Here is a 41,176-nt window from a genome sequence, read left to right on the forward strand (position 1 = left end):
TTTTCTTGCAACACCTTATTTTTTAAAGGGATTACAATATCACCTCCCTCTTTTAAACCACCTTCAAGAGTATCTACAAACACTTCAGATTTCTGTATTGCCTCATCATCTGCTTCGCGCATATCTGTGCGGTAGGCTCCTACAAGATCTAAATGTTGCCCAGGTTTTAGGAATTTACCCAATACCAAAGGTGTGCTCGACAAGGTAGCTGTTGAAATTATATCCACCTGACCAATTTTATCTTCAATATTCCTCACTGGAGTTATGGTAAGGTTTTCATCTTTCAGAATATGGCGAATATGTTCTGCCTTCTTAAAGTTCCTACCCCAAACATAGACTTCTTCTATGGGTCGAATACTGGCATGAGCCCTAATCAAATTGGGAGATAGGGCACCTGTTCCAATCATGAGCATTGATTTGGAATCGGGTCTACTTAAAAATTTAGAGGCAAGTGCGGAAGCGGCTGCGGTACGTTTCACCGTTAAACTTTTAGCTTCCAAAAGTGCTCTAACACTTCCTTTCAATGCGTCCAAATAAATGTAGATTCCTTGTATTGCGGGTAAATCAAACTTTCCATTAGCCGGACTTACGGTTGCCATCTTAACACCAGCTTCCTTGCCAGGATTCCAAGCCGGCATTAATAATAAAGTGGACTCTTTTCCAACGGACGGGTTGGGAAAGTCGTGATGATGTCGCATAGGTACCAAGGCCGCTTTTTCTGAGAAAGCAATTTCCAAAGCATTGATCAGGTCGGGAAAATGAGTGTTTTTCTCAATAAAAGTGGCATCTATTTGAAGAATATTTTCCATAGGTCTTAAATATACCTATTATGGACTGCACTATTAAATCAGAAATGCGTGTATGGGAATATCCTATCAAGATTGGTTGATTCCGTATAATTGTTACAGATAGGTTTGCCCTCACCATATCTTATGAACTACGGAGTGAAAGTTTAGTCAAATATAGCTAATTGTTTTCCGATTGATTTAGGTATTGCTCCCTCCAAGTTTTGAAATCACCATAATCTGTATGCTCAATGATTTTACCTTCTTTGGTTTTAAGAACGCTCACTTCGCGAATGGAAAAATCGAATTGTTTTCCATTTGGGTCGGTCCATGAATAGTTCAAAGTTCCTTCAAAAACATACATATTCCCAGATTGAAACTGATAATCTATCTTGTAATGCATATTGCTGAGGCCCGCGGTAGCCACTTTTAAATGCTCGAGCATGTTTTGTTTGCCCTCTACGGGTTTATTGCCGGGGGCTACCTCTGACCAAGTTGGATCACTCCAAACAACTTTATCATCCAAGAAGCTTGAAAACCCTTCCTGATCTAATGAAAAATAGGCCTTGATATACGCATGGGCATCAAATGTGTTTTGCGCTAAAGAGGTGTTCATTCCAACCAAAAGGAATACAATTAGCAATCCCCAACTTTTTCGATACTTCATTTTATCCATTTTCAATTTCATTATTGGGCACTTTGAATTTTTCCAAAAAAGCCGTTTAAAATTTCAGTGTCCAAAGCAGATAGATTCGCTTTCGGCTGTATTAAAAGAGACCCATCCTTAATTTCGGCGTTAAATGGCCCCATCGATAAATACGTATCAATAGGTATCACTTCCGCACCTTCAACATACTTTTTAAAAAAGTCTGATTGGTCCGCCCTGTTTAATTGTGATAGTCTATTTTTCAACTCATCCAAAGTGTAGGTATCCGAAGTCCCGGAATAGGTCTGGTATAGGTCCTTCATTACATCATCAAGGCTGTGTTTGTTTTCTGAAGTTTTACGTATCATGATGTCTTGTGCCATTGCCGTGAAGAGTCCCCCGGCATAAATAAGTCCCCAATGCGCATGTTTTTCCTCTCCTTGAACCATGGCAATCTTTCCAAGGCCATCATCGGTTCTATATCGCTGATAAAACAAAGAATTTAAGACATTCAAGAAACCTGCATCGTCCAAAAAATTGGTCTGTCGTAATGATTTTAAGGTGTAATAATTAGAAAAACCTTCCTTGAACCACTCGGTGCGATCATCCGCAGGAACGATGGACTTACCATTCCATAAATGGAAGAATTCATGCGCAAAAATGAATTTCCCCAACATTTTGTCCATTGGACCGCCTTCACTTTTGATCATGATACTGATGTTATTTCCCAAAACCTCCCCATCAGTAGTAGCAGCCTCATTTATGATCACTACACTTCTGATTACTTTGTCTTTGAATTGGGTTTTAGGGAGTCCACCCATCAGCTGGGTATAGTAATCCATTACGCCGCGTGCCATATCCTTATAGATTTTGGTTTCCGAAACCACACTGCTCCCGCCTAGGGCAAAAATCAACTCAAACCCCTCTTCCTGCACCCTAAATTCTTCATGTTTTCCTATAAAGAACATGGATTGTGTTAGCTCTGTTTGATTTTGGGCTATACTGCTGTTTTGGACTTTTGTATTGGTTTCCCATGGATGGGTAACCTTCCAGCTTGTCGGGATATCGAAAACAACCTCAATATCCTTTTGCTCTTCTCCATTGAGAACAAAAACAGTCCTACCGGCATAAAAATTTCCCCAATTAGTGGTATACGCCACCCCATCCAATCCGCCACTCCATTCGTAGTCTTCATGGTCCAAATGGTATTCATAAGCTACTTGTATCTGCTGACCTATATCTGCCTTAACACTCCAATTGGCACCATCGTCCTGCTCTATCGGAACGGTTTCGCCATCAAGCGTTGTCACTCTTAAATTATGGATAAAGTTTGCCCAGCCATTGGGCAAATGCCCAGCTCCATGAGCCATAAATAATTTTTGATCCGTAAGTGTGGTGGTCAACTGGACCTTGAGCAGTTTGGGATGGGTTTCATCCCAATGAATTGTATAAACCGTCGCTTTGGAATTGTTCAAAGTGGGGTGAGCCAATTTATTAGTGTCGATTTTTGTCGAAGAAGAAAAACCAAGAAATTGAAATAGTAGTAGTGCGACTACTTGAAGTCTATAAAAAATAAGCATAATAAAGATGTTTTTGATTGATGTGATGAAGTCGAAATTTTGTTTTTGACTTGGCACAAGATTAGCAAATACCCTTGTCTTTTGCTATTTCAACATGTTTGGATTTGTAAATCCAAACAACTTTTATGTGTTGCGGAGTTGATGGATATACGCGGTTGGAGTGGTTCCGGTGACTTTTCTAAATGCCGCATAAAAACTGGAAGCTGAACGAAATCCGACCTGCTGTGCCAACCCCAAAATGGTATAATCCTTATGGGCATCACTTTTTAAAAAGGAAACCACCTCATCAATGCGTAGTCCATTGATAAAATCATTAAAATTGGCGCCCGTTTCCTCATTTATCATTTGGCTAAGGTTTGTATATGAAATGCCTAAATGAACCGACAGACTCCGCACGCTCAAATCGGAATCGCGATATAATTTTTGACCCACTATCTTGTTTAGGATGGTTTCAAAATCTTCTTCTTGTGCTGTTTTACTTGTGCCCTCTACAATGACTTTTCTGGATTTTTTTCTCTTCGATCCAGGGTAAAAAAGCTGGCCGTAAAAAATATAGAGCGTCAAACCAAAAAATAGAACTGTAACATTTAATCTTAGAAAAACGGTTTTGGGAAAAAGTATTTCCCCTAAAATGTAACTTAAAAGGTTGAGAAACCAAATCAAAGACACTCCCCAAAATAAGGTTCTTACCAGCTTCTCGTTCATTTTTGAGGCCGTTTTTGGCATCACCCGGAACGCAAAAATCAGATACGTCGCAAAATAGATGTTCCATACAATTTTAAAGAAGGAATCTTGGGTGAATAGGGATAAATATTCCTTAACTAAAAAATCGGTCGGGATAAATAGATTACCTAATGTGACCCCTAAAATGAAAAGGGGAAACCATAAATGTCGCCAGTCAGACTTCCGATTGGAATTAAATCTTAATGATTTTACCACCAAGTATAGTAATGGAGCTATGGCATACCCAAATGCATTGCTTAACGGTTCATACTTTGGGAATAGCGCAGCATATCCTGTTTCATTAATGATGGTATTCAGGGTAACAAAGCCCAGAACGAAAAGCAAGATTGAAATCCAAATTTCGTGAGTTTTACCGCCATTTAGATAATGTCTTGCAAAAACAATGGAAAGCACAAAACAGTTTCCAACGCCAAAAGCGTTTAATAAAATAATCAGGTCATTTAAAAAGTGAGAGTCCACCTGTATGGTTTACTTTCAAAAATAGATGAATAAATTTTGATACTGAATCGTCAAAAACACATTACTTGCCTCTTGTTTGCAAAGCAAAATACATCCGCTGCACAACTACTAACATACCGTTTCAAGGGTTTTCGCCTGTGGGACTCCAAAGAACACCATCTTTAAAAACCATTTTTGTTGACAACAGATATAAAGGGTTTTCCAATGGGTTTTTCTCGAACAAAATCATATCTGCTTTTTTGCCAACTTCCAACGACCCGTACCATTCATCCATATTCATTGACTCAGCACTATTTAGCGTAGCAATCTTTAAAACCTCCATCATGGGAATTCCCGCTCTGTTCAACAATACCATTTCACTAAGAATGGTTTTTCCAGGCTCGTAGGTGTCTGAACCAGTATTCAGCCTCACTCCATTTTTGTAAAGTTTGTAGGTTAACGCTTCTAAAACAGAATACCCCTTTCTCGCCCTTTCCAATTTTTCGGGCAACCAATCAAACCTATCTTCCTTATGAAGTTCTAAATTGAGACTACTCTCGGTCAATCCCAATGGATGCGCATAAAGGGTCAATGTAGGTGTAACTGAAGCTCGGTTTTCTTTTAATCTTTCGACCAAGGAATTTAATTTTGGGTCATTATCTCCTAAATAGTTGAATACCTCATATTCCCTGAAGCGCCAATTGTCATTGTCATCCGGAGGTAAATTCGTGATAATTCCATTTGTGGATTCATAATACCGAATAACATCGAGGAATAGAGTCTTCACATGTTCAAAATTGTGCAGTCCTGCTGTTATTGCTGTATCAATTGATATCATGGCATTCTCAATATGGCCAACAACACCCATGTTGAGTTCATTGGCCGTTTCAATGGCTGTTTTCAACTGCTCTTTACCGATTAGACTGTACACCTTTATGTGTTTGAATCCATTCGCGCTGTAGGCTCTCACGGCAGAATCGACCTGAGCTACATTCGGTACAAAAGTGTGGTTATAAAATTGGGTGTTCAAGGAGACCAATGCCCCGCCAGTTGGGTAATAGTCCACATATTGGGAACTTGGGGCCATCCATGATTTCATCATAGGAATGTGTTCCTTCCTTCCCCCTGCAGAGCGGACGACAGTGACTCCATAGGGTAAATATTGCTCCGTCATCTTTCTACGTGCAGCTTCATATTTGCTGGAATCTGTAATGACCGTTGTATCCCCAAAAATAAAGTTCAAGTGATTGTGTACATCGACAAAGGACGGGGTTAAGAGTTTGTGTTGGGCATCCAATACATTTTTAAATCTATTGTGGGCATTCTCGGTTTTGAGTATTTTTTGAATAATACCGTCTTTAATAAAAACACTTTGACCCTCTTCAATTTGAAGGGTTTTAGGATTAAATACAGAGGCATTGGTAATGATCAATTGGTAATCTAAATTGTCTTTCGTTCCACATGACAAAAGGGTCAGGAGCAAGACAATCAATACAACACGTAACATATAGCGTAGTTTTTAAAACAATTGTGATAAGGACAATGTGCAAATCCAAATGTTACAGTTGAAGAACTCCTTTGAGAATAATCCATATCAAAAAAGCAAGCTTGTTTTGCTTGCTTTTATTTATTTGTGACCGGGGAAGGATAAGGTCTGCTTGCTCAACTAAGCTTTTCCTTGAAGAATTCAATGGTTCGTTTCCAGGCAAGTTCAGCCGTCTCCTTATCATACCTTGGCGTAGTTGTGTTATGAAACCCATGATTTACATCTGGGTACACAAAGGCCGAGTACTCCTTGCCATTTTCTTTTAAGGCCTTTTCATATTCTGGCCAACCGGCATTGACCCGCTCATCCAAGCCAGCGTATTGGAGCATCAATGGGGCATTGATTTTGTCAATATCCTCAGTGGGCTGCCCTCCATAAAAGGGAACCGCTGCAGCCAGTTCAGGAACTTTTACGGCCATCATATTGGAAATCCATCCTCCGAAACAAAAACCGACCACCCCAATTTTCCCACTACAGTCGTCATGAGCATTAAGATATTCAAACGCTGCTATAAAATCTTCCAGCATTTCATTACGGTCCCGTTGCCGTTGTAACGTTCTACCTTCATCATCATTACCGGGATAACCACCCAGCGGGGTAAGCGCATCTGGGGCTATGGTAATGAACCCTGCAAGGGCCGCTCTTCTAGCCGTATCTTCAATATAAGGATTTAGTCCCCTATTCTCATGTACCACAACAATACCTCCCAATTTTCCTTTGGCATCCTTAGGTTTTGACAATAAAGCTTTGATTTCCCCTCCCCCTTTTGGGGAGTTATAGGTGATAAACTTGGATTCTAAATTAGGGTCATTTTTGTCCACCAACATGGTGTCAACATAATTGGGCATCAAAAAGCTCATCAGTGAAGCCACAGTGATTCCCCCTACCGCATACAAGCCCAGCTTTTCAATAAATTCCCGTCGTTGTATTTTGTTATGGGCGTAGTCGTCATACAGGTCGAAAACTTCTTGTTTGATGTCTTCTTTTTTTAATTTTTCCATGATCGTGTTGTTTGTATTAGTTAATTCGGGGAAATTCTAGTAACAGCATTTTAAAATACTCATTTTTAATTAATTACTAAAACATAGAATAACCTGGAATGTCACCTTAAGATAAACCAAAATCAATCAAACACTATTGGTTTTCTGTGAACAACTGACTTATTGTCCTGAACAACTTGTTCCAAGTATCACTCGCCATAATCTGTTAGCCTTTACTACAAAGAACCTAGACATTGGTTGAAACAATGAATTTTGGCATACATAGGACATACTTATCGAGAATTGGATGAATATGTAATTTACCCATTGATGGTTTTGGCGACTAAAAAGAAACTCGTACCTGGTTTATTTTGCTCCTAACTATAAACTGACCTTTTCTAAAGAATATCATTCGTTCCATAAATCTGGAATGAGGCCATAGCCACATGGATTCAACGGTAATTGATCATAGGCCTTTAATTCTTGGGAATGCACTCCGTATAATCTTTTGGCCGTTTCTTTTATGGCACTTACCATGTGTTTATATGGGCGGTCGGTCACATCGACCAAGCCACAATTGTAGTTCTCGCCGTCGTAACCCCGACCTGTAACATCTTGATCGGACCATTGAAAGTAACCAACCCCAATTAATCCTGGATGTTTAAAGGCTTGCTCCGTGTAAAGTCTATAGGCAACACCACGCTCTTCTTGGTTTTCAACTTGAACAAGTGCCTGGGCCATTCCTCTATCTACCGTTCCGGCGTGGTATTCTCCAATTACCATGGGTAAGTCTGCAATTTCCAGTATTCTATTCATATCCTCTTCCGGAGGTACAAGTTCGTAGCAGTTAAAACTGAAAACATCGAATATGTCCTTACAAATTTCCAAAATTCCATCTTCAGGAATTTTTCCAAATCGGATACCCAAAGTAATGTGATTGGGGTCATTTTGTTTTACAGCAGCTTCCACGGTTTGGAGAAATGTTTCAAAGGTTTCGTATATAAAAGCCTTTCTTATTTCTGGGGTGTCGCCATTGACCAAGTACTGTTGAAGCGCTTTTTTCATCGGTTTATCATCCTGCTCGGCTAATATTAGGTCACAAAGTCTCGATTCTTGACCTAACCAGGATGGTTCGTTGCCCGTAAAATATCCTATAAGCCAAGGGTTCTCCCGATAGGGTGTAACGGTCTCCTTGACCACATTTCCAATTTTGTCCTTGAAGTCATCGGCGTATACATCTGCAAGTCCCATTACCCCCTCACCTATGCCAAGCCCATAAAGTTGGAGCATGAAGGGTTTTTTGTTCATATTGATAATATCCCTACTGGACCAGTTTGCAATGGTATTTATGCCCCAATTGGACATTCTGTCAATAATCATCTCATTTGATTTGGAGACGTAATCTTCCCCAAATCGGCGATATAGATTCCAAGTGCCGAAAGAGACCGAATTTGGGTTATCAGGATTTAATCCCATTCCTTCTGGCGGGGCTTCTTTCATAAAATTTGAACGTTGATCCAATCGATTCACATCTCCACCATTTCCGGGAGAAATACAATCTACACCCAAGGATAGGAATTGATGGCCGTCAGGATCCACAAACCACCACTTACCATCAACTTTTTGGGTTCTGAAATAGCCCGTGGCTTCCAATTGGGTATTTAGATATCCCCCATATTTGGAGTAATTGAAGTTTTCTGGCTTTTTCAGCATTTCCTCTTCTGACTCCCAATCGGACTTGAGTTGGTCCAAAGACTTAATCTTATCCTCAAAATCCACGAGGTTGGATTGCCCAAACTCATCCACCACAGGGGTTTCGCCCAAATATTCATCCCCTGGGTCATCTACATGTAAACTGATTGAACGCAACTCAATGCTCGGATTGTCAATGGGAACATGCATTCGAAAACCTATGGAATCAACACCTTTGAGTGGTCCTCGTTCTCCACCAAGATTAAACCATCCCGAATAACGGGGTTGGTTCATGGTGCCTGCAATATCAGTGGCGGCATTGGGTAAATCGGTATAAAACCGTAAAGGCACAGCCAATTTGATCCATCCCTTTGGGACGTAGCTCATTACCCGTATTTCATTATAACCTTCTTCTGTAGTAAAGCCTACCTGAAAACGTTGTGAGGTGGTAGACATCATTTCAAGAAGAACGAAATTGTATTCGCTCCAATCTGTGGGTAATCCCGGACTAACGTCTTTGATTGCAAATTTCCGTCCAGCAACTTTTTTGGTACTATCGAATTCAACGGTAAACGTCTTTTCGGCCGATGAGGTACAAGCCAGACCCAATAGACAAAGCACAATAACAACTCCTGAAAGGAGAGGGTTTTTGACAGTTTGATGCATGGTTTTGATTTTAATTGTTCAGTTCTTGTAATTCAGTGCTCGCCCATAAATTGCTTACCGAAAGCGCTATGGCCTTCTGCAGGTTTTCTTTGGCCTTTGATGATTGGCCCAAGCCCTTATAACCTAATCCCTTTAAGGTATATGCCCTGGATTCTCTAACGGTTGCACTTTCCCTTCCTCCGAAAATCGCAAAGAAATTACCCGTTGTTCTATCGTTGGTCAATAGTTTATCACCTTCCTCGATCAATTCTTCAAAAACCTTGTTAGCTTGGGTTTTTTCATTTTGTTTTAGATGAGCCAACCCTTTATAATAGTTCATGACCCCTACTCTACGGCTTGTTTCGGCATTGGTGGCTTGTTTATAAAATTCTTTAGCTTTTTTCGACTTGTTTAATGCATCATAAGCCTTGCCGATAAAATAGTTTACTTGAATATTTCTATTTCCAAACCGTGCGCTGCCCGCTTCTTCATCAGGCACTTGTGCCAACAAGAAATGTTCAAGTGCTTTTTGCGGGTTATTTTCCGTCATGTATTTTAATCCCAAGGATAGTTGTGCATCAATAATCACCTCACGGACTCTTGAATTTCCCTCACGATAACTAAATACCTTGTTCTTTAGAAGATCTACAGCCTTATCTGATTTTCCAGCTAAGGTTAACACGGTAATTTGTCGAACGAAAGCATCGTCACGATTACTGACCACATCTGCATTTCCATCAAATATTTTTAGTCTTGTCTCAATAGGACTATTGTTCAATTCATAAAGATTGTCCAATTCCGCATAAAGGATGGCATCATCCTTATTGAGCGATAGCGCTTTTTCATAATAAGGGATAGCTTTTTGAGGGTCGTTGTAATGCCTATAGTAGCCCCACCCCAAGTTTCGTTGTGCCATGGCCAGACCTGGTTCATTGCTTATTGCCTTTCCCCAATATTCAATGGCCTTTTCAGGTTGCTTGTCATATAGAATATTACCGAGGTAATAATTAGCTTTCCCATCTTTGTTGTTATAGGACAAAGCGGTATGAAGTACCTCGATGGTTTCTAGACGGTAGGGAAAACAGTAGTCGGTGGGGAGATTCTGGGCTTTTTGGAACTGTTGTTTGGCTTCATCTTTATTTCCGCGCACACTTTGAATATATCCAAGGTAATATTCAATGATGGGATCCATACCTTGGTAACGAGTCAATACATTTTCAGCCTCGGTCAGCATACCTTCATTGAGATAGCCAACGGCCAATTCTAGATAGTTTTGATTGAACCCCCTCATTTTTTCAGTGACTGAAGCCAATGCTTTTTTCGCTTCCGCTTCATGTCCTGAGTCTTTTCCAATCAGGTAAAACTCGTTGGCAACCCTAAAATTGAGAGGATCTTGGTCCGCCACGGCCAAGAGTGTGGCCCGAGCGCCATCAAAGTCGCCCAATCTTCTTTGAATACTTGCCTTTAGCCCAATGCCTCGCGTATTTTTTGTGTTTGAGGATAGCGATTCATTAATTTGTTGAAGTGCCTTTTCAAAATCACCTTTGATGCAAGAAATCTGAGCCAATTCAAAATAGGCTGCAGAATAATAGGCATTATCCCATGTTGCACGGTACAGTGTATCTATGGCCTCGTCATACAATTTCAAGGCCTTAAGTGTTATTCCTTGAAGATATAGTGCCTCACCGTTTTTAGGCCTAGTGTAATCCGTGGTTATTTTTTTGATTGCAGTGGAAAAATACTTTCGCGCCGCTTTAAAATCCCCATTTTTTAGGTTTTGATTACCCAACGCTATGTTGGTGCGACTATTTGTAGGGTCGCGCCTGAGAACCTCTTGGTAATAATCATTAGGGTTTTTATAAAACTGCTCCAATCTACTACCTGTAATGTATAGTTCTTCCACCGTCTCCATCTCTTCGGGAAGCGGAGGCCTTTTGACTTCTTCGGGCAAATCTTCAGATTTTTTACGCTCCAAGGGTTTGTAGGATATGATGGTTTCCCCAGTCTCCACATTGATCATTTCGGTATATAAGTCGGTAACATCAAAATTGCCTTTTACATTGATCAATTGTGTAAAGGCGTTTTTGGGAGAAATCTGCATGTCTTTCTGAAAAACAATGTTCTCCCCATTTTTGAGAATGATTCGCGCATTGTCCAATTTCTGTGTAACATGATATCCTAGAAAAACACGGTTTCCGTCACGCTTTTCAAGGTTGACGGCAGTGTTTAGGTTGGCGTTTTTAAAACCTCCAATGTCCTTTACGGGATACCAGTACTGTTTCCATCTTTTTACTTCATAAGGTTTGATCCAGGTATAGTCCGGCTGGTTATCGGAATAAGCCCCGACCATAATTTCCACATAAGGCCCGCTCGTATCGGTCAGTCGCGCCTCAGTGGCTTGACCTACCGGTCCTGAACCCCATTCCCAGACTTTGGCGCCTTTAACAATGTTGTGATCCCCGATATGTACCGTACCGCTATTTGAACCGTGATCGTAACCTCCCATAAAATCCTCCTTCAAATCCCATGCGAAAAAGGAAGCAGACCCCCTAACATTTTTCCAATAACTGATATCTACCCCTTCGGAAAAGTCCTGTCCCACATAATTTTCCGTTGAAAAAGGCCATTGTGTAAAATCATTTTTTGAATGAAAGGTTGCAAATTCCACACTGGGTGGAAAAATGGTCTGGAAATTCTCATTCGTATGTGCAGCGACATTGGCCCAGTATAAAAATGTATTGGTATATGGGGTGGGGTTGTAGATGGATACCTCTGCCTCAAAATATGATCTGTCCGGTTTTACGGTAACACCTATGGTCCATCGCATTCGATGACGTGGTTCTGTTTCCCCAATAAATATGGTCTTACTACCATCCTCATTTTCCGCAATACTGTAATCCATGGGCAACATGGTCGATGGTCGATGGTGATGGAATACGCACCATTCTATTCCGCCGGATACCCAGGCACCCGTCATACCAATGTTTGAGGGCTTGACCTCATTATTTTTATAGATAAAATTGTAACCGTTCGATTTATCGGTTGCATAGTATAGTTTTCCACCAATCTCTGGCGTAATGCCCAATTTAATATAATCGTTTTCCAAGGTCAACATTTTCCATTCATGGGTTTCCATGGTGTTGGAGATAACATCATTCAATGCATAGGGATAAATGACCTTTCTGGCTCCCTGATAGTTCTCTCCACCGTAGAAAATAGGGGCCTTTTCAGCGGGAAGGACCTTATAGGTGGGGAGAGCCAACATCTCTTCTGTCACTTTGACCTTATCTTGGGCGAGTGACGAAAACGTCACTCCAAAAACGGTTCCTACTATTGCTAAGATTTTAAATGTTTGCACTTGTTTTGGTTTTAAATGATTTTGACCTACTACTTATAATGGTGTATAGAAATGGGGCCGTCATTGATGGCTACAATTAAACAGTGTTGTCCTCCAATATTGATTTTTCCCACTTTTTTGGCATCACCTCTGATAAAAAGACCACTGGTTGATGGTTTTATGGCGGTCATGTTTTCCAGACCTCCATCAAAGGTTATAAAGCATCCATAACTGGCATCGTTTCGTGTTGTTTCTATTTCTGAGGTATATAGATTGCCGGCCAGCACAAGATCTTGGGAGCCATTTCCATCGAAATCATCAATAAGAATATCGTTGATCGAGGATATTTGGGCATAGCTCGGGAGTTTTATTTTACTGAAGTGACCATTGTCGTTTCGTAGAACCATCGAAGAAAAAGTAGATGCCTTCATCTCCAACGCATCGGAAAGTCCCATGTCTGAATATATGGTATTGATATCGGCCTGCGCAAAACTGTTATAGTCCTTGAATTTCTTTTTTAATTCCGGAATTTGTTCGGAGGAACATTGTTTTCCGCGAACCGGATAGTAATTTCCGTCCTGGGGATAGCTCAATACGATATCGGTACTTCCAGACGCATTGAAATCTTTTGCAAAAATTTTAAATGGATTTTCCTCGGTTGCCTGGTACTTGTAATTTTCTCCCAAGTTTCCTAAAACAAAATCAGTATCCCCGTCTCCATCCAAATCGGCCTGTTCTATTGAAAACCACCATCCGGTCATTTCGCTTAGGCCCAAATCTTGGTTGTCCGCTCTTTCAAAGGTTCCATTATCGCCTTGCAGTAGCACCCAGGGTTCCATCCATTCGCCAACAAGCATAAGGTCAGCTCTACCATCTGAATTTATATCGGCCCAAGCAGCATCAGTAACCATTGCAGCGTTCATCAATTCTGGAGCAATGTCTTGGGTTACATCTTCAAAACGTCCATTTCTGTTTTCATAGATAAAACTGCCTTCTGAAAAAGGGTAATTATGTGGAAGCATTCGGGTGCCTACGAATAGATCTAGGTCTCCATCACCATCGTAATCGAAAGATGTAACAACACTGCCACTTCGGGGACTTTTCGGAAGTTTATCCGATCCATCGGAAAATCCACCTTCCCCATTATTAATGTACAATCTGTCATTGTAGTTGGAATGGCCAGGCTCAAATTCATTGCCTCCAGAAACTATGTAGAGGTCTAAATCACCGTCCCTGTCAAAATCAATGGAAAGCGCATCGATATCTTCTGACATTTTATAGGTTTCGAAGAGTTCGCTTTCCTGTTTTTCAAAGCTCCCTTGCCCATTTTGAAGAAATAGCGCGGCAAGTTCTCCTGAACTCCCCCCCAAAAAAACATCGTCTTGGCCATCCCCATTAAAATCGGCAATGGTCATGGCCGGGCCAAACTGCGACATTTTGTGGGGCAGGAGCACTTGAACTGAAAAATCATCGAAATCATTTTCCTTGTGGGAGAAGTCCAACACTTGCAGTGGTTCTTCAACTTGTTGGAAAAGCTTTGGTACGCTGTTGGCAAGGGCGGCATTGGGTTTGGTAGTGGCACTTTCCTTGTTCAGTATCAACGTTTGGTTGGCCTGCACATTGGTTTGGTTCGTAATTTCACCATCGGGCCAAACTATTTGTAGGGAATCAATGGTTTTGTCTTTTCCCAATCCAAAGTGTAAAATATTTGAAACTGTTGACTGAAATCCCCTTACAGGCATTTGGTCTACAGTTTGCATACCGTTTTTGGTGAAAATTTTTATTCTGCTGCCAATGGCACTTGGGTTTGTTGGACCTCCTTGAAGTTTGATCTTTACATAATTGTTGTTTTCGTTGTCAGAAGCGGTATTCTCATAAATAAAAGCCGTTTGGTCGATGTTGTTTATCACCACATCAAGATCACCATCATTGTCCAGGTCCCCGTATGACATGCCATTGGAAAAGCTGGGTTGCCCTATTCCGGAAGAACTGGATATGTCTTCAAAGCTTAGATCCCCCTTGTTTTTATAGAGATAATTGGGAATGGCTTGTGAGGGTATTTTTTGGGATTCTTCCAAAACCCTTTTTGGAGTGGTAAAAGCCAATCCTCTATTTAGGTTGTTAAAAAAGTCACGATTATTGATGTCCCGGCGGGTACCGTTGGTGACAAAAATGTCTTTTTTGGCATCATTGTCCACATCAAGGGCAAGAATGGACCAACTCCAATCCGTTGATGAAATACCGGTCATTTGCGAAATGTCGCTAAAGCGTGGGATACCATCCACTATACCTGAATTCAATTGCATGACATTGTGCATGTATTGATAGTGCAGGCCATTGTCCACTTGTGCCCAAAAAAGAGGTATGTTCATGCTGGCCATATTGGCTTTGGACCTATAATTGTCTTGGGGATTCATGTCCAATTGCAAAAAGTCCATTAAACCATCCCCATCCAAATCAACAATATCTGAACCCATACTGTACATAGCGGTATGGTTGGTTGCTTGGGCAGAAACTTCCCTGAACGTTTTATCCCCATTGTTCAAGTACAAATAATCAGGGGATCCAAAATCATTGCATAGATAGATATCCTGAAAACCATCATTGTTAAAATCGGTTATGCTGGAACTAATGGTTAGCCCAAAGTTTGAGAGTCCGGATTCTTTGGTTTTGTCAATGAATTTGCCATCAATGTTTTCATAAAAATGATCGGAATCAAAATCATTGATGTTATCCATTTTATGTCTGTAATATTCTGGGGGTGACTTAAATTGTGTTGGAGAATAATTGATGACCAAAAGATCTAGGTCACCATCAATATCATAATCAAAAAAAGTGCCTTGGTAACTATAACTACCATCTGCAATACCATAGTCTTCCGCAGCTTCTGTAAAGGTTAGATCACCATTGTTGATGTACAACTCGTTTTCACGGGGCCCATCAAGACCTGCAACGGAAAGGTAGATGTCCAACCAGCCATCCGAATTGATATCGACCAAGGAAACACCGGTATACCACCTATTATCTCCTGCAACACCAGCTTTTTTGGAGACATCCTCAAAATGAAGCCCTCCTTTATTTAAATAAAGTTTATTGGATACTTGGTTTCCGGTGAAAAAAATATCTTCAAGCCCATCATTGTTGAAGTCACCGATGGCAGTTCCACCGCCCATATATAAATAGGGATAAGTGAAATAATTTAACTCTTCGGTCTCTATTATCTTGTTTTCAAATGCAATTCCGGTGATTTCGGTCGGTTTAAGCCTAAACAACTGGTTATCCTTTTCGGGAGAATGGCAAGCGACGAATAGAATTGATAAAAGAATGAAAACAATGTGTTTCATCTAGGGACCTCGTTTAAATTGTTAAAAAAACCTTCAAGTTATTTTAACAATAACTCGAAGGTTTAAAACTAACTCAACTCAATTATTTAATGAGATTGGGATTTGCCGCAACATCGTTTGATGGAATGGGGCACCATGGAAATGCCTCGGTTATGGCAGGATTGGAGCTGAGGGGAGTCAAATCATTGTCATAGGGATCCCTCATTGCATTGACTTCATCCAATGTCTCTGTTCTAACAATGTCGTACCATCTAGTCCATTCACCTGCTAGCTCCCAAGCTTTTTCCCATACAATGTCCTCCCAAGTGGCGGAGGCAACGGAAGCCAGTCCGGCTCTATTCCTTACCGCGTTTAGGGCATTCAGTGCATTTGGATCGCTGTTGTTACCGGTGGCCCTTATCTGGGCTTCTGCATAGATCAACAATAATTCGGAATAGCGTAGATAATTGATGTCCTTGTTCACATTTCCGAAATCTTGTTCTCCGAACTTTTCTATTGAATAAAGAATTTGTCCCGTATCACTAATATCAAAGGTGAAATCTTTTCTATAGCCATCAGGAAAATTATTGTAGAACGCAATTTCCACCCACTTATCGCCAAATAAAATAGATTCAGCCTGGAAGTTTCCAGCATTCCAACCATCCAATCCAATGTTCGCAGGGAAGGCGATAATGGCTTCCGTATTTCCATTATCACTTAAACTGGTTGCCTGTGTACCCATGATACCACTCAGTTCTTCCTCCAACTCAAATGGACCATTGTCTATCACATTTTTAGCCTCAGCTGCCGCAAGGGCATAGTTTTCCGTTTTTTTCAATGGAAATCCGGCAGTGGTCAAATATACATTGGCCAATAGGGATTGAGCCATCCAACGGGTAGCTCTATAAATGCCATTTACCGGGGCAGGCCCCAAATGGCTCTTGGCAAATTCCAAATCCTCGATTATCAATGCATATATTTCCTCAAAGGTCGCCAAAGGTTCTTGGCCTGTCACATCTCTTTGAGATGTAATAAGTGGCACGGTTCCCCAAGTTCTAACCAATTCAAAATATATTAACCCTCTTAGATAATGCACTTCTCCAAGTGATCTTTCCAATAATTCCACATCGGCACCTTGCACAAAACTGCGCATTTGTTCTTCATTGTCCAGAAAGGTGTTGGCAGCACCTATTATTTCCCATAATTGATTCCAACCGTTGGTTTGCCATGGGTTTGTGGCCAAGGGTTGCATTTGGTCATATTCAAGATAAAATGTTTTATTGGAGCCTGTGGCCGCAGTTCTGTCATCGGCTGCCCAAAAGTGACAATAGTTTTCACTGTTGGCAAACAGCCTATCGGCCATTACGGAATATACACCAAGGGTTCCTGATTCAATATCGGCAACGCTGCTATAGAATTGCTCTGCTGCTAATTCACCTCTCGTATCCACGGGAAGATCACCACTACATGAAATGAAGCCTACCACAAGAAAACACAGTAATAGCGTCTTTTCCACAGAATTAGTTATTTGTCTAGTATTATTCATTTTCTTAAAATTTTAAATTTAAACCTGTCGTAAATGTCATTGAAGTGGGCAAAGCCCCAATATCAACTCCTGATAGTCTATCATTTTCGCCTCCGTTGTTCACCTCAGGATCTAAACCAGAGTAGTCGGTAATGGTAAATACGTTTTGAGCACTTACATATAATCTCAAAGACTCTGCGCCGATGGCTTGCATGGCAGGCCCATCAAGGGTGTAGCCCAATGAAACATTCTTTAGCCTAATAAACGAACCATCTTCCACAAACTCAGAAGATAGACTTTGCGTATTGGTAGCGTTTAATGATGGTAGTGGTGCCGATGTGTTGCTTGGAGTCCAAGTATTTCTTAATTCAGCAGAAGTACCGAATGGAATTCTTCCGTCTCGTCCTATGATAAGTGCCCGTGCACGATTAAATACATCATTGCCGGAAACACCTTGAATAAAGAAATTCAAATCAAAACCTCCAAAAGATAGGTTGTTGTTTATCCCATAGGTGAAATCCGGATTTGGGTCACCAATAATGGCTCTCTCTTCTGCATAAACTGCATTACCATCCGCTGAGTTTACGCCTTCATAAACGTAGCCATAGAAGGATCCAATTGGCTCTCCAACACGAACAATGGCAGGTGCTGGAATGGAACCACCAACCGTCAAAGCAGGGAACACTTCAGTTTCATCACCTATTAAACTCAACACTTTGTTCCTGTTGCTTGATAGGTTTGCACTTACATCCCAAAAGAATTTTTCATTCTGTATAATGTTTGCGGACAAGGTTAGATCAAAACCTTTGTTCTCAACTTCTCCCGCATTAATCACTTGATCCACCCTACCGGTAAACCTTGGCAATTGTCTTGTAAGCAACAGATCTTCTGTCTCTTTAATATAGTATTCTGCCGATAAATTGAATCTATCATTCAAAATACCGATGTCAAAACCTATATTGGTTTGAGTGGTTGTTTCCCACGTTAAGTCGGGATTGGCTAGCCGAGTGCCAGGTAGTATGGCCGTACTCCCTGTAGCTCCACCATTCGGGATCCAAGGGTTGTTCCGCAATAGGTTAAGGGCGTCATTGGTACCTATGAGTTCATTACCCGTTTGTCCCCATCCGCCTCTAAGCCTAAGCGTACTTATGGTTTCTGAATTAAAAAAATCTTCGTTGTTGATGTTCCATCCCAAAGCAAAAGAACTGAACAAACCGCCTTGATCTTTTAGAAAAACGCTTGATTCATCATATCTAATGGAAGCTGTAACCAAATACCTCGAGTCATAGTTATAGGTGGCGCGACCGATAACGGACCTTAAATTCCGTTCAGAATAATTACTGCCAATCGTTTGGGTATCGGCCAAACCTATATTATCGAAAAGTGTACTTGCTGTGAAAAATCCTCTTCCATCTGCATTAAAGCCTTTTGACAAGTTTTTCCTTTCCTCAAATATGGCGGTTGCATCCAAATTGTGTTTTTCATTGAATGTATTGTTGTAATTCAACTTAAGGGCATATTGCGTTTTGGTATTGTTGTTGGTGTTCTGCCCAGCAGTAATATCTGCAGCATCATTGTTGGCAGGCGTAAAATATGCATAGGAATTGTTAGCATAGTCTATACCCCCGCTTATATTGAAGTCCAGATTTTTTAAAAGATTGTAATTCAATGTCATGTTGGCCTGAACCCTGTTGTTGGAATTGACCTGGCTATTTTCCAGGGCAGAAAAAATGGGATTTGTAAGAACAGACTCTTGAACACCTCCAACAACCAAAGTTTGTCTATTATAGTTGCCATTGACATCATAAATAGGTGTGGTTTTGTCAAAACCAACAGCACCCAAAGCCAATCCGGCACCAAATCCTGGGGAATTGTTCAGTCCTTCTTGACGAATAAGGTTAAGCGAGGTACTCATGCTTAATTTGTCCGTTAAATCCACATTTATATTGGATCTTAGGGAATACCTCTTAAAGTCAGAGTTAATGGCTATACCCTCTTGGTCAAAATAATTTCCAGACACATAATAATTTATCTTTTCAGCCCCTCCCCTAAAGGATAGTTGGTAGTTTTGGGCAACGGCCGTTCTGTACACTTCATCTTGATAGTTGACCGAGTTTGCAATAAAGGCATCTATTTTTTGCTGTGTATCGAAAACGGGAATGGGATTTCCGGTTGCACCAATATTTTTGGTGTTTGCATAATCAATAAATTCGCCCACACCCAAAAGGTCAATGGTGTTAGAGGGCTTGGAAAAACTCAAAAAGCTACCAAATTCAATGGTTGTTTTCCCTGGAACACCTGTTTTGGTGGTAATAATAATAACACCATTGGCCGCCCTGTTACCGTAAATTGCCGAGGCACTGGCATCTTTCAGCACACTGATGGATTGTATGTCAGCAGGGTTTACTGAATTGATATCAACATCAATAAGCCCATCCACAACAACAAGTGGTGAGTTACTACCAGTAATGGAATTGCTACCCCTTACCCTAATCTTTAAGCCAGCACCAGGAGCACCGGAATTTTGAGTAAGTTGAACACCTGAGGCTCGACCCTGTAAGGCCTGGTCAACATTTATCAAGGGGCTTTTTTCAAGGTCCCGAACACCGACCACTGAGACCGCTCCTGTAAGGTCCTCCTTTTTGACCGATCTACCATAGCCCACAATCACAACTTCATCCAGTCCGGCTGCACTTTCCAGTAAGGTTACATTGATGGAACTTTGACCGTTTACTGCAATCTCTTTGGTGGCAAAACCGATGTAGGATATGACCAAGGTCGCATTATCGTTGGCCACTGTCAGTGAGAAATTACCATCAAAATCAGCGGTAACCCCATTGGTCGTACCTTTTTCAACAACATTGGCCCCTGGCAAAGGGGTTCCTTGATCATCAACAATGGTACCATTTACCTGGAATTGCAGGTTTTCGACCACCACCGGATCGTTCGGATTTCTTTTCACGATGATCGTTTCTTCCTCCGTAAATTCATAGCTGAAATTGATAGGGGAAAGACTTTTGTCCAATAGTTCGCCAACCTTGATTGTCCCTTCGTTCAGCATAACGTCTGGGGCCATTTTAATCAGGTCATGGCGATAAATAAACTTATAATCCGTCTGCTTATTTATGAGACGGAATACCTGTTTTATGGTTAACGTTTTATCCTTGTCAATAAAAATATCCGCATTTTGAGCTTCTGCTTCCGAAGTTCCTAAGGAGAAGACTACCGTACACCATAAGAAAACTAATGCTTTCATAATGTGTTTCAAAAGAACCCCCCCAAAAAAACGAGGAAGTCCTTGAATAGATTTAATTTCCATAAATTTGTATTGGTTTAGTTAAACATAGGTTTGATTAATCTGCGAGGAAAAAGGCCAGTGCTGTGGAAGGTTATGGTCTTTTCCTTTTTTTATCTAATCGTTATCGTTTTGTCATCTATTAAAAATTTTACTTGACCTTCACTGGTCGCTTCTATTAATTTGAGAATATAATCGATGGATTCTGACCTTTCAATGATACCCGTGAAGAGGAAATTCTTGTGCTCCCCATTTTCAAAAATGATTTCGGCATCATACCAACGTGATAAGGTGGCCATGATTTCGCCCAACGATTTTTCATTGAAAGTGAACAGGCCGTTGATCCAAGAAACCTCTTGATATACATCAACTTCCTCTATTGTTATTGCATCGCTGCCCGCTAGGATTCTTGATTGTTGGTTGGGTTTAAGGATTTTACTTTCCCCACCATTTTGAACATTGACCTTGCCCTCGACCAAGGTGGTCTTAATTTCATCCTCCTCATTATAGGCCTTTACATTGAACTCGGTCCCTAGAACACCTATCTTCTGGGATTTGGTAAGTACTTGAAAATCTGCGCCATTGTGTGCAGTGCTAGGAGAGACTTTAAAATAAGCCTCACCATACAAAAGTTCTATTTGACGTGTTTGGTTTTTTGGAAATTCTACAGGATATTTCAGTTTGGACTCGGAATTCAACCAAACTTCGGTTCCATCGGACAATTGGACAAAAAACTGCCCTCCCCGAGGAATGGTAAGGTAATTATACTGAAGTTCTTTAACCGGCTTTTTACCTTCCGATGATGTGGAATAAATAAGTTCAGATCCGTCGCTCTTCAATTTACTGTCCCCATATTGTTTTCCCTTCTCAAGGGCTACCTGATTTCCATTTTCCAACGTAAGGATGGCTTTATCGGAACCAACCTCAATGGTGGTCATGGGCCTTGGTGCGGACACTGTTTTTACATTTTGATCAATGTAATCCCATTGGAAAAATATGCTGCCAGCAATCAAAACAATGGAAGCTGCAACCGCCAATTTTTTATACATCTGGGCCTTACGCTTCCGTTTGCTGATCCTAAGCCTCTCCTGGATAGCTTTTTTGGCCTTATTGACATCATATTCTGACATACCAAGAATGATTAAATATTCGGTTCTAACAAGTTTCTTGAAAGATGGCAAATTATTTTCATCCCTCAGCCAAATATCGAGTTGGTCCAACTCATCAATATCAGCCTCATTATTCAGGAATTTGATGATTATTCTTTCTATTTCCAAATTGTTAAATATGCCGATTATGTATATAATACGTTCAATAATTGCGAACCCCTCTATTTTTTTTAACTTTTTTTTATATTTGTTCAAATTCTTTGTCTTTTTGAGGTAAACGGTGCAATATGAATTCTTATACTGGTGATGGTTCCTTGCTAGCACAGCAGTTGATATCTGGAAACTCCAAAGCATACGATTTTTTGATGGATTCCTACTATAAAAAACTGTGTGCCTATGCCTATACTTTGACCAAAGATCACGCCGATGCAGAGGATATTGTACAAACGGTGTTTGTGGAAATTTGGATAAACCGTAAAAAAATCGATCCCAATCTCTCAATAAAGAGTTACATGTATAAATCAGTCTATAATGGATTTATTGACCACTATAGAAAGAGGAAGCCTGTTACCTATTTGGAAAAGAAATATTTGGAGGCCATTGATATGGTTGTCGAAGGTGAGAGGGAAGATGAGAGTGAGCTTATAAAAAAAGTCAACCGAGAAATAGAAAGACTCCCTTCTAAATGCAAGAAAATATTTCTACTCAACAAAAAAGAGGGGCTCACCCATGTTGAAATATCCGAACATCTGGATATCTCCATCAAAACGGTCGAGGGCCATATGACCCGGGCATTTAAAATATTGAGTGAAAAATTAAGCTTGGGATAAAGGTGAACCCCCCGCTCAATTCTTCACTCTTTGGTTTGGAGCTATGGTTTTATTCTATAAAAAGCCTTGCTTGTGGTTGCAAATAGTTCATTTTTGTCTTTACCTCCCCACGTTATGGATTGTATGCGCTCATCTAAGGTAATTCGTTTAATTTCAGCTCCCTCTTTATTTAAAACAAGTATCTCTCCTTCGACCAAATACAAGTTGCCCTGATCATTGGTTACATTACCATACTCCCCACGCTTTATGAATTCACTCATGTTCGCAAGCTTACCCTTTTCACCCACTTCAAACCGATAGGTGATTTTTGGATCTTCATGGGTAACAAACACGGGGTCCGTTTGATTTGGAGTGACGCTCATGAGCTGCACGGAACGCGCAAGATCGAAAGTGTTGGGCACAATAGTTACTCCGTCAGGCGCCACAAAACTGGTTTCGGCCAGGCTAGTGGCCACTTCCTCAAAATCATCTCTCCACCTATGTGTTGGATGGATTACACGTTCAACTTTCTTTACTGTATTCGTTTTTGACAGTTCCAATACCTTCATGCCATCTACGTTGTTTGGGTCTATGGCATAAGCCATCACGGCCCAACCCCCATTTCCCCAACCACTGTAGTAGGGATTGTTATCCGATAGTGTTTCTATCATTTGGGGTTGTTGGGGATCCTTATAGCCGGGTTGTGGATCATAACGACAGATTACAATCAGATTATCCTGAGTGTCCACGGCCAAGGAAAAAGGCTTGAAAGGATAGTCGGCGTATATGGATATGGTGTTCGTTTCCGCGGACCATTTGTATACACGCTTCTGTTGATTTTCGCAGAAATAGACATTTCCTTTACTGTCCGAAACAGCTCCCGTGGCAAACTCGTAGCCGAACCCCAACTTTTCAATATTATGGGAAGCATCATTCCCATTGGATGCTTCCTTACCTGAGATATTAACTCTGGCAAAATCACCCGGGTATACAACCAGCTTTTTGTCCATGTCAAAGATGGTGCGCTCTGGCAAATGCAAAACCTGTGTCCAGCTGCGCATATTTCGGAAATCGATATTGGAACTGTTTGTTATTTTTATTCCCCAAGGTCTTGGGGTGTTCACACGAATGGTTCGGTACATCCAGAAATTGACGAACATGAGATTATTACAATTGCTCAAATCAAGTGTTTGGGCGTTTTTCCCCTCTGTGCCCTCCTCTTCAAATTGAAATGCATAAAACTTCCAGTTGGCCACATTATCCAAGAGGGCTTCTTGACGAACATGGTGTTCCAATGACATGGCATATATTTTTCCCGGAGTAGAGGTGCCATTGATGTATAACCCTGCACTTGCATACGTACTGGCCGTCCAAATGTCTTTGAGGATTCCTCCACCATTGTTGGTCACCCAAAGACTCCAGTATTGATTATCCCAAGCTAGATCCATTCCTCGTCCATAAACAGGTTCCGATGGGGTACTTATTTTTCTGTCCCAACGTCGTCTATGGGAAGGTTCTCCCGGCCAGGCCATGGTTCCATGTCCTCCAACAAATTTTACGTCATTGATCATGGAATTCTCGTTGGCCATCCACTTGAGACCAACAGCGCGGTTGTTGTAAGCACCGGTGTTAATTCCTATTCCATTGATAATATCATCCCCACCTTCCGATGATTCCAAAACGGGAACGGGGGACCCGAATCCGCTAAAATTCCCTTCACTTTCCTGAAGGACCAATTGCGTGGCAAAAGGGTGTAGACCAATAAGTTTTGACCCTCTTCTCAATTTAATGGTTTCTGTAACGCGGTATCTACCGGATGGGAGATAAACATTCATATTCGAAGCAATGGCTTTTTTGATGGCCTCCGTATCATCCGTAGTACCATCTCCAACAGCTCCAAAGATTTTAACACTTGCCCATTTGTCCATAGCAGGCAAGTTGGGTATTACCTTTTCCAGTTTTTTGGACAACGTTTTTACGGACTCTATTTCAGAAACGGTTTTATAGTCAAAATCAGCCGACATATCATTTGCGGCCAACCCGTGTACAAAGTTCTTGATCAAATACTTGTTGCCTTTCCCTTCAATACTTTTTTTGCTGGGCGTAAAGTATATGGGCACGGTTACATTGTTGCAAGCAATATTGAGTAGATTGATCTGGCTGCTTGCTTCTTTTTCAACACCTACAACCACACCTTTATCTACATTTTCAAAAAGGCAATCTTCCATAAATAATCGGTCCGAAACACCATTTTGAAGCTCAACAGCCACCGGAACATTTTTGGCATGCATGGAAACAATGGCCATGCCTGTGTTCCTGCTAAGAACAGCAGCACTGCGCTGGTTTTCAAAATAAAGGTCGATCATCATCATAGGCCATCCCGGGGATGTGCGGGAAGTGCTGATGCCATACTCGCCACCATAAAATTTCAAATCTTCGATTTCATTGCCCAAGTCATAGATTCCGGCGTACCCATCGCCGATGTTAAAGTTGCAATGGCTCACAAAGCTGTGCTGTGCAAAATGGGTCCTGAGTGCAATGGCCTTGGGGTTGCCCTTTTTTATTGTGAAATCAACATTTGAAATGGCGCTATAAAAGGTGCCGGCACCAGCATCTCTTGGCTCATCCCCATCTTCCACTAGATTACCGGTGAACCAAAACATGTAATTGTCTTCAGTCTGATAGCCCTTGGTGTTTTCGCCCAGTATAAATTCAGGGCGATTTTTTCCGTACCCGATGATACGGATGGCCTTGGGCACATAAATGGTCTTGCTGATGAGATACTTGCCTTCAGGGATGAACAAGACCCCAAAATTCTTTTCGCTTTTGAGTTGGTTGATCGCTTTTTGAATTTCCAGGGAAACATCTTGCTTTCCATCTGCCTTTATGTTGAAGGATTCGGTGGTGAAATAAAGAGCTTCCGGATCATCGGGCCTTTGTTTATAAAAAGATTGTGCTGTTAAGGCTAAAGAGGTGGAGAAAAAAAATGTAAAGAGAAGTATTGGCAGTCTCATTTAGAATTGGTTTTTAAGAGGGATTCCATTTTTTCAATGGAGATTGCTGTATCACAGAACATGAAAACGAAACAGGCATGGGCTATGATAACAGTTTGTGAAATATGCACTGAACGGAACGGTTTCCCTATAAGTTCACATTATGTCAATTACACAATTATTACGTGAAAAAATTATGAAACCCTCTATTTGATGGCCTTAAATTTTGAATTTATTGAAATATTTAATGATGTTTGTCGTAAATAATTCATTGAAGCTTCTAGTTTTGGAGACGGTTGTTGACAGGGTGAGCGGTACATTGGTGCGTTCAAAGAAGGGCTTTTATCGTAGTACATTTTTTGTTCGATTAAATATTGCATAACACATTTTCAATTTAAAAACATGGCAATTCAAAAGAAAAGTTTATCCTTATTACTATGTGTGATATTCACTTACACTGCGCTTTTTGCCCAGGATGTCCCCCAAACAGAAATCTCAAATGGTGAAATCGATGCAACTCTATATCTGCCCGACTCCAACACGGGTTATTATAGAGGGGTGAGGTTTGATTGGTCCGGCGTTATACCCCGTTTAAGATTCAAGGGGCACGATTACTTTGGAAAATGGTTTAAGAACTACGATCCAAAATTACACGACGCCATCATGGGCCCTGTGGAGGCGTTTGATCCTTTGGGCTACGAAAATGCTGAGGTTTTAGGGTCGTTCACCAAAGTGGGAGTCGGAGTACTTGAGAAATATGAAGCTAAGGATTACCACTTTACAAAACCGTATAAGATTAGGGATGGTGGCGAATGGGAAATAACAAAAGATCAAGATAAAGTTTCCTTTACCCACACTTTAAATACAGGGGACTATCCATATATCTATCTTAAAACCATCCGATTGGAAAATAATAAAATGATCATTGAGCATAAACTCACAAATAACGGAGAGAATAATATTGACACAAAAGTGTACGACCACAATTTCTTTGTTATCGATAATAATCCCATTGGCCCAGGATACTCCATTGAGCTTGCTTTTGACATAACTGGAGATACATCGGGTTTACGCCAATTTGCTGAGGTAGACGGCAACAAAATTCAATATGTAAAACCACTGGGTGAAAAGGATTTTCAATATGTGGGAGATATGGTCGGATTTGGTTCAACTTTTGACGATTATCTATTTCGTATAGAAAATCGAAATACAGGTGCTGGGGTCAAGTTCAGCTGTGATCGTCCCATATCAAAATTGGTGTTTTGGTCCATGAACAAGACCCTATGTCCCGAACCTTATATTGACATTAAGGTGGAGCCCGAAAAAAGCTTTTCTTGGACCATAGTGTACGAGTTTTATACCCTCTAAATCCTTTGATTGGATAGGGTATTATTCCGTCCTTAAACTTTTCACTGGGTTGGCCATAACCGCTTTGATGGCTTGAAAACTTACCGTTACCAATGCTATTGCTATGGACAGTATCCCAGCGTAAATGAAAACCCAAACCGAATTGGTTATCGAAAAATCCCTCAACTTTTTCATACATCATTTTAGCGTTATATCCAGCAAAGACAGTCGCTACAACAAGAATATTGGATAACTTTTTTTGTGAAAAACAGGGGCAATTATCGCTACAAATTCAAAAAAAAGGCTAAAAAATAGAGGGGTTCATAATTTTTATGCGTAATAAATATATAATTGACATATTGGATATACAGGAAAACTGCTCCATTTAAAGCAAGGTTCACAGACCGTAATCATGATACACAACTATTTTGAGAGGACGAATTTTTATGTTCTCCAATCCATCCATTTTTATGGAAAAATGGAGCGACCTGACATGTGCATTTTTAAAGTCTAAAAATTAAATAGCAAACTAAGATAATGATTATGAAGAACTCAGAAAACCAAATAAATCGCCGTAGTCTTTTGAAGACATTGGGCCTTGGATCTACTGCCGGAGCCCTTGGGTTGTTGGCCCCAATGGCCCATGGATCGGAAACACCCTTTACCCCTGTCGGAGACGGGACCACCCCAAATTATGCAAAAGGGATGGCACCTGTAAGGATAAAGAGTGTTAAGGCCATAGCCACGCGGCCACGCGGCAGTAATTTGATAGTGGTGAAAGTGGAGACCACCGAGCCAGGCCTATATGGATTGGGCTGCGCGACCTTCACCCAGAGGGCTGCCGCGGTAGTAACGGCGATAGAGAGCTACATGAACGATTTCTGTGTGGGCAAGGATGTTGATAACATAGAAGATATGTGGCAATCCTTTTATGTGAGTTCGTATTGGCGCAACGGCCCTGTTCTGAACAATGCCATAAGCGGCTTAGATCAAGCGCTTTGGGATATCAAGGGCAAACGGGCCAACATGCCGGTGTACCAATTGTTGGGAGGCAAGTCCCGTTTTGCGATTCCCTGTTATGCCCACGCGGGGGGAAGGACCCCCGAAGCCGTGGCCGATGATGTTCAGAAGTTTATTGACCGTGGCTACAAGCACGTTCGAATACAGCAAGGCGGCTATGGAGCTACTGGAGCGGACAAGGATCAGGCCGATTTCAAGGAGGCCGGATATGGTTATGAAAGCGACAACTACATGAACCCCCAGATCTATCTCAGATCCGTTCCCAAGATGTTCGAGATGGTGCGTAAGCAGTGCGGGGAAGACGTCGAGCTATTGCACGACATCCATGAACGGGTGCAACCCACCGAGGCAATCAATATGATCAATAAGTTAGAAGAGTTCCGACCCTTCTTTATAGAAGATCCTTTGTCACCTGAGAACAAGGGATGGTGGAAGGAACTCCGCCAAAGTACCAATGTGCCCATAGCCATGGGAGAGCTTTTCAACAATATCAATGAGTTTTTGGATCCAATGGCCAACCATTACTTTGATTATATCCGTTGCCATGTTTCGCAGATAGGGGGTCTGACTCCTGCAATGAAGGTGGCCAGATTGGGCGAGTGGTTCGGTGTACGCACTGCGTGGCACGGTCCTGGCGATGTATCGCCGATAGGTCATGCGGCACAGGCACATATAGATCTTGCAATCTGGAACTTTGGCATACAAGAAGGACGTGAATTCTCTGAGGAGGAACAGGCCGTTTTCCCAGGATGTCCCACGATGAAGGATGGCTATATGCACGTGAACGAAGGCCCGGGCTATGGAATGGACATCAATGAGAAAGAAGCTGCCAAGTTTCCTATCAACACCCGATCAAATTGGCAGGTAAGGAACGCTGACGGTACCATCATTAGGCCATAAGGTCGATTCTAAGCCTAAAACAATAAGATAGAATTAGTTTTGAGTTAGTTTTTATTCGAAGGAGGTCCTTCTTAATTGCAAGGGCCCTCCTTTTCCAATCTACTTACAATGTACAAAACAATTGGAGGATTGCTGTTGGCTATCATCTCGATCACATCATGCCATAACGGTCCATCAAAAGAGTATAGTGAAAACAATTTTCAGGAAACTGGGGAAAATTGGCCACAATACGGAGGGAATACGGCTGGAAACCGTTATTCTCCCCTCACACAAATAAATAAAGGGAATGTTCAACACTTGCAAGCGGCATGGAGTTATGATGCTCGTGACATCAGGAGTGACGGAAGCAAAAGTCACCAGGCCATACAATGCCAACCTGTTGTAGTGGGCGGTGTGCTATATGGTACAACACCCGAGCTACGCCTATTTGCATTGGACGCCACATCGGGCACAGAAATCTGGAAATTTGACCCACAGAATGACAATCTCAATGTAAGTAGGGGAATCACCTATTGGGAGAAAGGTGATGATAAACGAATATTATATACAGTAGGCGACCGGCTATATGCCGTAAACGCCATCACTGGATTGGCCATAACCTCTTTTGGAGTGAATGGTAGTGTAGATCTTCATGAAGGCCTTTCAACACCTAATGCAGGGTCCGTTGGTGAACTTTCGGTCAAGGCAACCAGTCCGGGTGTCCTCTTTGAGGATTTTTTCATTATTGGGTCAAGCGTTTCAGAATCCGGAACAGCTGCACCTGGACACATCAGAGCATTCAATGTGGTTACGGGAAAATTGGAATGGGTTTTCCATACAATTCCCCAACCTGGAGAATTAGGCCATGAAACTTGGCCCAAGGATGCTTATAAAAAAATAGGTGGCGCCAACAATTGGGCGGGCATGGTAGTGGATAGTGAAGAAGGAGTGGTGTTTTTCGGAACGGGTTCCCCAGCATCTGATTTTTATGGAGGTGAAAGACCGGGTAAAAATCTCTTTGGCAACTGTATTGTGGCCCTTCATGCCAAAACGGGAAAATTAAAGTGGTACTATCAGACGATTTACCATGATTTGTGGGACAGGGATTTGCCCATCCCACCAAATTTAGCGTATGTGACACAAAATGGACAAAAGCTAAAAGTGGTGGTCCAGGCCACTAAAGAAGGATATGTTTATGTATTGAATGCAGAAACAGGGGAATCAATGTTTCCCGTGGAAGAGCGTTCGGTCCCAATGGAGGGGCTTCCTGGGGAACAACTATGGCCAGTGCAGCGTTATCCCTTGAAACCAGCCCCTTTTTCAAGACAGGTGTTCACGGAAGAAGATATAAGTGATATTTCTCCAACGGCATATGAATATACCAAGGAAACGTATGAAAAATATAAAGCGGACCATAGATTTACCCCACCCTCGGAAGAAGGAACACTCATGTTTGGTTATAGCGGAGGAGCTGAATGGGGAGGTAATGCGGTAGATCAAGATGGTATCCTATACCAAAATTCCAATGATAACCCATGGGTTTTACGAATGATTGACCAAGAAGCCCGTAACAGGGAGTTGTCCTCACTGTCTAGGGGAAACGCACTCTATGCCAAACAATGTGCGGCATGTCATGGAACTGATAGAGCTGGAAACGGCTCTGATTTCCCAGATCTTAGAGGTATTGGACAACAAATGTCCTCAGAACAGTTAAGGGAAATTTTGAGAACCGGAAGTGGACGGATGCCCTCTTTTGGCCATTTGACCGGAGAAGAGAGAGAAGCCATAGCCAGTTTTCTTTTTAATCCAAGGTCTGGAGGCAGGAATAAGGCCGCCAACAAAAATGAGGAGGATAACCCTACGTTTGGGTACGAACCCGCATATGCAATTAGGGAATGGCGAAAACTTACGGACCCCGATGGTTATCCCGGGGTGAAACCACCATGGGGAACCCTTAATGCCATAGACTTAAACACAGGTGAATACGTATGGCGAAAAACTTTGGGTGAATTCCCCGAACTAACTAAAAAAGGAATCCCAGTAACAGGTACGGAAAGTTATGGCGGTCCCATTGTTACAGCAGGAGGTTTGGTTTTTATTGCAGGGACAAGAGATGAAAAGATAAGGGCCTTTGACAAGGATACCGGTGAAGTACTTTGGGAATACCAATTGCCTGCAGGAGGGTTTGCAACGCCAATCACTTATGAAGTTGAGGGTCGACAATATATTGCAATAGCTGCAGGAGGAGGCAGAGGACTTAAAGCGGGAGGCAATTACATTGCGTTCAGTCTAAAAGATGATACTGCCAAATGATGTGTCATCATTAAAGAAAAAATAACAAGCCAATAAATCAAAATAAGTCGATTTTGAAAAGAATTAATAGTTATACCATAGCCTTAATGGCTTCCGTAGTAATCTTCTTTGGTATCTTTTTGATGATAGCACTGGGTAACCTTAAAGATGCGGGTCTTTTGATTGTCTCGTTCTTTGTGCTCTTGGGAGTAGGGTTTAGTGGATTTAAAGCAGTAAAGGGATATGTCTTTGCCACATTGATTTTTGCCGGGGTGACACTCTCGTTATACTGGCCCCAATATTTTGTCCAAATAGGGAACTTCAAGCTAACTGGCCTTATTATTCCTCTCATCCAAATTATCATGTTTGGGATGGGGACCTCAATGAGCATAAAGGATTTTGCTGGTGTCATCAAATCCCCGAAAGGTGTCCTTGTGGGTGTGTCGGCTCAATTGGCAATCATGCCTATTGTGGGCTATGCGCTGGCCAGTGTGAGTGGGTTTCCACCGGAGATAGCCGCGGGTATTGTCCTTATTGGTTGCTCTCCAAGTGGGGTCGCCTCCAATGTAATGGCGTATTTGGCCAAGGCGAACCTTGCCCTTTCGATTACTATAACCTCCATAGCCACGCTGTTGGCCCCATTTGTAACACCTGTTTTGATGAAGCTCCTTGCAGGCCAATTCGTGGAGATAAACGTGCTGACCATGATGTGGAGCATCACCAAGATGATCATACTTCCCATTGGGGCGGGATTACTTTTCAACCACCTACTGCACGGGCGTACAAAATGGTTGGACAAAGCCATGCCATTGGTATCAATGTTAGCGATAGGATTGATTATTATAGTGATCACGGCTGCGGGCAGGGATAGCCTTTTGGAGATAGGAGCCCTTTTAATGCTTTTGGTATTGGTGCATAACCTTTTCGGTTACTTTCTAGGATATTGGTTCGCCCGTTTGGTGGGAATGGACGAGAGGGATGCCCGTACAATTTCTATTGAGGTTGGGATGCAGAACGGGGGGCTAGCCTCTGGAATCGCCAACACACTCGGAAAGATAGCGACCATGGGACTGGCCCCAGCTGTCTTTGGTCCGTTGATGAACATCACAGGCTCCATATTGGCGTCTTATTGGCATAAAAAAGTTCCAACAGATATTGAATTATCTGATTAAAGAAATTGAAAATAGTTGTTTGAGTTAGTTTTTAGTTATCCAGTGAAGAACGTACTGCATTTTTAGGTGCGTTCTTCTTTTTTGCTGCCGTTTTTTATTTTGACAACCTTACATTTTCCATTTCTGCAAAAATGGTGTCCATTTTCTTTTGAATATAATCTAGTTGATAAGGCGTGGCAAATTCTGGGATTCCATTTCTCCAATAAAAACTCACATCTTGATTTTTCTTGTGGACCAGTACTTCTATCGGCACCCCTCTTTGCATATCCACAAACGAAAAATCTTCTGAATCTTCTAAAATCAAAGAGTCATTCACAAAGTATTCATACTTGATTTCCTTCATGAAAGGACTATCCAAAATCGATTTTGTCTGCCTTGCAGAAATGATGATTCCTTGAGTCTTGTAGAATTCACTTTCATCATATTCTTCAAATGATTTTTCACGACATGAAAACACCAATATCAAGAAACATAAATACTGGGGGTTGAAGTGGTGACCGTGGAAGGATTCGAACCTTCGACCGTCTGCTTAAAAAGATTATTTATGAATACCATTCTTGTTTAAATACTATATCGTTCGAAATAACCTAAAAACCTCATTCTTATGTGCTTTACTTACAGGGAGTTTTTTTGATCCAATAAAAAGCATGTTCCCTTCGAATCCATTAACCAATTCAATATTGACCACATATCTTCTATGTATGCGTAAAAAACGATTCATTGGAAGCTGTGACTCTATTTTCTTAAGTACTGTAGAATAAACAAATTGTTTGGATTTGGTGTATACGGTGCTGTAGTTGCTGTCCGCTTCCAAAAATAAAATCTCTTTTAGAGGTACCCGCTCAAAATGATGGTCTTTCTTTAAAAATAAACTATCCTTAATTTGCAAGACTTGATTATCTGCATGGCTGAATTTTTGTGGAGCAAGTAAATCCTTTGCAGGGGTTTTATTAGAAATATTTACAAGGGCAAATTCTATTGCTATACTTACTTGTCGAGCGTTAAAGGGCTTTAAAATATACCCATAGGGCCTTACATCCTTTGCGCGCTCGACTAGATGGCTGTCAGCATGGGAAGTTAAGAAAACAAAAGGGATTTGGTGTTTTTCGTTGATGAAACGAGCAAGTTCAATTCCATCAAGGCCTCCCTTTAAAACAATATCTATCAAGATGATGTCAACACTTGGGTTTTCTAATAGTAATTGCTGGGCTCTATATGCTGTGGGCGCAATACCTACAATTTGGTAACCAGATTCCGAAAGACCAATAGAGATGTCCATGGCCGTAATGGCAACGTCCTCGACTATAAGTACTTTTACCTTTAACGTGTTGTCTTCCATAATGGTAAAACTGAATTATTTTATTTTTAAATTCATATTCCAGTGAGTGCCATTTTTTCCTAGTTTTTGTATTGTTCCTTCTAATTGTTGAACCAGGGAATGTACCAGTTTAAGACCATAGGAACTACCTTTTCCCGTCGCTGTAGGCATGAAACCTATACCATTATCAATAACCTGTATTCTCAGTCTATTGGGATGCTCTTTTTTGATGGTTATTTTAAAAACCGGTGAAGCGGTTTCAACATAGGCATACTTAAGTGCATTAACGGTCACCTCATTCACAATTAGTGCGATGGGGACTGCCGTATCAACATGAATACTGATATCATCAATCTTTATTTCTGGGGTAAATGAGGCATCATATCCGTGAAAAAGCCCCAATACCAACTCTTCTATATATTCCTTTATCATTACACAGGTGTCTAATCCTTCCTGATAAAGTTTTCTATGCACAAGAGATAGCGCTTCGACCCTTTGTTTTCCGGAAACTACGGATTCTTGTGCTGGATACCCTTTGAGTTCATGACTTTGAAGACTCAATAGACTACTTATCATTTGCAGATTGTTTTTTACCCGATGGTTAAGTTCTTTTAGCAAGAGCTCCTTTTCTTGCTCACGTTTTGAAATCAGAGTTTTTTGAGCCAATAATTCAATGTTTGCGGTTTTTATCTTTTTGTTACCAACATTTAATAAATAGATAAAAAGTAAGCTAATTAAAACACCTCCAGTTAGTGCCCACAAAAAGTATTTTTGACCTTGGTTTATTTCGCTTAACAAACCGATTTCGGATTCACGTTTATCAATTTCATAACCTGCTTTAAGCTGTTCTATTTTTTGAATATTGGCTTTATTAACCATACTGTCTTGATATACTTGGAACAACTTTTGATATTGCAGCGCTTTGTCAAATTCATGTCTTTGTTCGTATAAATTGACGAGGTTAAGACTAAAATCACGGACTTGCTCCTTGAGACCGGCAGCACGAGCCATATCCACTGCCTCCATAAACTTGTGTTCAGCTTTGATAAGGCTATCCTCTTTTTTATATACTTTCCCCAACTCGGCTAAATAAACAGAACTGGAATATACATCTTGTAACCCCAGTAGAATATTGATTCCTGCCAATAAATGTTCTTTGGATTTTTCTAAATTATCTAGATCGTTGTAAACCATACCTAAGTTCCCTAGGGAATATCCCTGAGCAACTTTGTCATTTAAAATTTTGTTCATCTTGAGAACATACTTGAAACAGGTTTCCGCACTATCAAGATGGCCTTTCAGGCGATACATTTCACCTAAATTAAGTACGGTATAGTTTAACCTTTGGGATTGGTTCAATGTTTCATATATGCCTCTTGCTTTTTTTAGATAGAAAATGGATTCTTGATAGTTTTGGTCGCTCATATAATTACTAGCCAGCTGTGTATATGATGCCGCCTGCCTTTCTGTAAGGCCCATTGCCTCATATATCTGAAGTGCTTGAAAGGAGGCTTGAAATGATTTAACATTGTTGCCCAGCTTACGTTCTTTATGACTTATAATTTCAAGTGCTTCAGCCTCAAGGACAGGCTCCCCAAGTTCAATAGCCTTTTTTATTGACTTATTAGCAAAAAAAACAGCTGAATCCAAACTAGGGTGATAGTGAGCAATATCTGCCAATAAGACAACTTCCTTTTTCCCTGAATAATTCTTGGATTTCAGTATTTGCAACAAACTGTCAACTATTTTCGCATTCTGGGAATGGATATGGTTTGACAAGAATAGCGCTAGCAAAAAAAGAAAAAGTCTTACACCTTTTAAGAATAAGATATTTTTAGGCATCACTATTAACGGTTTGAACTAATCTCCACAACAGGATCCAAAATAAAATAATACGTGCGAAGGTCTCGTTTACCATAGTTAACCGTTAAACTGAATAGCATACTATAGGCCAAATATGAATCGCCAACCTTTTTACAGGTCGTTATCTGACATTTTCCAGTATGGTCGGGAGCAATATATAAAGCTCCATCTGGAACGGATGTAATGAGTTTGTTTTCGGAATCAAAATCGAAAATTTCTTGCCAATGACCTTCCAAGATACTTCCTGGAGCATCATTATGTGATTTCCCAACATTTTTAACCTTACAACAAATTAATTGTAATCCTTCCTGCTCTTTCCCTTTGTCCTTTTTTCCAGGTTCAAGTGATATTGATATTTTGGTATCACCACCTATGGTTGGAAATTCATAATCACCCAAGAAGACGAAATTATCTATATAGATGGGTTCATAAGAAGTGCCAAGGCCTAGATATCCAGCCTTGACGGCTTTAACGAGTGCTTTTCCTTGGATTTTGAATTTTACTGGCTTGAGTTGTTTGCCTTCTTTTTGTAATGCTATTTTGATTTTCATTCCAGTTGGTTTTTAAACGAGATTTAATACAAAAAGTCAGGGAAAGAAGAAGGGATTCAGAATTTACTCAAAAATTTTAATAAGGCCTATATAATGTGAAAGATTTTTCCTTTATAACATTAAGTCGATTCGGCTAATTGAGAATTTATTTCAATTAGATTTGATTTCGTTCTCGGCATTCTGAAGAATGAAGAGTTTTCAATGCAGTAGGAAATTCTGCTTACCCTGTTTTTGCGTCCATTGACTAAAATATCCTATTCATCCACTCATTTTTATTGTATTTCGAAGGCGACCTACCTAATCTTATAGTGCAATAGAAAAATTTTCGATTTAATAGCTACTATGATTTTTTTATTGCTTGGCGAAATCCGAAAAGCCGTTATTAAATAGAGTAGGAAATCTAATTTTTTAATCATGAGTATATCAAAAGCAAAATCTAGAGCAGAGTATATTGAAAATTTGCAACTGGCGATTCCTGAGGCAAGTTTGAACTCTTTACCACCTGCAGAACTAACACTAGTTGAAAACAAAGATTCCGCCAAAGTTGTAGGGGGAAGTACCATTTCATTTATTTCTGGTGTGCCAAAAATTAAGCAGGCGGATGTTCTCAATTCAACACTATTGGCACAATTAGGAGCAAATTATGCTTTCGATAGAGTGACCCAAACCGAGCAGTGGTATAACAAGTATGTTGAAGTGTTGGAAAACATAGGCTGGGTCATTTCGAGTTTTAAGTTTGCCCATCAAGCATTGAGCGGAGTTACAGTAGAGATGGACAAAGCGGCCTTGGATATTTTGGCCGCGGCAATTTCTGGTGATGAACTTGCTGTTTTAACTGCAACTCTTAAGGCATTAAAAGATGCCAACCCAGGAAGCAAATCAATTACCTTGTTCGACACGAATGGATCTAGTCAGGATGGGGGTAATTTTCAGTTGGGTACCGCTTCTGAAGACCCAACAGGCAATGTACAAATGTCTATGGGTGCTTTCTACTTCCAAGCATCAGAGCGACACACCAGATTTTTGTTCTGGTCGTGGAGTACCAAGAGCATAAATATGTTTGCAGGTTCAGAGTCCATTCTTTTGAATGAAGACATCTATTCGACGGTCCGTCAACAAATCATCAATAAATTAGGACCTCGAGCAGTTACTTATGTAGCCGATCTTCCAATTTAAAGGTAACGCCGAATCTGATTTGAATATTTGAAATCAGATAATACTTCTAATGTCGGTGTTATCTGATTTCATGCTTCATACTTAAAAAATAAAAAGCAAAGTTCATAGCTTCAAAACTCAATCATTGAATGTAGGAAAAACACAAGTAAACTAAAACAAAATAGATATGAAAATCGTAAATTGGAATATGCAGGGCGCAAGTCACAGCATAGAAAATAAATGGAATACTGGAGTACAAAACTTGTTGGCCGGACAAGCTGATGTCTGTTGCCTTCAGGAATGTGGAGCCATTCCGCCCTCTGCACAGTTGGTATATGGGAATGTAAATGGCTTTGCAGGGCTTAATCTGTACACTTGGGGAACTACTAGGAAACATAAGTATATTCTTTTCTACCAATCAGACCCCAATGGTAATCGATGCAACCTAGCCATCGTTTCCAATATCCCGATTATAAACCCAAAGATCTGCGGAACATTATTATATCCTGCAGCTCCTCCTGTAAGGAGACCAGTAATTGGTTTGTTTGTAAATGGTCTTGCTGTCTTTTCCATCCATGCCATTAGTCCTGGAGGACCTGATGCGCCCGGCCTCCTTAACAGTGTTGCCAATAACATGGGGGCTAACCCTTGGAGTGTTTCAGGAGATTATAATAGAGACCCAGCTTCTATGGCAGGTGCTGGTATAGTGTGCCCGCCAAATGCCCCGACCTATTCGTCTACTAATCCGCATAAGAAAATTGATTATTTAACAAAGCAAGATGGTCCAATAGTAGAGGGTCAGGTATTGAACCTTTTATTGTCTGATCATCTTCCCGTAGTCTTTATGATTTAGTTCCTACATAAAAGGTCGTTAAAATGAAAAAAACATAAATGCTGGAGAGTTTGAAGTGATAATCATGAAAGGATCGTATATTCAAAACAGTCCAAAACAAAAAAGCAAGCACTAAGTTGTACTTGCTTTTGATTTATTCGTGACCTTGGAAGCATTCGAACCTTCGACCGTCTGCTTAGAAGGCAGATGCTTTATTATTATAATACATTGATTTACATTTTATTACAAACTTTATAACTACTTCGGGTCGGAAATAAGTCGGGAATTTTTATTTACTATCCATGGAAGACTTGTATTTTTTAAAATCAAAAAGCCATATTAAAACCCAAGGTTGGATCGTTTATTTGAACTTTATCTAGATGTTTCAAGAACAAAAGTATCAGGAGTTCATTTCCCTGACCAGATAATACGTGAATCCAGATAGGAACATTATTCCCACGAAAAATATATCAATGATTATGGATTTTTTGCCAATATCCATTTTTTCCGTGCTCATAATTTCTGAACCATTTCCTTTAACCACAAAATAATAATAATTGAGTCCAAATAGACCAATAACCAAAAAAGTTCCTACATAATGAATCTTATAGAGCAATTTAAATCTCAAAAGAAGCAGAACAGAATTAAATCCAGTTATAAGGAGTGACGTTATTAAGAATGCCATATACGATAAAACTGGAATTTCAGGAGAAGCATTTCGTTTTAGACTAACTCTAAAAAGGTTATAGTAAATCAGGTGGTAAATCCTCATCCTTTATTTGAACTTCATTCAATCTTTGGTGATTATTTCAATGGCCTTTTCCAACAATTCGTCTTTTCCTTCTCTTATTCCTTCAACTGTTGGGTGCACCTCGATATCCGGAACAATACCAATTCTTTGCGTTTCTTCGCCATCTGGGTAATATACTCCAATTCCCGATATATTGGTCCTCATGCCTCCTGGCAAATAAATGGTTGATACGTTGCCATCCGCACCGGCTGTGGTGCTGCCAATAATTGTGGTATTGTCTCCTGCTCTAAATGCCATTGAAGTATATTCTGCCATACTTTGTGTAAGTTCATTGACCAGTACCACTAATTTACCTTTGTAGACATCCCCACTGCTGGGTATTTCCAGATTTTCGGTGAACACAAATTCTCCTGGATTATCCACACTTCCAACGGTGAACTTTACAAATGGGGTTGTGTTGGAAACAAAATAGGAGCCCAATGAGAATGGAACAAAGGTTGAAGGGTAATTGCGAATATCTATTATTATACCTTTGGTATTTTTGAATTGCTCCTTAATCTTTGGGATGTCCTCCTCTTTGATGGTTTGCAATGTGACATAACCGATGTTGCTGTCAATCATTTTATATGACTCTCGATCATCCCTTTTGTGCCAAAGGTATAAATCAAGACTGTCTTTGGGATAAAGTTTGAGCTTCTGAAGCTTATCTGAGGTGTTATCTGATTCAATATTGATTTCAATTTCATCATCATTTGAACGCAGAAGGTCTGTTCCAATATTCCTCAACATTGTTGGATGGTTTGAAGCCGGATAATATTTAGCCCTTTCTTTTACCAATGTGCTTACGGGCACTTCATTTATCTTGGAGATCACATCACCAATTTGCAACCCCGTGCTTTCTCTGTATTCCTCATTATAAAAATCGGTGACCACCAATTGACCTTCAACAAAGCGAACATGAACAGGGGGATAGTTTACACCTCTCCTTTTATCGACTTTAGCTGCGCCCACCCAGATATTGGCATGGGTATCCTGGATATCCCCTATCAACTTAATGGAAGTCAATTCATACTCGAGTTCATCTTTTGCATTCAGAAAGAGTGGGATATACTCAGCCAATATGGTATTCCAGTCCTTGTCCATTAAATGTTTGTATGGAAAAAAATAATGAATCATGTTCCAATACCGATACAGGGCTAAAAGCCTAACCCCGTCATCAGGAAATGGCATGAGATAATATGCGTCCTCATTTTTAAATACTGGATTGCCAACAGAAGGTGCCATGTCTATGTAATACTGACTTCCCTGTGAACGACTGTTGTATACTTCAAGTAACTTATTTTTTAATGGATCATCCAAACCTTTAATCCATTCCAAATCCGGTTTGATCACCGCTGATTCACTGATAGACTTACAATCGGAGCATTCTTCCAATGTGCCCAATGAAGAAACCCAATTGATGAGATGTTCGTCCCTTTCCCCATTAGTTTTGGACTTAATGAATTTTGGTAAAAACCTAAATAGTTCATAATCCCAATTATAATTCCCTTTGGCTATTTCAGGATGATGGTATTTGAGAAAGCCCCAGATTCTTCCCAACAACTCCAAATTTTCTATATCCCTGTATGTCACGTTGGACAATTCAATCATGGACCCCGAGTCGAATTCCTTGTCCAATTCCGCTTTTGTCGGTTGCTTCTCAATTTCTTTGAGGTTTTGCACGTTTTCACCATCAATGGTCAAGGTGAAATCATCAAACCATACTTCCCCCTTTCCTACCAGTATACCCGCCACATATATGTATTGGGCTTCATCTGGGTAGTTGAAGGTTATGGTATATTTTTTCCAATCATGGGTTCCTGTAATATTTTGACTTTGCATATTGTCAAAAGCCAAGGTGGAGCCGTTCCCGTCAATTCGCATTAATAAACCTGCAAAGCCATTTTGAACCTCCTTGATTTTCATATAGCCCTCAAGTGTTATGCTCTTGCCTTCATATTTGGCCGGTATTTTGTATGCTATGCTTCCGAAATTCCCATTTTCATCAGAGGTGATCTTACCGGCTTTCGTCCCCGTACGGGCCAAAGAATCAACAGACAACATATAGTCCCCCCATTGAAACCAGCCCTTTGGAAGGTTGTCATCAGCGTTTTGAGTTTCAAAACCCAGATTAAATTTTTCCTTCATTTGACCACAACAACTTACAGTGATCATTAATATCCAAACTGTAAAAAATAGCTTCATTGAAGGTTGATTTTAAAGTTCAATTATTTATCCTAACAAGGGGTTCGGAGGTCTTCCAAAAATACTGGGGGAGATGGCAACATTGTTGTTGCTCATTAAAAGTAAGAAAATTCAAACCGGATAATATTAGGTTTAACTGTAATTTAAGTTCTTACCGTGATAGCGAGAATAGTGAAGTAAGGAATCGTTTATTTGAACTTTATAGATTTTTCAAAAGAACCATTGTTGTGGGCAGTTTATAAAAAATCAAACATTGTAATTAATGAGAAACTCAAAATCAAAATCATACAGCCAGTAATGAAATA

At 40.6% G+C, this 41,176-nt stretch carries 27 protein-coding genes and 1 tRNA gene (1 of these 28 only partly in view); 7 read left to right on the forward strand and 21 right to left on the reverse strand.

Features of this window, described 5'->3' with window-relative positions:
• The 12 genes from J0X14_RS15050 to J0X14_RS15105 form a co-directional block, all read right to left on the reverse strand.
• Positions 1-809: the 5' portion of an ornithine cyclodeaminase family protein gene (locus J0X14_RS15050; RefSeq protein WP_207098633.1), read on the reverse strand. Its footprint begins 157 nt before the window's first position; the window shows 809 of its 966 coding nt (coding positions 1-809); its start codon is at positions 807-809; its stop codon lies beyond the left edge, outside the window.
• Positions 810-966: 157 nt separating this feature from the next.
• Positions 967-1,473 (reverse strand): nuclear transport factor 2 family protein, encoded by a 507-nt coding sequence (locus J0X14_RS15055; RefSeq protein WP_207098634.1) that lies wholly within the window; start codon positions 1,471-1,473, stop codon positions 967-969.
• Positions 1,473-3,011: a hypothetical protein gene (locus tag J0X14_RS15060; protein WP_207098635.1), complete on the reverse strand. Its 1,539-nt coding sequence runs from the start codon at positions 3,009-3,011 to the stop codon at positions 1,473-1,475. Before J0X14_RS15060 ends, J0X14_RS15055 begins: the two co-directional genes overlap by 1 nt.
• Positions 3,012-3,134: 123 nt before the next feature.
• Complete coding sequence (locus J0X14_RS15065) at positions 3,135-4,079, reverse strand: helix-turn-helix domain-containing protein (protein WP_207098636.1); 945 nt, start codon at positions 4,077-4,079, stop codon at positions 3,135-3,137.
• Between the two features lie 256 nt (positions 4,080-4,335).
• The gene (locus tag J0X14_RS15070) at positions 4,336-5,700 is read right to left on the reverse strand and encodes an amidohydrolase family protein (RefSeq protein WP_207098637.1); all 1,365 of its coding nucleotides are present in this window, start codon (positions 5,698-5,700) and stop codon (positions 4,336-4,338) included.
• 155 nt (positions 5,701-5,855) lie between these two features.
• Positions 5,856-6,740 (reverse strand): dienelactone hydrolase family protein, encoded by an 885-nt coding sequence (locus J0X14_RS15075; RefSeq protein WP_207098638.1) that lies wholly within the window; start codon positions 6,738-6,740, stop codon positions 5,856-5,858.
• A 387-nt stretch (positions 6,741-7,127) separates the two neighbouring features.
• Positions 7,128-9,077 (reverse strand): hypothetical protein, encoded by a 1,950-nt coding sequence (locus J0X14_RS15080; protein ID WP_207098639.1) that lies wholly within the window; start codon positions 9,075-9,077, stop codon positions 7,128-7,130.
• 10 nt (positions 9,078-9,087) lie between these two features.
• Complete coding sequence (locus J0X14_RS15085; protein ID WP_207098640.1) at positions 9,088-12,414, reverse strand: DUF5107 domain-containing protein; 3,327 nt, start codon at positions 12,412-12,414, stop codon at positions 9,088-9,090.
• A gap of 29 nt (positions 12,415-12,443) precedes the next feature.
• The gene (locus tag J0X14_RS15090) at positions 12,444-15,737 is read right to left on the reverse strand and encodes a VCBS repeat-containing protein (protein WP_207098641.1); all 3,294 of its coding nucleotides are present in this window, start codon (positions 15,735-15,737) and stop codon (positions 12,444-12,446) included.
• Between the two features lie 82 nt (positions 15,738-15,819).
• Positions 15,820-17,262 carry a RagB/SusD family nutrient uptake outer membrane protein gene (locus J0X14_RS15095; protein WP_207098642.1) on the reverse strand — a complete coding sequence of 481 codons (1,443 nt, stop codon included), beginning with the start codon at positions 17,260-17,262 and terminating at the stop codon, positions 15,820-15,822.
• Positions 17,263-17,266: 4 nt separating this feature from the next.
• Positions 17,267-20,497, reverse strand: coding sequence for a SusC/RagA family TonB-linked outer membrane protein (locus tag J0X14_RS15100; protein ID WP_207098643.1), 3,231 nt, complete (start codon positions 20,495-20,497; stop codon positions 17,267-17,269).
• A gap of 152 nt (positions 20,498-20,649) precedes the next feature.
• Complete coding sequence (locus tag J0X14_RS15105) at positions 20,650-21,813, reverse strand: FecR family protein (protein WP_207098644.1); 1,164 nt, start codon at positions 21,811-21,813, stop codon at positions 20,650-20,652.
• A gap of 119 nt (positions 21,814-21,932) precedes the next feature.
• Between J0X14_RS15105 and J0X14_RS15110 the strand changes: the two genes are divergently transcribed.
• Positions 21,933-22,475, forward strand: a complete 543-nt coding sequence (locus tag J0X14_RS15110; RefSeq protein WP_207098645.1) for an RNA polymerase sigma factor — start codon at positions 21,933-21,935, stop codon at positions 22,473-22,475.
• A 41-nt stretch (positions 22,476-22,516) separates the two neighbouring features.
• On the opposite strand, the gene J0X14_RS15115 is transcribed toward J0X14_RS15110, so the two are convergent.
• Positions 22,517-25,468, reverse strand: coding sequence for a glycoside hydrolase family 55 protein (locus tag J0X14_RS15115; protein ID WP_207098646.1), 2,952 nt, complete (start codon positions 25,466-25,468; stop codon positions 22,517-22,519).
• A 381-nt stretch (positions 25,469-25,849) separates the two neighbouring features.
• On the opposite strand from J0X14_RS15115, the gene J0X14_RS15120 reads away from it, so the two are divergent.
• Entirely contained in the window at positions 25,850-26,815 is a 966-nt protein-coding gene (locus tag J0X14_RS15120; RefSeq protein ID WP_207098647.1) for a hypothetical protein, read from the forward strand.
• 21 nt (positions 26,816-26,836) lie between these two features.
• On the opposite strand, the gene J0X14_RS15125 is transcribed toward J0X14_RS15120, so the two are convergent.
• Positions 26,837-26,989, reverse strand: a complete 153-nt coding sequence (locus J0X14_RS15125; protein ID WP_207098648.1) for a hypothetical protein — start codon at positions 26,987-26,989, stop codon at positions 26,837-26,839.
• 348 nt (positions 26,990-27,337) lie between these two features.
• Between J0X14_RS15125 and J0X14_RS15130 the strand changes: the two genes are divergently transcribed.
• The 3 genes from J0X14_RS15130 to J0X14_RS15140 all read left to right on the forward strand — a co-directional run bounded on the left by J0X14_RS15130 (position 27,338) and on the right by J0X14_RS15140 (position 32,157).
• Positions 27,338-28,714 (forward strand): enolase C-terminal domain-like protein, encoded by a 1,377-nt coding sequence (locus J0X14_RS15130; RefSeq protein ID WP_207098649.1) that lies wholly within the window; start codon positions 27,338-27,340, stop codon positions 28,712-28,714.
• Positions 28,715-28,822: 108 nt separating this feature from the next.
• The gene (locus J0X14_RS15135) at positions 28,823-31,006 is read left to right on the forward strand and encodes a PQQ-binding-like beta-propeller repeat protein (RefSeq protein WP_207098650.1); all 2,184 of its coding nucleotides are present in this window, start codon (positions 28,823-28,825) and stop codon (positions 31,004-31,006) included.
• Positions 31,007-31,059: 53 nt separating this feature from the next.
• Positions 31,060-32,157 (forward strand): bile acid:sodium symporter family protein, encoded by a 1,098-nt coding sequence (locus J0X14_RS15140; protein ID WP_242528049.1) that lies wholly within the window; start codon positions 31,060-31,062, stop codon positions 32,155-32,157.
• Between the two features lie 94 nt (positions 32,158-32,251).
• Here the strand turns inward: J0X14_RS15140 and J0X14_RS15145 are convergent, their stop codons facing one another.
• From J0X14_RS15145 to J0X14_RS15160, 4 genes are all read right to left on the reverse strand, one after another.
• The gene (locus J0X14_RS15145) at positions 32,252-32,623 is read right to left on the reverse strand and encodes a hypothetical protein (protein ID WP_207098651.1); all 372 of its coding nucleotides are present in this window, start codon (positions 32,621-32,623) and stop codon (positions 32,252-32,254) included.
• A 102-nt stretch (positions 32,624-32,725) separates the two neighbouring features.
• On the reverse strand, positions 32,726-33,496 hold the full coding sequence (locus tag J0X14_RS15150; RefSeq protein WP_207098652.1) for a LytTR family transcriptional regulator DNA-binding domain-containing protein: 771 nt from the start codon (positions 33,494-33,496) through the stop codon (positions 32,726-32,728).
• A gap of 15 nt (positions 33,497-33,511) precedes the next feature.
• Positions 33,512-35,317 (reverse strand): histidine kinase dimerization/phosphoacceptor domain -containing protein, encoded by a 1,806-nt coding sequence (locus J0X14_RS15155; protein WP_242528050.1) that lies wholly within the window; start codon positions 35,315-35,317, stop codon positions 33,512-33,514.
• Positions 35,318-35,322: 5 nt separating this feature from the next.
• A complete protein-coding gene (locus J0X14_RS15160) occupies positions 35,323-35,889 on the reverse strand; it encodes a hypothetical protein (protein WP_207098653.1) in 567 nt (188 codons plus the stop codon).
• A 414-nt stretch (positions 35,890-36,303) separates the two neighbouring features.
• Here J0X14_RS15160 and J0X14_RS15165 point away from each other — a divergent pair, with 414 nt between their 5' ends.
• On the forward strand, positions 36,304-37,065 hold the full coding sequence (locus J0X14_RS15165; RefSeq protein ID WP_207098654.1) for a hypothetical protein: 762 nt from the start codon (positions 36,304-36,306) through the stop codon (positions 37,063-37,065).
• Between the two features lie 166 nt (positions 37,066-37,231).
• Positions 37,232-37,897, forward strand: a complete 666-nt coding sequence (locus tag J0X14_RS15170; protein WP_207098655.1) for an endonuclease/exonuclease/phosphatase family protein — start codon at positions 37,232-37,234, stop codon at positions 37,895-37,897.
• 139 nt (positions 37,898-38,036) lie between these two features.
• On the opposite strand, the gene J0X14_RS15175 is transcribed toward J0X14_RS15170, so the two are convergent.
• The 3 genes from J0X14_RS15175 to J0X14_RS15185 form a co-directional block, all read right to left on the reverse strand.
• Positions 38,037-38,147: transfer RNA gene (locus J0X14_RS15175), tRNA-Arg, on the reverse strand.
• 129 nt (positions 38,148-38,276) lie between these two features.
• Complete coding sequence (locus J0X14_RS15180) at positions 38,277-38,561, reverse strand: hypothetical protein (protein WP_207098656.1); 285 nt, start codon at positions 38,559-38,561, stop codon at positions 38,277-38,279.
• A gap of 105 nt (positions 38,562-38,666) precedes the next feature.
• Positions 38,667-40,871, reverse strand: coding sequence for a S41 family peptidase (locus J0X14_RS15185; protein WP_207098657.1), 2,205 nt, complete (start codon positions 40,869-40,871; stop codon positions 38,667-38,669).
• Positions 40,872-41,176 lie beyond the last annotated feature (305 nt).

The organism is Allomuricauda sp. CAU 1633, from assembly GCF_017313225.1.
Classification (GTDB): Bacteria; Bacteroidota; Bacteroidia; order Flavobacteriales; family Flavobacteriaceae; genus Flagellimonas.

What these genes read in the sequence shown, in the direction of transcription:
- J0X14_RS15170 (WP_207098655.1), top strand. Translation starts at nt 37,232, where the DNA reads ATGAAAATCGTAAATTGGAATATGCAGGGCGCAAGTCACAGCATAGAA.
- J0X14_RS15115 (WP_207098646.1), bottom strand. Translation starts at nt 25,468, where the DNA reads ATGAGACTGCCAATACTTCTCTTTACATTTTTTTTCTCCACCTCTTTA.
- J0X14_RS15150 (WP_207098652.1), bottom strand. Translation starts at nt 33,496, where the DNA reads ATGGAAGACAACACGTTAAAGGTAAAAGTACTTATAGTCGAGGACGTT.
- J0X14_RS15070 (WP_207098637.1), bottom strand. Translation starts at nt 5,700, where the DNA reads ATGTTACGTGTTGTATTGATTGTCTTGCTCCTGACCCTTTTGTCATGT.
- J0X14_RS15185 (WP_207098657.1), bottom strand. Translation starts at nt 40,871, where the DNA reads ATGAAGCTATTTTTTACAGTTTGGATATTAATGATCACTGTAAGTTGT.
- J0X14_RS15160 (WP_207098653.1), bottom strand. Translation starts at nt 35,889, where the DNA reads ATGAAAATCAAAATAGCATTACAAAAAGAAGGCAAACAACTCAAGCCA.
- J0X14_RS15100 (WP_207098643.1), bottom strand. Translation starts at nt 20,497, where the DNA reads ATGAAAGCATTAGTTTTCTTATGGTGTACGGTAGTCTTCTCCTTAGGA.
- J0X14_RS15090 (WP_207098641.1), bottom strand. Translation starts at nt 15,737, where the DNA reads ATGAAACACATTGTTTTCATTCTTTTATCAATTCTATTCGTCGCTTGC.
- J0X14_RS15075 (WP_207098638.1), bottom strand. Translation starts at nt 6,740, where the DNA reads ATGGAAAAATTAAAAAAAGAAGACATCAAACAAGAAGTTTTCGACCTG.
- J0X14_RS15120 (WP_207098647.1), top strand. Translation starts at nt 25,850, where the DNA reads ATGGCAATTCAAAAGAAAAGTTTATCCTTATTACTATGTGTGATATTC.
- J0X14_RS15125 (WP_207098648.1), bottom strand. Translation starts at nt 26,989, where the DNA reads ATGAAAAAGTTGAGGGATTTTTCGATAACCAATTCGGTTTGGGTTTTC.
- J0X14_RS15130 (WP_207098649.1), top strand. Translation starts at nt 27,338, where the DNA reads ATGAAGAACTCAGAAAACCAAATAAATCGCCGTAGTCTTTTGAAGACA.
- J0X14_RS15135 (WP_207098650.1), top strand. Translation starts at nt 28,823, where the DNA reads ATGTACAAAACAATTGGAGGATTGCTGTTGGCTATCATCTCGATCACA.
- J0X14_RS15060 (WP_207098635.1), bottom strand. Translation starts at nt 3,011, where the DNA reads ATGCTTATTTTTTATAGACTTCAAGTAGTCGCACTACTACTATTTCAA.
- J0X14_RS15155 (WP_242528050.1), bottom strand. Translation starts at nt 35,317, where the DNA reads ATGCCTAAAAATATCTTATTCTTAAAAGGTGTAAGACTTTTTCTTTTT.
- J0X14_RS15110 (WP_207098645.1), top strand. Translation starts at nt 21,933, where the DNA reads ATGAATTCTTATACTGGTGATGGTTCCTTGCTAGCACAGCAGTTGATA.
- J0X14_RS15095 (WP_207098642.1), bottom strand. Translation starts at nt 17,262, where the DNA reads ATGAATAATACTAGACAAATAACTAATTCTGTGGAAAAGACGCTATTA.
- J0X14_RS15180 (WP_207098656.1), bottom strand. Translation starts at nt 38,561, where the DNA reads ATGGCATTCTTAATAACGTCACTCCTTATAACTGGATTTAATTCTGTT.
- J0X14_RS15165 (WP_207098654.1), top strand. Translation starts at nt 36,304, where the DNA reads ATGAGTATATCAAAAGCAAAATCTAGAGCAGAGTATATTGAAAATTTG.
- J0X14_RS15055 (WP_207098634.1), bottom strand. Translation starts at nt 1,473, where the DNA reads ATGAAATTGAAAATGGATAAAATGAAGTATCGAAAAAGTTGGGGATTG.
- J0X14_RS15080 (WP_207098639.1), bottom strand. Translation starts at nt 9,077, where the DNA reads ATGCATCAAACTGTCAAAAACCCTCTCCTTTCAGGAGTTGTTATTGTG.